The organism is Arthrobacter agilis, from assembly GCF_030816075.1.
Taxonomy (GTDB): Bacteria; Actinomycetota; Actinomycetes; order Actinomycetales; family Micrococcaceae; genus Arthrobacter_D; species Arthrobacter_D agilis_E.
In genome coordinates this window covers 508,969-566,639 of sequence record NZ_JAUSXO010000001.1, presented here as the reverse complement: position 1 = coordinate 566,639, position 57,671 = coordinate 508,969, and the positions used below count along the sequence as shown (strand labels likewise).

Annotated in this window: 37 protein-coding genes and 1 tRNA gene (2 of these 38 only partly in view); 13 read left to right on the top strand and 25 right to left on the bottom strand. The window is 70.2% G+C overall.

Annotated features, from left to right (window positions below):
* The 5 genes from QFZ50_RS02540 to QFZ50_RS02520 all read left to right on the top strand — a co-directional run.
* Positions 1-338, top strand: partial view of a GDP-L-fucose synthase family protein gene (locus tag QFZ50_RS02540; RefSeq protein ID WP_307081610.1) — the end only. Its footprint begins 628 nt before the window's first position; only the last 338 of its 966 coding nucleotides appear in the window; its start codon lies off the left edge, out of view; its stop codon occupies positions 336-338.
* Between the two features lie 85 nt (positions 339-423).
* Positions 424-1,884, top strand: coding sequence for a polysaccharide biosynthesis tyrosine autokinase (locus QFZ50_RS02535; RefSeq protein ID WP_307081608.1), 1,461 nt, complete (start codon positions 424-426; stop codon positions 1,882-1,884).
* A 101-nt stretch (positions 1,885-1,985) separates the two neighbouring features.
* Positions 1,986-3,374 carry a sugar transferase gene (locus tag QFZ50_RS02530; RefSeq protein WP_307081606.1) on the top strand — a complete coding sequence of 463 codons (1,389 nt, stop codon included), beginning with the start codon at positions 1,986-1,988 and terminating at the stop codon, positions 3,372-3,374.
* A 136-nt stretch (positions 3,375-3,510) separates the two neighbouring features.
* Positions 3,511-5,304 carry a DUF4012 domain-containing protein gene (locus tag QFZ50_RS02525; protein WP_307081604.1) on the top strand — a complete coding sequence of 598 codons (1,794 nt, stop codon included), beginning with the start codon at positions 3,511-3,513 and terminating at the stop codon, positions 5,302-5,304.
* A 271-nt stretch (positions 5,305-5,575) separates the two neighbouring features.
* The gene (locus QFZ50_RS02520; protein ID WP_307081602.1) at positions 5,576-6,199 is read left to right on the top strand and encodes an LPXTG cell wall anchor domain-containing protein; all 624 of its coding nucleotides are present in this window, start codon (positions 5,576-5,578) and stop codon (positions 6,197-6,199) included.
* Positions 6,200-6,568: 369 nt separating this feature from the next.
* Here QFZ50_RS02520 and QFZ50_RS02515 read toward each other — a convergent pair whose 3' ends face one another.
* The 5 genes from QFZ50_RS02515 to QFZ50_RS02495 all read right to left on the bottom strand — a co-directional run bounded on the left by QFZ50_RS02515 (position 6,569) and on the right by QFZ50_RS02495 (position 14,864).
* Positions 6,569-9,280 (bottom strand): LuxR C-terminal-related transcriptional regulator, encoded by a 2,712-nt coding sequence (locus tag QFZ50_RS02515; protein WP_307081600.1) that lies wholly within the window; start codon positions 9,278-9,280, stop codon positions 6,569-6,571.
* Positions 9,277-11,898 (bottom strand): LuxR C-terminal-related transcriptional regulator, encoded by a 2,622-nt coding sequence (locus QFZ50_RS02510; protein ID WP_307081598.1) that lies wholly within the window; start codon positions 11,896-11,898, stop codon positions 9,277-9,279. Before QFZ50_RS02510 ends, QFZ50_RS02515 begins: the two co-directional genes overlap by 4 nt.
* Positions 11,899-12,195: 297 nt before the next feature.
* Positions 12,196-13,176, bottom strand: a complete 981-nt coding sequence (locus QFZ50_RS02505) for a ribose-phosphate diphosphokinase (protein ID WP_307081596.1) — start codon at positions 13,174-13,176, stop codon at positions 12,196-12,198.
* A complete protein-coding gene (glmU, locus tag QFZ50_RS02500; protein WP_307081594.1) occupies positions 13,173-14,726 on the bottom strand; it encodes a bifunctional UDP-N-acetylglucosamine diphosphorylase/glucosamine-1-phosphate N-acetyltransferase GlmU in 1,554 nt (517 codons plus the stop codon). The genes QFZ50_RS02505 and glmU overlap by 4 nt, the downstream gene beginning before the upstream one ends.
* Positions 14,727-14,792: 66 nt before the next feature.
* Positions 14,793-14,864 (bottom strand) — tRNA-Gln (locus QFZ50_RS02495).
* A 442-nt stretch (positions 14,865-15,306) separates the two neighbouring features.
* On the opposite strand from QFZ50_RS02495, the gene QFZ50_RS02490 reads away from it, so the two are divergent.
* Together QFZ50_RS02490 and QFZ50_RS02485 are read left to right on the top strand one after the other, a co-directional pair.
* Positions 15,307-16,131: an endonuclease domain-containing protein gene (locus QFZ50_RS02490; RefSeq protein ID WP_307081592.1), complete on the top strand. Its 825-nt coding sequence runs from the start codon at positions 15,307-15,309 to the stop codon at positions 16,129-16,131.
* Positions 16,132-16,475: 344 nt separating this feature from the next.
* Positions 16,476-17,003: a hypothetical protein gene (locus QFZ50_RS02485; protein WP_307081590.1), complete on the top strand. Its 528-nt coding sequence runs from the start codon at positions 16,476-16,478 to the stop codon at positions 17,001-17,003.
* Between the two features lie 182 nt (positions 17,004-17,185).
* On the opposite strand, the gene QFZ50_RS02480 is transcribed toward QFZ50_RS02485, so the two are convergent.
* The 5 genes from QFZ50_RS02480 to QFZ50_RS02460 all read right to left on the bottom strand — a co-directional run bounded on the left by QFZ50_RS02480 (position 17,186) and on the right by QFZ50_RS02460 (position 26,140).
* Positions 17,186-18,697 (bottom strand): dynamin family protein, encoded by a 1,512-nt coding sequence (locus QFZ50_RS02480; RefSeq protein ID WP_307081588.1) that lies wholly within the window; start codon positions 18,695-18,697, stop codon positions 17,186-17,188.
* Positions 18,694-20,553 (bottom strand): dynamin family protein, encoded by a 1,860-nt coding sequence (locus QFZ50_RS02475; RefSeq protein ID WP_307081587.1) that lies wholly within the window; start codon positions 20,551-20,553, stop codon positions 18,694-18,696. Before QFZ50_RS02475 ends, QFZ50_RS02480 begins: the two co-directional genes overlap by 4 nt.
* Before the next feature lie 89 nt (positions 20,554-20,642).
* A complete protein-coding gene (locus QFZ50_RS02470) occupies positions 20,643-21,815 on the bottom strand; it encodes an IniB N-terminal domain-containing protein (protein WP_307081584.1) in 1,173 nt (390 codons plus the stop codon).
* A gap of 117 nt (positions 21,816-21,932) precedes the next feature.
* On the bottom strand, positions 21,933-24,038 hold the full coding sequence (locus QFZ50_RS02465) for a helix-turn-helix transcriptional regulator (RefSeq protein ID WP_307081582.1): 2,106 nt from the start codon (positions 24,036-24,038) through the stop codon (positions 21,933-21,935).
* Between the two features lie 2 nt (positions 24,039-24,040).
* A complete protein-coding gene (locus QFZ50_RS02460) occupies positions 24,041-26,140 on the bottom strand; it encodes an Hsp70 family protein (RefSeq protein ID WP_307081580.1) in 2,100 nt (699 codons plus the stop codon).
* 278 nt (positions 26,141-26,418) lie between these two features.
* Between QFZ50_RS02460 and QFZ50_RS02455 the strand changes: the two genes are divergently transcribed.
* Complete coding sequence (locus QFZ50_RS02455; RefSeq protein ID WP_307081578.1) at positions 26,419-27,822, top strand: right-handed parallel beta-helix repeat-containing protein; 1,404 nt, start codon at positions 26,419-26,421, stop codon at positions 27,820-27,822.
* 60 nt (positions 27,823-27,882) lie between these two features.
* Here QFZ50_RS02455 and QFZ50_RS02450 read toward each other — a convergent pair whose 3' ends face one another.
* The 11 genes from QFZ50_RS02450 to QFZ50_RS02400 form a co-directional block, all read right to left on the bottom strand.
* Entirely contained in the window at positions 27,883-29,079 is a 1,197-nt protein-coding gene (locus tag QFZ50_RS02450; protein WP_307081576.1) for a glycosyl hydrolase family 8, read from the bottom strand.
* An 8-nt stretch (positions 29,080-29,087) separates the two neighbouring features.
* Positions 29,088-29,939 carry a hypothetical protein gene (locus QFZ50_RS02445; protein WP_307081574.1) on the bottom strand — a complete coding sequence of 284 codons (852 nt, stop codon included), beginning with the start codon at positions 29,937-29,939 and terminating at the stop codon, positions 29,088-29,090.
* Between the two features lie 61 nt (positions 29,940-30,000).
* Positions 30,001-31,422: a glycosyltransferase family 2 protein gene (locus QFZ50_RS02440; protein WP_307081571.1), complete on the bottom strand. Its 1,422-nt coding sequence runs from the start codon at positions 31,420-31,422 to the stop codon at positions 30,001-30,003.
* A 505-nt stretch (positions 31,423-31,927) separates the two neighbouring features.
* The gene (locus tag QFZ50_RS02435) at positions 31,928-33,337 is read right to left on the bottom strand and encodes a UDP-glucose dehydrogenase family protein (RefSeq protein WP_307081569.1); all 1,410 of its coding nucleotides are present in this window, start codon (positions 33,335-33,337) and stop codon (positions 31,928-31,930) included.
* Positions 33,338-33,437: 100 nt separating this feature from the next.
* Entirely contained in the window at positions 33,438-34,511 is a 1,074-nt protein-coding gene (locus QFZ50_RS02430) for a right-handed parallel beta-helix repeat-containing protein (protein WP_307081568.1), read from the bottom strand.
* Positions 34,508-36,349: a right-handed parallel beta-helix repeat-containing protein gene (locus tag QFZ50_RS02425; RefSeq protein WP_307081566.1), complete on the bottom strand. Its 1,842-nt coding sequence runs from the start codon at positions 36,347-36,349 to the stop codon at positions 34,508-34,510. Before QFZ50_RS02425 ends, QFZ50_RS02430 begins: the two co-directional genes overlap by 4 nt.
* Positions 36,346-37,710 carry a glycosyltransferase gene (locus QFZ50_RS02420; protein WP_307081564.1) on the bottom strand — a complete coding sequence of 455 codons (1,365 nt, stop codon included), beginning with the start codon at positions 37,708-37,710 and terminating at the stop codon, positions 36,346-36,348. The genes QFZ50_RS02425 and QFZ50_RS02420 overlap by 4 nt, the downstream gene beginning before the upstream one ends.
* Before the next feature lie 532 nt (positions 37,711-38,242).
* A complete protein-coding gene (locus QFZ50_RS02415) occupies positions 38,243-40,063 on the bottom strand; it encodes an ABC-F family ATP-binding cassette domain-containing protein (RefSeq protein ID WP_307081562.1) in 1,821 nt (606 codons plus the stop codon).
* Positions 40,064-40,109: 46 nt separating this feature from the next.
* Positions 40,110-41,057, bottom strand: coding sequence for a 4-(cytidine 5'-diphospho)-2-C-methyl-D-erythritol kinase (locus tag QFZ50_RS02410; RefSeq protein WP_307081560.1), 948 nt, complete (start codon positions 41,055-41,057; stop codon positions 40,110-40,112).
* Between the two features lie 34 nt (positions 41,058-41,091).
* Complete coding sequence (gene rsmA, locus QFZ50_RS02405; protein ID WP_307081557.1) at positions 41,092-41,997, bottom strand: 16S rRNA (adenine(1518)-N(6)/adenine(1519)-N(6))-dimethyltransferase RsmA; 906 nt, start codon at positions 41,995-41,997, stop codon at positions 41,092-41,094.
* A gap of 513 nt (positions 41,998-42,510) precedes the next feature.
* Positions 42,511-43,467: a TatD family hydrolase gene (locus QFZ50_RS02400; RefSeq protein ID WP_307081555.1), complete on the bottom strand. Its 957-nt coding sequence runs from the start codon at positions 43,465-43,467 to the stop codon at positions 42,511-42,513.
* Between the two features lie 225 nt (positions 43,468-43,692).
* Between QFZ50_RS02400 and QFZ50_RS02395 the strand changes: the two genes are divergently transcribed.
* From QFZ50_RS02395 to QFZ50_RS02385, 3 genes are read left to right on the top strand one after another with little or no spacing between them, the layout of a single operon-like run.
* Positions 43,693-44,673, top strand: a complete 981-nt coding sequence (locus QFZ50_RS02395; RefSeq protein ID WP_307086607.1) for an AAA family ATPase — start codon at positions 43,693-43,695, stop codon at positions 44,671-44,673.
* A 19-nt stretch (positions 44,674-44,692) separates the two neighbouring features.
* Positions 44,693-46,198: a DUF58 domain-containing protein gene (locus QFZ50_RS02390; protein WP_307081553.1), complete on the top strand. Its 1,506-nt coding sequence runs from the start codon at positions 44,693-44,695 to the stop codon at positions 46,196-46,198.
* The gene (locus QFZ50_RS02385) at positions 46,195-48,630 is read left to right on the top strand and encodes a transglutaminase family protein (protein WP_307081551.1); all 2,436 of its coding nucleotides are present in this window, start codon (positions 46,195-46,197) and stop codon (positions 48,628-48,630) included. The genes QFZ50_RS02390 and QFZ50_RS02385 overlap by 4 nt, the downstream gene beginning before the upstream one ends.
* 99 nt (positions 48,631-48,729) lie before the next feature.
* Here QFZ50_RS02385 and QFZ50_RS02380 read toward each other — a convergent pair whose 3' ends face one another.
* Both QFZ50_RS02380 and rsmI read right to left on the bottom strand, forming a co-directional pair.
* Positions 48,730-50,211 (bottom strand): NAD-dependent succinate-semialdehyde dehydrogenase, encoded by a 1,482-nt coding sequence (locus tag QFZ50_RS02380; protein ID WP_307081548.1) that lies wholly within the window; start codon positions 50,209-50,211, stop codon positions 48,730-48,732.
* A 236-nt stretch (positions 50,212-50,447) separates the two neighbouring features.
* On the bottom strand, positions 50,448-51,269 hold the full coding sequence (rsmI, locus tag QFZ50_RS02375; RefSeq protein WP_307086605.1) for a 16S rRNA (cytidine(1402)-2'-O)-methyltransferase: 822 nt from the start codon (positions 51,267-51,269) through the stop codon (positions 50,448-50,450).
* A 358-nt stretch (positions 51,270-51,627) separates the two neighbouring features.
* Between rsmI and QFZ50_RS02370 the strand changes: the two genes are divergently transcribed.
* Both QFZ50_RS02370 and QFZ50_RS02365 read left to right on the top strand, forming a co-directional pair.
* Positions 51,628-53,253, top strand: coding sequence for a dolichyl-phosphate-mannose--protein mannosyltransferase (locus QFZ50_RS02370; protein WP_373462236.1), 1,626 nt, complete (start codon positions 51,628-51,630; stop codon positions 53,251-53,253).
* Between the two features lie 37 nt (positions 53,254-53,290).
* Positions 53,291-55,138, top strand: a complete 1,848-nt coding sequence (locus tag QFZ50_RS02365; protein ID WP_307086601.1) for an AMP-dependent synthetase/ligase — start codon at positions 53,291-53,293, stop codon at positions 55,136-55,138.
* Positions 55,139-55,174: 36 nt separating this feature from the next.
* Here QFZ50_RS02365 and QFZ50_RS02360 read toward each other — a convergent pair whose 3' ends face one another.
* Complete coding sequence (locus QFZ50_RS02360) at positions 55,175-56,764, bottom strand: TIGR01906 family membrane protein (protein WP_307086599.1); 1,590 nt, start codon at positions 56,762-56,764, stop codon at positions 55,175-55,177.
* Positions 56,765-56,878: 114 nt separating this feature from the next.
* Positions 56,879-57,671, bottom strand: the 3' portion of a protein-coding gene (locus QFZ50_RS02355; RefSeq protein WP_307081545.1) for a stage II sporulation protein M. 200 nt of this gene lie beyond the right edge of the window; only the last 793 of its 993 coding nucleotides appear in the window; the start codon falls outside the window, past its right edge; it ends in the stop codon at positions 56,879-56,881.

The following is a 57,671-nucleotide window of genomic DNA, read 5'->3' as shown; positions in this document are numbered from 1 at the left end:
ACTGGGGCACCGGCTCGCCGCGACGCGAATTTCTTCACGTTGACGATATGGCCGAGGCTTGCCTGCACCTGCTCGAGCACTATGACGGGCCCGAGCAAGTGAATGTTGGCACCGGGTCAGATGTCACTATCAAAGAGCTTGCGGAGACCGTGGCTTCCGCTGTGGGATTCGAGGGCAGCATCGAGTGGGACACGAGTAAACCCGACGGGACGCCTCAAAAGTTGCTCGATGTATCAAAATTAGCCAACGCGGGATGGACGGCGAAGATGAACCTTCAGGACGGCGTCATGGATACCGTCAATTGGTATCGCGCCAACCAGTCCGGCTTGCGCAACTGAACCGGCAACAGCGCGCCCTATCGGCACTTCGGCTGCGTGGGCTCGTTACTGCCCGCAGCACAATATGCATCTAGAGAGGTCTCCTTTGGAGCTGAATGATTATCTTCGGATCTTGCGGCGTAATTGGCTGCTGATCACGGTCTGTTCCATCGTCGGCATACTCGTCGGAGCCCTTGCCTCATTCGCTGTTCGTCCCACCTATACGGCCGAAACTAAACTTTTTGTGGCGATTCAAAGCTCGGGCAGCGTGCAGGAACTGCAGCAAGGCAATACTTTTACTCAGGCGCGGGTTCAGTCGTATGTCGAGACAGTCGCCGAGCCCTTGGTACTGCAGCCCGTCGTCGAGTCACTCGGCCTCGATGTGACTGCCGCGGAACTTGCAGGCAAAGTCACGGCCACTGCTGATCTGAACACGGTCATCATCACTATCGCGGTGGAGGACACATCCCCGGTTCAAGCCGCTGCCATCGCTCAGGCGACGGCCGACAGCCTTGTCCAATCGGTCGGGAGTCTTGAAAGTCCTACTGAGGGCGGGCCATCGCCGGTTAACTTGACCGTAATCACGCCTGCGACGGCTCCTTCGCATCCGTCGGCCCCAAATACCCGGCTTAACCTCGCGCTCGGTCTTCTTGTTGGATTAGCGATCGGACTCGGATCAGCGATCCTGAGGACGACGCTAGATACCCGCGTCCGCCGAGAATCCGACATCCGTCGGATTAGCGATGCACCGCTGCTCGGTGGAATCTCATTCGACACTGACGCGCAGAAAAAACCACTTCTCACCCAAGCGCCGCCACAAAGCCCTCGCGCCGAATCCTTCCGCCAAATTCGAACGAACCTACAGTTTGCCCATGTCAGTCACAAGTCGAAAGCAGTGCTCGTCACCTCTTCACTTCCTGGCGAGGGCAAGAGCACCACGGCCACGAACCTGGCAATCGCCATCGCCCAAGGGGGCCAGTCAGTGGTGCTCGTGGATGCCGACCTCCGACGGCCGCGGGTGGACGAGTATCTTGGGCTGGAGCGCAATGCAGGACTGACGACGGCCCTGATCGGTCGAGCCGATGTTGAGGACCTCCTTCAACCTTGGGGTTCTGACGAGCTGTACATTCTGACTGCCGGGCAAGTCCCGCCCAACCCCAGCGAGCTACTGGGCTCCGATGCCATGAAGCAACTCATTACGCGCCTCGAGCAGAAATTCGATGCAGTCATCATTGATGCTCCTCCCCTACTTCCCGTAACTGATGCTGCCGTACTCGCGCAGCAGGTCGGTGGCGTCGTGCTCGTCGTTGGGTCTTCTAAAGTAAGGCTTCCCGATCTGCAGAAGTCTCTTAGCAACCTTGAGATGGTCGACGCGGATCTGCTCGGTATCGTCATCAATCTATTGCCCAGCAAGGGGCCCGACGCGTATGCCTATAGCTACTATTCATATGACTCGGTGACCACGCCCGCGATGGAGGAAGCGCAACCTGTTACTCGGCGGCCTAACAATGACAATCCTTCTGACTTTGACGAGCGTATTTTTGGGGTTTCGTCTCAAAACAAGTAACTAGCCCGCCACGACTGGGTGGCGCGCTTGGGGTCTGGAAACTGGGGTCGGAGATCAAAGAAAAGACTGGCTGGACGCAGCGCTACGGACGACGGCTAGCCGTGGTTGACGCTGCCGTAGTTCTATGGGCTACCGTTGGTGCGCTAATCCTTCGGTTCGGGGTCCCCGAGACGGAGCGGTTGAGCGCGAGCGAGCAGCCTTACGTGGTGCTGTCGCTGATCCTCGCAGCGGGCTGGTGGGCGATGCTCTCCCTCAGGGGCAGTCGGGAAGCCACAGTGCTAGGACACGGCACTGAGGAGTACAAGAGAGTGGTCAGCGCCTCGCTAATACTCTTTGGCCTCGTCGCTATCGTCAGCTACGCGTTGCAACTCGACACGGCCCGTGGCTACGTAGGAGTCGCTCTTCCAGCGGGCCTCATCATGCTGCTGCTGTCGCGCGCTATCGTGCGCCGCTTCCTACATATTGAGCGCGAACACGGTCGAAGCTCCCTTCGCGTGCTGGTGGTCGGCAGTTCAAGCGGCGTACAGCATCTCGCCGATTCTCTGCGTGCGCAGCCAATGGCGGGCTACATTCCGGTGGGCGCGTACCTCCCTGGTGTCGAGCTAGGCGCGAGCACAACTGAACACCTCGATCTGCGTGTCATCGGGAGAGCTGTTGAAGCTGACGCCATCATCTCCGATATCAAGGCATTTGGTCCCGACGCGGTAGCGCTATCGAGCAGTATGCAACTCGCACCCGAAACCATTCGAGCTCTTGGCTGGGCACTCGCCGACCTGAACATCCGCCTTATCATGGCGCCCGCCCTGACCGACGTCGCCGGTCCTCGCATCCATACCCGTCCCGTTGCTGGTCTCCCGCTGATCCACGTTTCAACCCCCAATCTCGAAAAAGGGCAGCGCTTTGTCAAGAGGACCACCGACATCATCGGTGCCGCACTTCTGATCGTCGCGGCGTCCCCGCTACTGACTGGGATTGCACTACTCGTGCGACTCGATTCGCCGGGTCCTATCCTGTTCCGTCAGGAACGGGTAGGCACCGCGGGCGAACGTTTCCGGATGTTTAAGTTCCGGTCGATGGTGGTGGACGCAGAGGCGAAATTGGAGCGACTTCGAGAAAGCCACGAAGGCAACGAGGTGCTGTTCAAGCTCAGGAACGACCCAAGGGTCACGCGGGTAGGCCGGGTTTTGCGGAAATTCAGTCTCGATGAACTGCCGCAGCTGTTCAACGTCGTTGGGGGATCCATGTCCCTGGTAGGCCCGCGTCCTCCCCTGGCAGCCGAGGTGGAACGCTACGACATCCGCGCCCACCGCCGGCTCCTGGTCCGCCCCGGTATGACCGGTCTGTGGCAGGTCAGCGGACGGTCCCTGCTTTCCTGGGACGAAACGGTCCGACTCGATCTCTACTACGTAGAGAACTGGTCCTTCCTTGGCGATCTGACCATATTGCTGCGTACGTTCAAAGCCGTAATCAGCCGTCACGGTGCCTTCTAAATTGACCCTCGAGCCACTTCCAAGAAGGACCGTTTGAATGACTGACCCACACTCGCCCCACGCCGCGCCCTCGCAAATCGAAGCGAAGGCGTCGACCAGAGGGACTTCCAGGGCGCGAACCCGTAAGCGTGGCCGTTTGCCGCTGATAATCTCCGTTGTATTGCTGGTGTTGCTCGCGGCGACCGGTGGTTGGCTGGCGCACCGAGCACAGCAAATTCGCAGCAATCTCGCGAGCAGCATGTCTCTGCTGCCTGATTTACAGGCAGCCGTCGTCGCTCGTGACACCGACCGGGCCAGCGCGGTTACCGATGAGTTGACAGAGCACACTACCGCGGCTCGTTCTGCCGGCACTGACCCATTGTGGAAAGCTGCCGGACTGTTGCCTTTCTTTGGGCAAAATTTTAGCGCCGTCTCCGAGGTGACAATCTCCGCCGACGACGTCGTCACTCGAGCGGTTGCGCCCATGGTCGACAAGTTTGCCGCCTTGAACTGGAACGCGCTCACACCTCTAGACGGGCGCATCGACACCGCCCCGCTGGCGGGCATTGCCCCAACTCTGTCCGCTGCGGCCACCACAGTGGACCTGTCCTACGGCCGGCTCGAGGACATTGACCGCTCGGAGTTGCTGCCGCAGATCGCTGGTCCGCTGAAGGAGGCCGTTGAGGCCCTCGACGAAGCGCGGGGGCCTATAAATGGCGCGTCCCAGACCGCAGAACTACTTCCGCCCATGCTGGGTGCCGAGGGGACCCGCAATTACCTGGTGCTGGTGCAGAACAGTGCCGAAGTCAGGGCGACGGGCGGAATTCCCGGAGCCTTGGCTGTGCTCACGGTTGAGGATGGACGCATCTCGCTCACCGACCAGGGCAGTGCAACGGAGCTAGGGAGGTTTAGCCCGCCACTTGAGGTGGACCCGGAGCAGGAGGGAATCTACTCCTCCCGCATGGCCTCCTTCATGCAGAGCGTCAACCTCACCCCCGACTTTCCCACCGCCGCCTCGACTGCGCAGCAGATGTGGCAGGATCGCCACCCGGGATCACAGATTGATGGAGTGATCGCCCTCGATCCGGTGGTGCTGGCCAATATCCTCTTTGCCACTGGGCCTGTGGAGCTGGGCAGCTTCGGTGATCCCGCCATTGACTCCCTACTCGCGGAGACGGAACTGCCGACAGCGCTCGATTCCACCAATGTGGTGCCCACTCTCCTTTCCGACGTGTATGCGCAGATCGAGGAACCTGTCCTGCAGGACGCCTACTTCGCAGCGGTAGCCGGCAAGGTTTTCGGTGCGCTGACCGACGTACAGGGAGATGGCAAGCAGCTTATCGACGCCCTGGTGACCAGTGCTGGGCAAGGCCGCTTGTACGTATGGTCAGCATCATCGGAAGAGCAGGACCTCCTCGCCCAGACCGACCTTGGCGGCGCTGCGCTCGGGCCCGCGGCTGGTGGCGCGGCCTTCGGCGTGTATTTCAACGACGGCACGGGCGCGAAGATGGACTACTACGTGCGGCGCACTGTGCAGCTGGTGAAGAGCTGCCCGGGTGATGGGTACTCCCTGTATACGGTCAAAGTGACCCTGACCAATACCGCGCCCGCGGACGCGGCGACCAGCCTGCCTGAGTATGTGACAGGTGGCGGCGCCTTCGGTGTCGACCCGGGACGGGTGAGAACCAACACCGTTGGTTATGGGCCCGCCCAGGCGGTTCTGCAGCGTGCGCGGGTCGATGGTGCGGAGGTCCCCGTCGGATCCTTCGCGCACGGCAACCGGCCGGTGGGTATCCTCACGACGGAACTCGGCCCGGGCGAAACGGCGACCCTGGAAATGGACTTCTCCAAGGTGGTGCAGGAGACCGAGCCCGTGCTCGACGTGACTCCCACGGTGCAGGACCCGGCCGATGTACTCCTGCCGACGGAGGGCCTGCAGTCCTGCGGCTAGCACGTCGCGCCTGAACCAGCACTCGATGGGTGCCGTAGATGAACACTGTGTTACATCGTCGCCGAGACCTCTCGGGATCTTCCACTACCTATGTTTTCTTGGTAAGTTTCGAGTAGTGGTTTTCCACCGTCCACGTAACATGATCGCCGGTTAGAGTAATCGGTGCGATTGCTATAGGGTCAGGAAAGTCGGCTCAGGGCACTAGGGGAACGAAGGCCCGGTCACCTCTCAGCATTTCACTCGTCTCAAACACCTTTATGGGGAGATCTTCATGAACAAAACCGCCTCCGTCCTGGCCCTCGCCGGAACCATCGCGCTTCTCGGAGCAGGTGCGGCGCAGGCCGCTCCCATCACCAACTACACGACCGCCCCCGTCGGCACGGTCAGCGATCCCGCAGCCGCTCCGGGCGAGACCGTCGTGTTCAGTGGCCCTGCCGGCTACTTCACCCCTGGTGAACTGCTCAACATCACCGTCGATCGCACCGCCGGCACGCCGGCCGCTGCAGGCTTCGGCGCCGGTGGAGCTGCTTCGGCTCGCGGCGGCCTGATCGTCCTCAACGCGATCGTCCTCACGGACACCACCAAGGCCGATGCCAACGGCGGCTTCTCCTACTCGGTGAAGCTCACGGAAGAGGGCACCTACACGCTGAGCGCCGCTGCAGCTGACGGCACCCCTGCCGCTCCGATCACGGCAACCGTCGTCGTCGACACCGCCAACGCAGCCGGCGGAACCGTCGCCGGTGGCACCACCGGCGGCACGACCTCCGCGTCGAACGGCCTCGCCAACACCGGTATCGATTCCGCGATGCTCCTCTGGGGCGCTGCAGGCATCGGTGCACTCGGCCTGGGTGCCGGCAGCATCGTTGTTGCTCGCCGCCGCTCCGCCGAGGCGTAACACCTGGCACCACGCAGTACTGAGTACTCAGTTCACGAAAGAAGGGCCGGAGCTTCTGCTCCGGCCCTTCTTTGCGCTCCGCGTATGTCAGGTTGCCCTGAATCCGGAGGAAGGGGCCAGCGACAGCTGGGGACGAAGTCTCGGTCTCAAGAAGACTCCTATGCCGCTGGCCCCAGTCCGGGACCCGCCTTCACTCGGGTGAGGGCATGAGCCCTGCTGCTGGACCACCCTTGCTCCAACAAGTGCAACATTACGTATCCCTTGCATACCTCTCACGAGTACGAAGGCCTTGTTTTTGGCCCGCAAGTACCCGGAGTTGCGGAGAACGCTACTCGCCGAAGATCCGCGACTACGTGGACGGACCGGCTGTCACCGCTGCTCCTGCTCCCCCGAGAACTCGGCGGTGAGCTCCTCGCGCGTGGTGATGCCGAGCTTCCCGTAGATGCGATACAGGTGCCCCTCGACCGTGCGCGTGGACAGGACCAGGATCCTCGCGATGGCACGGTTCGTGGCGCCCTCCGCGGCGAGCTTCGCGATCTCGCGCTCCCTCGACGTCAGTTCGTGCGAACTGCGTGTGTCACCCTCTTCGTGCGGCAGTACGCCCTCCAGCAGTGACTGCCGCCGGCGCATGGACCGCAGGGCGAGGCGCCGGGCCCTCACATCCCCCTTGTCCGCGTACAGGCGCATGGCCCGGGCCGAGGCGTCCGCCGCGAGCGGGACCTTCTGGATACTCTCCGCCTTGTCGGCGGCGAGCAGCAGTGCGTCGGGGTCCGCAGCGGTCAGTGCGTGGGCGTACTGCGAGAGGACCTGCGCCTCCGCCCCCTCAAACCGGTCGGCGAGTTCGGCGAGGCGCCACGCCCGTTCCGTGTCCCCGAGGGACACCAGCAGTTCGAGGGTGTCCTTCTCGGTGGCTGGGAACGGCGCCGCCCCGGCGGTCTCGGCCAGGTCGCGGAGCGCGTCGAGGTCGTGGCCCCCCTCGGAGCTGCCGGAGTTGGCCGCTGCCAAGTATGCGCGGGCCACGAGCAGCATGGGACGGCTGCCGGTACTAGATACCTGCGTGAACTCCAGCTCGAAGGCGTCCGCGGCGTCCTTCTCCCCCAGCGAATGCGCACACCAGGCCGCGACGCCGAGCGCGTACGGCAGCAGCATCTCGGCGTCCGCCTGCCGCAGCGAGACGAGCGCCGGGATGAGGATGCGCAGCGCCGCACGGAACTTGCCGCGGCGCACCTCCAGGACGGCCTGCAGCACGGGGAGTGCGCCGCTGAGGTAGCTCAGGTCCACCAGGGGCTGACGGCGGTACTCGTCGAGCGCATCCGTGGCCGTGGTGAAGTCCCCCGAGCCCATGAGGACGCTGACGTACTGGGCCACGATGGGAGCGCGGAGGTGCTCCAGCCGCCCCTGCGACCGGTCCACGTCCTCGAGCGCCGCCCGCAACTCCGCGTGCCCCGTATCGCTGAGGCCGAGGGCGCCATCGATCATGCCGCGCAGCGCCAGCACCAGGACGGGCACGTGCGCGGCCGGTGGAACCCCCGCGGAGGACAGGGCGTGTTCGAGGGTCTGCAGTTCTGTACGGGCCGTGGCGAACTGCCCCTCGAGGACCCAGCCGAGCAGGTGGAGCAGGGTCAGATCCTCCGGAGCGGACCCCGTCTCCTCCGCGGCCGTCGGACGGTTGTCGTGCCCCGGCTGCACGGCGGCCTCGAGCCGGGCCGCGCAGGCCTCCGCGATGCGGTGGAGGGTGTCCGGGTCATCGCCCCGCCGTACGCAGGCCAAACCCTTGAGCGTGGCGGCGTCGGCGAGGATGCCGGGCCGTGCCGGACCGGCCAGGACCTGGTCGAGCATGGCGACGGCCACCGCGTACTCCCCCAGGGTCACCCGCACGCGGGCTTCCTCGACGGCCGATGCGGCCTCCCCGCCCTCGGCCTTCGCCGCACCCGCGAACCGCAGGGCGGACTCCGGGCGGGAGACGTGGGCGGCGGCGCGGGCGGCTTCCAGGAGGACGGTGGCCGGGACCGGCACGTTGGCGTCGAGGGCCCAGTTCAGGTACTCGATCCGCCCGTCCTGCAGGGCAGGCAGCGTGACGTCGTCGTCGAACACCTGCCGGCGCAGCCCGGCACTGCGCCCGGCGGGCACCAGGGCCCGCATGACGCGCGTCATCATGGGATGCGCCACCCTGAGCAGCCCGGTGGGTGATCCTGGACTGCGCAGGAGTCCGCGCCGCAGCAGCTGCTGCGCCACGGCGTCCTCCACGAGCCGCGCCAGCCGCGCCGAGGTGAGCCCTCCGCTGAGGGACACGGCCTCGTACGCCGTCCGTTCCTGCTCGCTGAGTCCCTGAAGGAGTGTCTTCGCCAGGTCCAGCAACGGCGGGCCGGGAGGATGGAAGCGGCCCGTGAGGCACCACACGCCGTCGCGGAGCACCAGCTCCCCCGTGGCCGAGGCGTGATCGAGCAGGGCACGCAGCATCAGCGGGTTCCCGGCGCTCTGGCGGGCGAAGTAGGCCTCCGCCCCCCGCGTGACCGGGCCACCGAGCACGGTTTCGCAGAACCGTCCGGCGTCGGCGTCGGAGAGACCGGCGAGGTCCACCCGGCTGATGAAGCCGTCCGTGTACAGGGAGAACAGCTCACCGGAGCGCGGCGGGATGCCGTTGGAGAAGAGCACCACCTTGATGGTGCGCGAGACCACGAGCTGGGTGAGGATGTGGCTGCTGTCGTCGTCGAGGTACTGGGCGTCGTCGATGATCACCACCGCGTCGCGGCCCTGCGACGCTTCCCGGAGGTAGGCGACGAGCGTGCGGAGGGCGGACAGGGAGGAGCGCAGCGCCTGGGGCGAGGCGTCCGAGAGGTAGGCGCCCAGTGACCCGTACGGCACGTCGGCGAGGTTCGCCGTCGCGCGGATGACGAAGCAACGCTTGTGCTGGCCGTCGATGATCGGGACGAGCCGCCGCGCGATGGCGCTCTTGCCCATGCCGGTCTCGCCGATGACGAGCGCCCCGTGCAGATCGGGGTGGGACAGCGTGTGGACGATCGCACCCAGGATGCGCTCGATCCCGACGAGGGGAACGGAACCGTCCTCCCGGAGTGTCACTGCAGTGGGGTGGGAAGCAGCTCTGCGAGCTGGAGGCGGGAGGAGACGTGGAGCTTCGAGTAGATCTGGTACAGGTGGCCCTCGATGGTCCGCACGGACACACACATGATGTCGGCGATCTCGCGGTTGGCGTAGCCACCGGCCGCCAGCTGGGCGATCTCGCTCTCCCGTGGGGTGAGCGACTCGAGCTGCGAGATGGGGCCGCCCGAGGTCTCGTTCACGAGGACCTGCCGCGCCCGCTGCTGCACCTCGCGGACCGTGGACTTGTTGCCCAGGGCCTGCGCCGCGCTCAGCGCCGAGCGGGCGGCGTCCCGGCCGAAGTTCTGGTCGCCGGCCGCCGCCGCGAGTTCCATGGCCTGCAGGAGCACCTCGGCGTCGCGGTGTCCCACACCCTTGGCGAACATCTCGCTGAGGCGGGCGAACGGACCCTGCACGCGGGCGGCGACGTCGGACAGCTCGCCCAGCGCCCCCGTGTTGCCGAGCCGCACGGAGCTGGTGAAGGCGGACAGTTCGAAGAGCGAGGCGCCCCGCTCCCGGTCCCGCTGGCCCAGGACCTGGAGCTGCTGGGCGGCCTCCGACTTCGCTTCCCGCAGCCCGAGGCTGGAGAGCTGCAGCTGGGAGGTGAGCCGCCGCACCATCCACGGCACACCCGCGGAGGGCTCCGCGTGGCTGAGGAACGGGATGGCGTCCTGGATGTTCCGGTTCATGGTGTGGCAGTAGGCGATGGACGCGGCGGCGATGGGCAGTAGCCGGTGGGGGTCGGCGATCCGCAGCTGGTCGAAGGCCGGCTTCAGGAGGCCGAGGGCGTCCTCGGGCTGACCGTACCGTCCGAGGACGAGTCCCAGGGCGAGCTGCACGGAGGAGCCGCGGTGCGCGGCCTCGCCGTTCTCGACGTCGAGGCCGAGCCGCCGGGCGCCGGAGCCCCAGCTGCCCGAGGCGCTGTAGACGGCGACGAGGCGGAGGTAGGCGATCTCCCGCGTGCGATGGCTCACCCCGCCGTGCTGGAGGCGGTCGGCGAGATCGTCCGCGAGCTGGAGGGCCTCGAGCTGGCTCTCCATCATGGCCCACGCCTCGCACAGCAGGACCTCGCTGCGGATCCGGTGCTCGGGGCCGAGCGGGTAGGGCGCCGCCTGCAGGGACTGCATGAGTTCGCGGGAGCGGGCGTAGTCGCCGGTCAGGGAGGCGATCTCGGCCCGGGCCAGGAGGATCTCGGCCCGCAGGGCGTCCCGGTCCTCGGGGTCCGCGGCCTCGACACTCCCGTCGGCGTCCGTGAGGGGGTCCTCGACTCCGCCCAGGCCCAGGAAGTTGCGCAGGGCGGCATCGGCGAGGAGCATGCGGACGGCGTCCACCGGTGAGGCCTGCCCCACCAGCGGGGCGGCGAGGGAGAGGGCGTTCGCGGCGTCCTCGAAGCGGCCGGCGTCGATGAGTGCCCGGACCCGCTCGGCCGCGAGGCCCGCCGACGTCCGGTGGGCGTCCTGGATCTCGGTGAACTCGATGGCGTCGCAGTACCGGCCGTCGTTGCTCGCCGACCGTGCGGCGGCCAGCGCGAGGGCTTCCGGGACCGGGCGGTGGCAGCGGAGTAGCCAGCGCGCATGCCGCTCCGGGTCCAGCGCGTCGGTCAGTGCGGCGTCGTCGGCCAGCCGGTCGTACAGGTCCTGTGCATGCGGGGCGGCGAGGGACTCGACGGCACCGGCGGCCAGCACCGGATCGGCGAGTTCCACGTACTCCTGCTTGCCGTGGCGGACAACCACCAGGCCCGCGGACTGGAGGGCATCGACGTCGGCGCTGCCGGCGAGGCGGTGCACCGCGGGGATGGGCAGCCCGCCGGCGAGGGCCAGGAGGTGGGCGACGTCCCGCTGGGCTGCGGGCAGTCCCTCGAGCACCGTGCCGGCGGCCTCGGTGACCTCGGTGGGTACGGGGGTGCCGCCGGGCAGGAGCACCCAGGTGCCGTCCTGCTCGATGATCCGCCGGCCGCGCAGGGCCCGGGTGGAGGCCTGCAGGAACCGCGCGTTGCCTCCACTCATCCGGAGGAGCAGGTGCACGCACTCGACGCTGACCGGGCCTTCGAGTTCGGCCTCGAGGAAGGCCCGGGTCTCCGCCACGGTGAAGGGCGAGAGGTCGAACCTCTTGAGCGAGCCCTCCCGCCACAGGGAGGCGAACATGGAGTCCGCCGCCGTGAAGTCCTGCGACGTCAGCAGCACGCTGGCGGTCCCGTTCAGGACCAGCTGCGTGATCAGGGAGGCGGAGGACGGGTCGAGGTACTCGATGTTGTCCACCGCGAGGACCACGCGGCGCCCGCGGGCCTGGAAGTTGAGCAGCTCGGACACCGCCCGCAGCACTGTGACGGGGTGATCGATCACGTCCGTGTCCAGCTCCGAGAGCAGGAAGTTCACGGGCCGGAACGCCTGGTGGTAGGAGCCCTTGGAGCCGCGGATGCGGACCACCAGGAGCTCGGCGGCCCGGGATGCCAGGGCCTGCTGCATGACGGCGGTCTTGCCGACGCCTGCGTCACCGACCAGCACCGCACCGACCGATCCGGTCGAGAGGAGAGCCTCCTCGACCGCATCCACCACGTCTGCCCTGCCAACGAAGAATGGAGCTTCCGCCAGCCTGCTCATCTCGCCACCGCCTTGCGCGACACGAAGGTTAGCTGCTGTATACCGATCACGCCAGGGATTCTTACATCCATGGGACCACTTCCTGGGTTCGAAGAGACTGTGGTTCCCCTTGAGCCTAGGAAGGCATCCACCGCACTACACGAGTAGCACTTACTGGAGTTCCACGCCACCTACTCGCTTTGCACCCGGGTAGTTACCGTAAGACTACTTGCTAATCCCGCAATATCTACGTGGAATCTGAGTGCTTGATTGCGTGTCAGTATGCGTGGAACTCCTGCTACGTGGTCCTACGCAGTACTACGCGTTGCCGTCGAACAGGCTGGTGACCGAACCGTCGTCGAACACCTCGCGGATGGCGCGCGCGATCAGGGGCGCGATGGACAGCACGGTCAGCTGCGGGAAGCGCTTCTCGGACGGGATGGGCAGCGTGTTGGTGACCACGACCTCGCGGGCACCCGACTCCGCCAGGCGGCGCGAGGCGGGCTCGGAGAACACCGCGTGGGTGGCGGCGATGATGACGTCCTTGGCGCCGGCGTTCTTCAGCACCTGCACGGCCCCGGAGATGGTTCCCCCGGTGTCGATCATGTCGTCGATGAGCACGCAGGTGCGGCCCTCGACCTGCCCGACCACCTGCTTGGACACCGCCTGGTTCGGCACCGTGAGGTCGCGGCTCTTGTGAACGAAGGCGAGCGGGGCGCCGCCGAGGCGCTCGGCCCACTGCTCGGCCACGCGGACGCGTCCGGTGTCCGGCGAGACGACCGTGACGTTGTCGGCGTCGACCCGTGACCGGATGTAGTCGGCCAGGAGCGGGATGGCCATGAGGTGGTCCACGGGCCCGTCGAAGAAGCCCTGGATCTGCGAGGTGTGGAGGTCCACGGACATGAGCCGGTTGGCGCCGGCGGTCTTGTAGAGGTCCGCGACGAGGCGGGCGGAGATGGGCTCGCGGCCGCGGCCCTTCTTGTCCTGGCGTGCGTAGGGGTAGAACGGCGAGACGACGGTGATGCGCTTGGCCGAGGCGCGCTTCAGCGAGTCGACCATGATCAGCTGCTCCATGAGCCAGTTGTTCAGCGGTGCCGGGTGGGCCTGGATGACGAAGACATCGGTTCCGCGCACGCTCTCCCCCGAGCGCACGTAGATCTCACCGTTGGCGAAGTCGTAGGCAGAGACCGGGAGGAGCTCGGTGCCGAGCCACGACGCGATCTCCTCGGCGAGCTCGGGGTGTGCGCGTCCCGACGCCAGGACGAGCTTCTTCTCGCCGTGTGCAGTGATCTCACTCATGCGTTGGTGCTCTCTTCTGTGGTTGTGCTGCTCATGGGGGAATCTGCAGTAACGGCATTGGTGGAGGCGGCCTGCGTGGCATCTGCCGCGGCGGCGGACGCCGTGTCCGGCCGCTTGGTGGACACCCAGCCGGCGATGTTCCGCTGGGGTGCGACGCTCAGGGCGAGGGAACCGGCGGGGACGTCCTTGCGCACCACGGCACCGGCGCCCGTGTACGCACCGTCGCCCACCGAGACCGGGGCCACGAACACGGTGTTCGAGCTGGTCCGGACGTGGGAGCCGATGACGGTGCGGTGCTTGTTGACGCCGTCGTAGTTGGCGGTGATGTTGCCGCAGCCGATGTTGGTGTGTTCGCCGATCTCGGCGTCACCCGCGTAGCCGAGGTGGGAGAGCTTCGAGCCGCGGCCGATCGTCACGTTCTTCGTCTCGTAGAACGCCCCGATCTTGCCCTCCTCGCCGAGGACCGTGCCCGGGCGGAGGTAGGTGAAGGGGCCCACGCTGGCGCCGGCGCCGATCCGGGCGCCGCTGCCGTGCGTGCGCACCACGTGCGCGCCCTCCCCGATGACGACGTCCGTGAGGGTGGTGTCCGGGCCGACGACGGCGTCGCGGGACACGTGGGTCGCGCCGTGCAGCTGCGTGCCCGGCAGCAGCGTCACGTCCTCGTCGAGGACCACCGTGGAGTCGATCCACGTGGTGGCCGGGTCCACGATGCTGACGCCCGCGAGCATCCACGTCTCCAGGACACGCCGGTTCAGTTCGGCGCCGAGTGCGGCGAGCTGCAGGCGGTCGTTCGCGCCCTCCACCTGCCAGCGGTCGGCGAGGACGACGGCGGCGACGCGCCCGCCGGCGGCCCGTGCGATCGCGAGGACGTCCGTGAGGTACATCTCGCCCTGCGCGTTGGCGGTGTCGACCTGCGTGAGCGCGTCGCGGAGGACGGCGGCGTCGAACGCGTAGATCCCGGAGTTGACCTCGCGGATGGCGCGCTGTTCGGGTGAGGCGTCCTTGTGCTCGACGATCGCCACCACGGTGCCGTCCTCGTGGCGCTGGATCCGGCCGTAGCCCGTGGGATCGTCCAGGAGTGCGGTGAGGACGGAGACGGCGTTGCCCTCGCCCTGGTGGACGGCCACGAGTTCGCGGAGGGTCGCGGGCGTCAGCAGGGGGACGTCGCCGTACGTCACGACGACGGTGCCGGTCAGCTCCTGGTGGGCGCGTGCATCCAGTGCCTCGAGGGCCACCTGCACGGCGCGGCCGGTGCCGGGGACGTCGTCCTGGTCCACGAGGACCGCCGTGGCATCCAGGCCGGTCACGTGCTCCGCCACGCGGTCGCGCTCATGCCGCACGACGACGGCGAGCTCCCGGGGCTCCACCCCGCGGGCGGCGCGGAGGGCGTGGCCGATCATGGACAGACCGCCGATGGGGTGCAGAATCTTCGGGGTCCGGGACTTCATCCGGGTGCCGGCACCGGCGGCGAGGACGATCACCGCGGCCGGAGCCTCCTGGGTTGCCTCCTGGGTGCGTGCAGCGGTGGTGGAACCGTCCTGGTTGCTCATGAAGAAGCGCTCCTAAGCTGTAACTGACCGGCGGGCGCCTGACCGGACCGGCCAGGATTCTCCCCGTTCCGCCCATAGGATTCGAACCTATACTCCACAGCTCCAAAGGCTGGGGTGCTGCCGTTACACCAGGGCGGACCGCGACCACACCCGACCGGTGCCGGGGCATGTGCGCACGGTGTACCAGTTTGCCATGTCCCGTCAAAGGGGGCGACTCGACGGGCCCCGGGCTCGGCATGTCGGGCCGGGCCGGCGTCGGGGTGGTTCGGGCGGTGCGGGCGCCTACCGTTGTGGCTTCGCCTACCCGTCGCCTCCACCCGCGTGGCGTCGCCGCCCGCCCGTCGTCGTTCCCTCGCCGTCGCCGCTCGCGTTCCGTCGCCGCCTGCCCGTCGTCGTTCCTGGTTTTCACGCCAGGGCGGTCAAACGCTCCGCGTGTCGCAGCGCAACGCGCGTTGGTGCGGTCAAGAACCGGGAACGACGGCGACTCCCACGCCAGCAGCCGACGTGCCGGTGCCGCGCCCTTGTGAACATACGGTGTGGACGGCACCCGTCCCCCGGCGAAGCAGCCTCTACTGCAGGGGTGACCCTGGAAGCCGTGCTGTCGTCCGTCGGGGGTGTGGCTCCGACGCATGTGCTGCGGGCGCGAGGTGTGAGCCAGTGGCATATCGACCGGGGCGTCGACGATGGCCGCGCTCTCCGCGTCCGCCGAGGAGTGGTGGCGCTGCCTGACGCAGCGCCCGCCCTGGTCACGGCTGTGAACGAGCATGCACGACTGACCTGCATCTCGGCCGCCACCTACTACGGACTGTGGCGTGTCCACGGCCCCGCGCAGGTGCACCTCAGCCGGCTGGAGAGGACGGCCGGTGACTGCGTGAATCACCGCACCCGGTCGGTCGCCGTGCACGCGAACCTTCCCCTGGTCGGACTCGTCGATGTGCTGGTTCACGCTCTGCAGTGCCGGCCGGAGGAGGAATCGGTTCCCATGGTCGAGTGCGCCCTGCGACGCGGTGACGCCACCAGCGGCTTCCTCCTCCAGCGCCTGCAGGGTCGCCGCAATGGAAGGGCGCGTGCCGCACTGGCGATGGTCGAGTGCACGGCTGATTCGGTGATCGAGGTGGTGGCCCGCCTCCTGCTGCGCGGAGCAGGCCTCGACGTTCAGCCGCAGGTGCCGATCCCGGGTGTGGGGCAGGTGGACTTCCTCGTCGAGGGCTTCCTGATCGTCGAGATCGACGGCGCGGCCTTCCATTCCGACCGCCAGGCGTATCGGCGCGACCGGCTGCGGAACAACACGGCGGTGCTCGCCGGCTACCTCGTCCTCCGCTTCACCTACGAGGACGTCATGTTCCACCCGGAGGAACTCCTCGCCACGGTCCTCACGGCCCTCGGCGGTCGCCCGATCCGCTGAAGGCCCTTGGGGCGTCGCCCGATCCGCTGAAGGCCCTTGGGACGTCGCCCGATCCGCTGGGGAGCATCCGTCGTTCCTGGTTTTCGGGGCGGTGCTGCCGCAAACGCGGCGTGTCGGGGCGGAACACACGGTCGGCAGACTGAAAAGCAGGAACGACGACGAGGCACCACCTCCGCCGCCGACGCCGACGACGGGGACGACCGGCACCGACGACGACGGGGACGGCCTCCGCCGGCAGCAACGACCACGGGACGATCTGCATCCGGTCGGAAAAGCGGCCGGAACAGGCCGCGACCTGCGGCGGAACCGTTGTGGCCCGCGCATGGCCCGGTTACATTACGAGCATGCGTCCTCCCCGGCCAGAGATGTCCAATGCCACTCCCCCGCCCATCACCGCGGATCGCGAGCCACCGCCGCTGCTGCGCGTCGCGGGCGGTCTCTGGCTCGCATCCGTGGCCGCCGGCGCCCTGGCGCTCGTGATCGCGTTCCTCGACCGCGAGACCTTCCTCAGCGGCATCCAGGACACCGCCCTCAGCGTCGACGCCGGGATCGCGCCGGAGGATGCGGAGATGGCTGCCACCATCGCCTTCTGGGGAAGCCTCGGCGCCTTCGCGGTGGTCCTCCTGCTCGTGGTGCTCTTCGTCCGGCCCCTGCTGCGGGGACGGGGGTGGGCCCGGTGGGCCCTGCTCGCGGTCCTCCTGCTCGACGCCGGAGCGGTGCTGCTCGTCCAGGCGTTCCTCAGCACCGACACCGCGGGCTTCCAGCCCGTACCGCATCTTGCCGTGGCCCAGCTGGCGCTCGGCGTCATCGCGCTCGCCGTGACGCTGATGCCGCCGATCTCGCGCTGGTTCAGGGGCACGCACCAAAGGTAGGGCCTGGTCTCGCCCTCACGCTGATGCCCCCGGTCGCACGCCGGTTCAGGGGCACGCACCCAAGGTAAGGCCTGGTCTCGCCCTCACGCTGATGCCCCCGGTCGCACGCCGGTTCAGGGGCACGCACCCGAAGTAGGTCCGGGGTCACACCCTGACACCGATGACGCAGGTCCAACCCTGGGTCAGGCGTGCCCGCCCGTGGTGGCGACGACAGGGTGTGCATGGCGACCGGAGGCGCCCGACCGCGCGACGAGCTCCTCGCAAGAGCGCATCACCACATGGCAGGCCTCCAGAGCGCCACGGTCCAGGAGGGGGTTCTCGGTGAACGTCCGCCACCGGTCGAGTTCCGCGAGGGACGCCGCGCGGATGTCGTCCCGGGAGGCGTCCGGCGCGAGGGCCAGGCGCTCCGCCCCCGCGACGCCCGATCCTCCGATCAGGCGCTCGGCGTCGGCCATCACCGACGCCGGCAGGGGCACCTGCCCGGAGCGCAGCGCCGAGAGCAGCTGCAGCTCGCGGATCTCGTGGGCGTTGGCCTTGATCCGCTCGATGCCGGGCACCAGTGCGGCGCTTCCGGCGCGTGGATGGGTCCGCACGAGCGTCTCGAGGCCCGCGAGCGCGGTCCGCGCCCGGAGGGTCGAGGAGCGCGCGTCGAACTGCCGGGTGATGAGCGCCAGCAGGAGGTCGAGTCCGCTGCGCCGGGCGAGTTCGTGGGCCAACGCCGTGGCACTGCCGGCGCCGCCGCGCACGAGGGCTGCACCCAGCCGGACCCCGAAGAGGCCGAAGCGGTCGAGCAGCCGGCGCCCGTCGTCCTCGGGGATGTTCAGGGCGGCACATCCGGTGACGAAGCGGTCGGCGGAGAGCAGCATGCGTTCACGCTGCGTCCGCTCGAGGACGGAGAGCGCCACGAAGGCCTCGTACTCCGACTGCCGTAGGGTGCGGGAGCTCTGGGCGAGCAGCCCGGCCATGGGCAGGACGTCGAGCACGAGGGCCCTGAGCGACGGGTCCGCCCGGTAGCGGTCGGCGACCTTGGCGGCGGAGATGAGGGAGTCGATGCGCCCTGCCCCCACCTCGTCCGCCCGCGACAGGATGGCCAGCGCGTTGACCGTCCCGGCGCTCGCGGCGCTGGTATCGCGGAACGCCTCGAGGAACATGACGTCGGAGGCGTGGAGGTGGCGCATCAGGTAGATGACGGCGTCCGCCTCCGACGCCGTGTCCTGTGGTGTGAGGAACTGCGTGCTGAGCTCCGAGACGCCCTCCGAGAGCGAGGCGATGCCCGGGGTGTCGATGAGCGTCATGCGGCGCAGGTTCTCCGCCGGCCACTCGACGACGATCCGCCCCACCTCGGCTGCGGACCGGCTCCCGAGGTCGAACACCAGCCGCCCGTCCACGCGGGTGAGCGGGAGCAGGTAGGGCTCGCCGTCCACGGGGTACGCGGTGATCCTGGGCGTGGTCGCATAGCGGTACCAGGTGATGATGCGGGTGCACTCCCCCGTGCCGGTGGGGGCGATCTCCTCCCCGATGATCGCGTTGAGGAGCGTGGACTTGCCGGCCTTGACCATGCCCGCGACCGCCACGCGCAGCGGTTCCTGCAGCCGCTGCGCGTACCCCTCGAGCTCGGTGCGCATGGTCGGCTCGTTCTCGTAGATCTCCAGCGCCTCCTGGAGGAGACGTTCGACGGCGGCGCTGTCGGTCATGATCCTGCTGCCATCGCCGCGGCGGGCTGCGGCGGGAGCCCTTCCGCCTTGGGGACGAGGCGTTTGGCCTGGGCCGACAGCTGGTCGATCCGGGCGAGCTGGGCCTGGAGTTCGGCCACCCGACCGTCACGTTCCTGCCGGTAGGTCGCGGCCGTCCGCTGGGCGGCGCTCACCGAATCGGCCAGGGAGCGGTGGTGCTCCTCAGCAATGTTCCCGAAGTGGTCGCGGATCTCGCGCTGGACGAGGCGCAGCCGGTCCTTGAGCTGCTTCCCCACCTGGAAGACGACGTCGTCCATCTGCCGCCGGACGAGGTTCTTCGCGTCCGTCTGCCGGCGCTTCAGCCGGGCTTCCTTGTCCTCGCGGTACGCCTTCCGCCCGAGCATGAGGCCGGCTCCGACCGAGAGCGGATTGATGAGGGACATGCCGATGATGCCCGTCAGGAGGCCGAACATCAGGACGCCGCCGTAGGAGCCCCGCATGCCGATCAGCACCTTCCCCGCCGCGCTGACGCGTCCCGGGTCCAGGAACGGGATCTCCTCGACGGGTGCGAGGACGCCGTCGGTGCTGGAGACCTCCAGCAGGGGCAGGGGCACCTCGTCGAGCGCGAAGAGTTCAGCCACCTGCTCGGCCAGCCACTGCGAGCGCTCGTTGGTCCAGACGAAGGTGTCGGAGACCGCCGAGGCCACGCGCTGCTCGATCCACTCCGCGAACTGGTCCCACACGGGCCCGGGATCCCCGGCGTCGATGGCGGCCTCCGCCTCGCGCTGGATCGAGCGGAGGCGGTCGCGGAGGTCGTGCTCCATGTCGGCGATGAGGTCCGATGCGCCGTCGTTCAGCGTCGTCTGCCAGCGCGAGGACCGCTTCCGCTGCTGGTCGGCCTGCTCCTTGGCCTCCTCCAGGTCCGCGAGCAGCACCGGGACGCCCTCGGGGTCCTGGAGCACTGAGAGTTCGGTGGTCACCGACAGGCGCAGGTGGTCGGTGACGGACAGCAGGTCCTGGGCGACGGACCGCCGGCGCAGGGCCTGGGCCTTCCCGACGACGTCGCGCCGGAGGTAGGCGATGAGCTCCGGGAAACCCGATTCCTGATTGAGTTCGGCGTCGTTGGTCCGGGCCGCGACGAGGCGGAGGTCCGAGGACACGGGGATCAGCGGGATGGTCCCGACGCCCGCGGACCCGAGGTGCGCGCGGTCGAGGTCGGCGACCGTCCTCCACTGCGGGTACAGGTCCGTCTTGGACAGCACGCACCCGACGTTGGGCACGATCCGCTGCGCCTGCTTGAGGAACCGCAGTTCCGGTTCGGTGTATTCCTGGGAGGCATCGGACACGAGGATCATCGCGTCGGCCGTGGGCAGGGCGGTGAGGGTGGTGAGCGCGTGGGCCGATTCGAGGCCGCCGACGCCGGGCGAGTCGATCACCGACAGGCCGTCCGACAGCACCCGCCGGGGCAGCAGCACCTCGGCCGAGGCGAGGCCCTGCCGGTTCGAGGGGTTCCCCCGCTCCGAGACGAAGGAGGCGATGTCCTCCAGTGCCACGGGTTTCCGCTCGAAGGTGGAGCCGTTCTGGTCCGCACCCCCGCCGGCTCGGGGAACCAGGACCGCCGCGGAGGCCGGGTCCCCGAACCGCACCACCGTGGGCACCGAGGTGGCGATGTCGTCGTCGACCGGGCACACGGGGGCGTTGACGAGCGCGTTGATCAGCTTGCTCTTGCCCTGCTTGAACTCGCCCACCACGATCACCCGGACGTCCGGATTCGCGAGCCGGACCAGCGTCTGCTCCAGCCGCTGCCGGAGATCCGCGCGGTCGCCCTCCGCAACCAGACCCAGGCCGGACTTCACGAGTGGAATGAGATCGTCCATGTAGAGCTCCCCTTTGAGTTGTTATATGAGACCACGGGCAAGCCCAACGGGAACAGTGTCCCGTTGGGCTTGCCCGTCATGCAGGTGGATCAGAAGGAGTCGTCCTCCACGGTGAGCTCCGTCTCGATCTCGACCTCGTTGTCGATGAAGAACGCGGAGTCGTCGATCGCGGTGAAGTCGTCGAAGGCGACATCGGTGTTGATCGAGCTGTCCGAGGTGAACGAGTCCTGGACCACGACGTCGGTGTTGACCGAGCTGTCCGAGGTGAAAGAGTCCACGATGTCCACATCGGCGTTGACGGTGTTGTCCGTCGTCGTGGTGGTCGAGCTGTCCGAGGTGAACGAGTCCGAGATGTCCACGTCGGCGACGACGTCGACCGAGTTGTCCGTGTTGTCGGTGTTGAAGGAGTCGTCGAGTTCGACGTCGATGTCCGTCTCGGAGTTGTCCGAGTTGTCGGTGTTGAACGAGTCATCGATGTCGACGTCGATGTCGGTGTCGACCGAGTTGTCGGAGTTGTCGTCGTGGGAGTCCACGGTCGAGTTGTCCGAGTTGTCGGAGTTGTCCGAGTTGTCGTTGTAGGAGTCCTCGACGGTCCCGATGTCCACGCTCACCGAGCCGCCGGCCTCGACGTTCGTGGAGCTGTCCTGGGAGTGGTCGTCGGAGTTGTCCACGGAGTTGTCGACGTCGTCGACGTCGCCGCCCGCTGCCACAGCGCGATCGCCCGAGGCGATGACGGCGTGGTTGTCGAACCACTGGCTGACGTCGCCGTTGGCCCAGATGTTCTGGTTCACCGACTGGTCCGTGATGGTGTCGCGGTCGTCCACCGACGAGGTGTAGGAGTAGTTGTTCACGACGTGCAGGAGCTGCTGCACCGCGTTGCCGTGGTCGTTGTCGTCGCCGCCGGTGCTGGCACCGCCGCCGCCACCGTTGTGGCCGTCCTCGCCGTCCTCGCCGTCACGGCCGGGCAGACCGGGCGCGCCGTCACGGCCGGGGAGGCCGGGGAGGCCGGGGGTCACATCGCCGGAGGAGTTCCCGCCGGTGTCGTAGCTGCGGTCGAACGAGCTGCTGTTGCCGCCGCCGAAGCTGACGGGGGCGTAATCGAGGACGACCGGCATGACGGCGTCGACGTCGTCCGAGCAGACATCGCCGAGGCCGGCCTTGGCGAGCACCGCTTCGGGATCGCTGATGAAGTCGGAGGCGGCCTGCTGATCGTTGAAGAGGTTCATGAGGAAATCGAGGAGGTCTGACGCGAGAGTAGCCATGAGTGTTCCTTCGTGAGTGAGCGGTTGTCGCCGGCGGCTCTGCCTGGCTTGTTTCAAACGTAGGAGCGGAGGGGGTGACCGGGCATCGGTAGTTGTACCCCTAGCCTCCGGCAACCATTAGGGGTTTCGCCCGGGCCCGTTAGGGGCTTCGGTGGCGTACCCGCCCCCCGTGCTGCCGGCTGAGGGCTCGAGTGAGACGCGCAGGCGAGCCAGCAGGTCGGAGCGGGACGACGCACCGAAGCGCCGCCTGATCCGTGCCACGTGGTGCTCCACGGTCCGCGGGGAGATGAAGATCTCCTCGCTGATCTCCCGGTAGGTCCGGCCCAGCAGCACCAGCTGTGCGATCTCGCGTTCACGCCCGCTGAGCGCCGGCCCGCCCCGGTGCGGGGCGTTCCCGGGGACCGCCCGGGCCGGTGCCAGGACCGGGCGCGGGGATCCGGCCGTCGGGTGGGCGGCCGCTTCCCGTTGTGGCCGCACCTCGGGCCTGGCGGTACGGTCGCGGGCGGGCCGCAGGTCCCGGGCACACGAGAGCAGTTTCGTCATGTCCCTGCGGTCGCCCGCCTTGGCCGATGCGTGACCGGCCAGGCGTGCGCCCTCCCAGGAGAACCCCGCTGCGGCCAGGCCCCGCGATGCCGTCTCGACGGCGTCGGTGTCGAAGTGTTCGGCGAGGACCGAGACCCACGCCTTTCCCGCCGTCGCGAACGTTGCTGCCAGCGGGTACGTCGCCGCCTGGCCCGCCAGGGCCGCCGCGTGCGGGGGCAGGTCGTCCGGGCGTTCGAGCAGCAGGGCTGCCTGCACGGCGGACCAGTGCAGGGGCACCGACCAGAGCGGAGGGTTCCCCAGGTTCGCGAGGAGCTGCCAGGCCTCGTCGAGATGCGGTCTGAGCGTCTCGGCGTCACGCAGGCGCGCCCCGGCGATGAGCAGTTCGCTGAGCGGCAGGACGGTCAGCAGGTCCACCGATACGTGCAGCAGCGCCTCGCGGGCCTTCTGCCAGGTGCGGACGAGGGCCGAGGCCTCTCCCGCCCGCCGGGCCAGGCCCACCTCGAGGGACTGCAGGAGCAGCTCGTCCCGCGGACCGGGCCGCAGCCCGGTGCGGCCCGCCTCGGTGATGAAGCCGCGTGCCGCGGCGGGCTGGTCGAGGAGCATGGCCGCCCAGCCGCCGAGCAGGCACAGGCGCGGACGCATCCCGTGCCCGCCCTGCCCGCTCGCGAGTGCGGCCTGGATCAGCGAGAGCGCCGTCTGCGGGTTGCCGGCCAGGAGCCCGACGATGGCCGCGAACCCCGCCGGCAGTTCCGGTGACGGCGAGACCCTGCCGGCCGCGTCGAGGGTGTCGGAGGCGCGGATGAGCTTCGGCAGGGCACCGGAGGGATCGGCAGCGAGGGACAGCTGGGCGCCCTCCATCAGCAGCGTGTCCGCGGCCTCCTGCAGTGACGGGCTCGGTGCGTGCCCGCCCAGCTCGAGGAGCCGGCGGGCACCGGCGGCGTCGCCCGCTGCGAGCAGTGCCAGTGCGCCGAGGGGCTGGATCTCCGGCGGACGCAGTGTCGCGGCCCAGCGCTGCACGTCCGCGGCGCGCGACATCATGCCGCGGCCCGCCCACAGTGCGCAGGACACCCGCAGGGCGCGGGGCAGGTCCGGGAGGGTCTTCCGCTCCTCAGGGGAATGGTGTGCGAAGTAGCCCTCCAGGATGCGGGAGGCGGCGTCGAGATCACCGACGGAGAGCGCTGCCTCCGCCCGCCGCGGGGCCGTGCGGGATGCCTCGGCCCCCGCGGCCACGGCGAGCTCGAGCAGCTCGAGGGCACCCTGCGGGTCGGTGCCGAGCAGCGCCGTGCCCTCGTCCTCGAGGACGCCCGCGATGCGCCCGTCGGCGAAGCCGTCGGAGGCCAGCCGGCGGGCGAGCCGGCCGAGGGGCAGGAGTTCCACGCAGTAGAGGTCCACGAGCGCGCGCTGCAGGCGCCGCACCTGGTACACCTCGGCGTCCTTCAGCAGGGTGGCCCGCAGCTCCTCGGACGGGCGGCCGTCGGCCTGCACGAGGCCGGCGGCCCGCGCACGGGCCATGAGCTGCTCGGGCGGCACGCCTTCGCTGTGCAGCAGTGGAGGGAGCAGGCCCGGGATGGAGAACCCGATGCACAGGGCGAGGACCACCTCGTAGGTCGCCGCGTCCAGTTCCGGTGCGTGGGTCGTGTGGGCCGGGCGCGCGCCTGCGTCGAGGAAGTTGCTCACCACGGTCAGATCCCTGCCGTGACGGACAGGGCCAGGGCGGCCGCGCCGGGAGCCGGCGGATCGGCGGGCGGCCCCGGGACGGCCGTCGGCTCGATCACCGGCTGGGTCGTCGGCGGAGGGGTCACGGGCGCCGGCGGCGTCGTCGGGTCGATCGGCACCGTGGTCGGCTCCGGCGTGACCGGAGGTGTGACCGGAGGGTTCGTGGTCGGCGGGGTCGTCGGTGTCACCGGCGGGAGCGTCGGATCCGGCGTGACCGGAGGGTTCGTCGTCGGCGGCGTCGTCGGCGGGACGGTGGGATCCGGGGTCGTCGGCGTGGTCGGCGGATTCGTCGTCGGCGGGTTCGTGGTCGGCGGGTTCGTGGTGGGACCGGTCGGTGACGGCGCGGGGCTCGACGGCGGGACGGGAGGCACCGACGGTCCGGCAGCACCCGTGCCGGTCTTTCCACCGGCTCCGCCCGACGCCCCCGAGGCCGGGGCCGCGCCCGACCTCGGCTCGGCCGACGGTGCCGATGTTCCTGCGGCCTTGCCGGCCCTCGTGGCACCGGGCGTCGGTGTTGCTGCCGCGCCCGGGGCAGCGGCTGCGGAACCTGCGCCGACGCCGAAGAGCTTGTCCTGCAGGGCGGCACCGGTGTCCGCCAGGGGTCCGACACCGGCTCCGACGGGCGCATCCGGCGCACCGGGTGCTGCGAGCGGCACGGGGGTTGCCGGCGTCGTGCCCGGCTCCTCGGCGGCGTCCGCCCGCGGATCACCGGCCCAGGTGGAGATGGCGGCGGTGAACGGGTTCGGGGCGTTCGTCGCCGTCGCCGTCGCGACCCCGAGGAGGGTCACCGCGGACACGATCGCGCCGACCCGGAACCCGAGCCGCTTGTTCGTGGCCTTGCCCGCCGGGCCGTGGTGGGGGGTGGCAGACCCCGGCCGGGCGGCTACCGAGAAGCCCGCCGCATTGACACCGGCCCGGCGGCGGCCCGTGGACGCGCCCTCCCCGGCGGCCGCTGCCGGAACCGGCTGCGCGGAGTCCTCGCCGTCTTCCAGTGCTGCCGTGGCGAAGGCGGCGCCGAGGGCGACGGACGCCTTCGGGTCCACGTCGATCGCGAGCGGCCGGTTGAACTCGGCGGACAGCAGCTGCGCCACCAGCGGGATGCGCGAGGACCCGCCGATCAGCAGGATCGCGGACAGGTCCTCGGCGCGGACGCCGGCGCTCTCGAGCGCGAGGCGCATGGTCTCGATGGTCTCCCGGAGGGCCGGCTCCACCATCAGCTCGAACTCTGCCCGCACCAGGCGCACCTGGGAGTGGGACCCGGGAATCATGATGGAGACGGTCGCCTCCGAATCGGAGGACAGCGCCTCCTTGGCCTCCGCGCATTCGCGGCGGAGCCGGTTCAGGGCGGCCAGCACCTCGGGCGAGGACTGGTCCTCCCAGGCGAGGGACACGTCGGCGTCGTCCAGGACGCGGTTGAAGACCTCCTGGTCGAAGTCCGCGCCGCCGAGGCGCTCGATGCCCTGGGGCGTCCCGAGGACGGTGAAGGTATCGGCGTCGGCCTTCCGGACCACTGTCGCGTCGAACGTGCCGCCGCCGAGGTCGTAGACGGCGAGGGTGCTGCCGGGGCTCACGCGCTCCCGCGCGGCGTAGGACAGCGCTGCCGCCTCCGGCTCGGTCATGAGGACGACGTCGTCGTAGCCCGACGCGGCGAGCGCACCCTTCAGCAGGGACGTCCTGTGCTCGCCCCACCCGGCGGGGTGCGTCAGGGTGATCGAGGCCGGGGGCTCCCCTTCCCGCTCGGTGGCGACACCCACCACCCAGTCGACCATGACGGCGAACAGGTCCTCCGGGAGGATCGCGGTGCCGCCGAGGACGAGGGGCACGGAATCGCCGATGCGCCGCTTGAATTCCCTGGCCACGTTCCCGGGCTCCGCGAGTCCCCGGCGTTCGGCGACTTCGCCGACGAACCGCGACCCGTCGGAGCCCACGAAGACGACCGTGGGGATGCTGGTCCCCCGGCCGCCCAGCGGGAGGACCGCCGGTTCCTCCGGCCCCTGACTGCCTGTCCGCAGCACCGCTGCGGCCGTGAAGCTGGTACCTACGTCGATGCTGAGACCGTAACTCATAGCTTCCCTACGTGATGCTCGTCTATGACCATGTGGCCCTCAGCCAACAGGACGCCCGCCCTGATTACGAGAGTGATTTACGCGGGCCGATACCCGTCTTCAGCGGCGCACTACTTGCTCGGGCAGGTGGCCGTTCGCGCAAGGAAGCACAAGCGTTCCCGCAGAGGTTGCCGTTTTTCTCGCAAAGCCGGGCCGGAACCCGTGGTGCGCCCCGTCCGCCTTCGTAGCCTCGGACCACTGAACCGCGCATGCGGAAGGTCTCACTAGGAAAGAAGCAGATGAAACCGTACTTCTCCCTGCACACGGGCGGCAGGCTGGCGATGGTCGCCGCTGTCACCGCAGTTGCGACGTCGTCCTTCGCCCTTCCGGCGTCGGCCTCCACTCCCACCGTCCTGGCGGACGGATCGCCCGTCGCCGAAACCGTGCAGCCCGACGGCGTCTTCACCGCGAGCGTCGACGCCCCCGCCGGCATGAAGGTGAAGTTCAAGCTCGACGGCGTCTACCTCGGCCAGGACACCACCGCCCCCTACTCCTGGCCCGTGACCACGGGTGCGGGGTCGCATAAGCTCAATGTCCGGTGGGAGACGCCCGCCGGACGGGAGGAGAGCACGGTGGTCTTCTCCGTCGCGAAGCCCGCAGCCACTCCGGCTCCCGCACCTGCTCCGGCCCCCGCACCCGCACCCGCCCCCGGCCCGGCCCCGGCACCAAGCGCCGCCCCTGCACCCGCTCCCGCACCGGCCCCTGTGCCGGCTCCGGCCCCCGTGCCGGTCCTGGCGTCGGCCCCCGCCGCCGTCCCCGCGGCAGTACCCGCACCTGCCGGCGTCGTCCAGGTCTCAACGGCCGCGGGGCTCAGGTCCGCCCTGAAGAGCGCTCGTCCGGGGTCCGTCATCCAGCTGGCCGACGGCCGGTACGTCGGCTCCTTCGAGGCCTCGGCGTCGGGTACCGCGGCAGCCCCCGTCACCCTCCGCGGCTCGCGCAACGCCGTCCTCTCCTCCGGGTCCACGTCCTCCGGCTACGGCCTCCACGTGACGGGCTCCTACTGGCGGATCGAGGGCCTCTCGGTCACGTCCTCCGCCAAGGGCATCGTGCTGGACGGCTCGAGGAACACCGTCATCAGCGGCGTGGACGTCGGCACCATCGGGGCCGAGGCCGTGCACTTCCGCTCCGGCAGCACGGACGGCGCCCTGCTGAACTCCTCCATCCACGACACCGGGCTGAAGCAGCCCGCGTACGGTGAGGGCGTCTACATCGGCAGCGCCACCAGCAACTGGACGCGCGGCGTGCCGGACCGTTCGGACCGCATCACGGTGCGCGGGAACCGCATCACCAACACGACCGCGGAGGGCGTGGACATCAAGGAGGGGACCACGGGCGGCGTCGTTGCCGGCAACGTGTTCACCAACTCCGGTTTCTCCGGCGCCAACAGCGCCGATTCGTGGATCGATGTGAAGGGCAACGGCTACCGGATCGAGGGCAACACCGGCTCCGGTGCGAAGCTCGATGCCATCCAGGTGCACTCCGTGCTCGACGGCTGGGGTACGGGCAACGTCCTCACGGGCAACACCGCGCAGGGCAGGGTGCCGGGGTACGAGGTCTGGGTGCAGTCCGCGAAGCTCGGGACCACTGTCTCCTGCAAGCCCAGCGGCGCCGCCCGCGGGCTGAGCAACATCGCCTGCCGCTAGGCACGCACGGCCGGGGCCGGGTGGGGATCTCCCCGCCCGGCCCCTGCCGTTCCTGTGGAGCTAGGACTGGTCCTCGAGGGCCGGGCAACCACCCAGGGTGTCGGTTTCGAGCATGAGCCGGGTGAGTGCCGTCCATGCTGCTCCGTAGTAGGTGTCGTGATCCTGCCGGAGGCGGTAGGCGTCCCCGATGTCCCGGGAGGCGGCGGGGAGTTCGCGGGCGGCGGCTGCCGACGCCGACCGCGCCAGATGCGCGAGCGGATGCCGGCCCTGCTCGAGGGGAACCGCGTCCAGGTCCAATGACACCGCGAGGTCCGTTCCCTCGCCCAGTGCCGGAAGCAGGCGGGCGGCGAGGGCCCGGTCCTCGGCGCGGCAGGATTCGGCGAAGCGGATCGGCAGCCGGGCCGCGTCGTAGCTGTAGCGGATGGACGGGCCCTCCCCGCCCGCTCCGGCCTGTGCATGGACGGTGCCGTCGGCGCGGATGACCGACCAGTCGGGCGGCAGAGCGGACTGGTCCAGGAGCGCCTCCGTAGCACGTGCGCTCCCACCCAGCAGGTCCGTCCATCGATCGTCGCCGGTACTGCGGGCCAGCACGGCGAAGGACGCCGGAGAGGCATACGAGGGGTTGTAGGTGTAGTCGGGGCCCTCGTCCGCCCAGGGGCCGGGGAGGAGGACCAGCCCGAAGCGCGTCCGGGCCGTCATGGTGTCCAGGACCTTCCCGGCGAGGGCGTTCCCTGCGGCCGTGTAGTCCGGCCGGTCGAACGCTGCGCCCGCGAGCACGAGGGCACGCGCGGCATCGACATCGGCGTCCGCCGCCGGTTCGGCGTCACTGGTCCCGCCGTCCTCCCAGTGCCACGCCAGGAGTCCGTCGTCGCGCATCAGGTTGGCCGTCGTCCACTGCCAGATCACCTCGAACCGCGCCTCGTCCCCCGCCCCGAGGGCGGCGAGCAGGCCGTAGGCCTGGCCTTCGCTGACGGTGTCACCACCCTGGTCGCGCCGCACCACCCGCCCGTCGTCGTCGACCCACGTCTCGAGGAATCGGCGTGCCTCATCCTCGGCCGACGAGCCGGGATCGGGTGCCGGGCCGGCGCCGGGGTGGTGCTGGGGCCCGGGCAGGGCCGCAGCGATCAGCAGGGACCCCACGAGGACCGACGCCGTCCCGATGCCGATGATCCACCGCGTGGTCCTCCCCGGTCGCCGCCCGGGTCGCCGGGGTGCACCGGCTTCCGGACGACGCCGGACAGCGTGCTGTCGGGTCATGGGTGCTGCTACTCCGACTCGCCGGGCGGCTGCGCGTAGCCGAGGGAGACCGTGTCGAGGATGGTCTGGCGCGTCATGATCCCCGACCCCGGTGCGGTCTCGGTCAGGAGGTCGAAGGTGACCAGCACCTCGGTCGCATGGGCCTCCGGGTTCGCGGGGAGCGCGACGGCGGTCATGTAGGTGAACGGCGGGTTGATGGCGAAGCTCCCGGTGTCGTTCGCCAGGACGACGCCGAGACGCTGCACCTGCGCGTTGAAGCGCGTGACGGCGATGTGCGTCCCGTCGTCCGCGCCGTCGATCCGCGCGTTCATCCGGATGATCGGCGTGCTGTCCGGCGTCAGCCGGGACACGTCGTCGTCCGTCCAGTAGTCGATCACCACGGTGCGGCCGCCGGCCGGGAGGGTGTGCGTGACCGATCCCCCGTCGAGATCCGCCTTCACCCGGACCCAGTCCTCGTCGTCGCCCGGCGGCGACGGCGTGTCAGCCGTCGTGTCGGGGTCGGCGGAAGCGCTCGGATCCGTCGTCGGGGTCTCGGCACCCGCCGCGGCCGGCTCGTCCGGTTGCGCCGCTCCGGGAGCGTCGGTGCCGGCGTCGTCACCGGCTTCGGACGCGGCTTCGGACACGGCTTCGGACACGGCATCGGCCGTCTGCGTCGCGGCGGGTCCCTGGATCTCCGCGGCCCGCGTCATGGGCCCGGGTGCACCGGTGGCGCCGGGGAGCCCGGGGATGCTGCATCCGGTGACCAGGAGTGCGGTGCCGACGAGGACGGAGAAGCCCTGGACGGTGGCCCGAGGCGTGGGGCGGAACCATGGCGTGGTGCTCAGACGGTGTCTGGGCGTGGTGGATGGCCGAGAAGTCATGGCGGGGTCCTTCGAGGTGGAGGCGGCGGGCTGCGGGAGCCGAGGAGTGGGCGGCGGGTGATCAGACGTGGAAGCCACGGTGGCTGCGGAGGGTCTTCCGCAGCATGAAGGTGGTCTGGACCATGGTCGTGATGTAGAGGATGGGCCAGCCGACGGCGAGGATCCCGGACTGGATGTCGACCGGGAGGCGTAGCCAGGTGAAGATCAGGCCCGCGGCGACCACGGCGAAGACGACCAGCGGCATGAGATACGCACTCCCGGCGCCCCGCTCGGCGCGGGCCTGCGCGGCCCAGTTGTCGGTCTGGGCGTTCGTGAAGAACTTGGTCCAGGCGCGGAGGAAGTGCCCCATCCGCAGCCACAAGTACAGCTCGGCGGGAGCGACCAGGAGGGCGAAGGCGATGTCCCTCGCCGACTTGCCCTTGATGGTCAGCGCGATCCGGAGATTCAGTATGACGGCGACCACCGGCGGGATCAGCCACACCGGGTAGAAGACCCACGCGCTGATGCTCAGTGATGCGGCAAGCAGCATGATGAACGACAGCCGCGTCAGGATGTTGAACACCATCGACACGTTCTCGCTCCACCGCAGGCGCAGATTCGGGTGCAGCGGCTGCCCCGGGGTGTTGCTGCGCTGACCGGGCCACATCAGGTCGATGGCCCCGTAGTTCCACTTCACCTGCTGCCCGTCGAGGGAGCGGAGCGTGTCCATCCCGCCGACGGCGGCCCGGGCGCGGGCCGAGATCTTCGTCGCGTAGCCGAGGTTCTTGATCTGCAGGGACAGGAGGGAATCCTCCACCTCCGAGTCCTTCACCCATGGAGTGGCCTGACGGTTGTCGATCATGACGTTCTTCAGCGCGTCCATCGACAGGATCGAGAACTGGCCGCCCAGGACGGCCATGTTCCGGCCGCGGAGGAGGTTGTCCATGTTGAACGCAGCGAACTGGGCCCTCTGGCCCGCCGTGAGGAACTTCGAGATGAAGCCCTTCGACGACGACTCGGCAACCGTGTAGATGGCGGAGATGCCACCGATGCGGGGATCCGACCGGATCTCCTTCTCCAGGTACTCGACAGCATGGCGGTCCGCCACGGTGTCCCCGTCGACGCCGAGGAAGTAGTCGTAGTCGTCGGCGACCTTGGTGTAGCCGAAGTTCAGGGCGCCCACCTTCTTGTCGCTGTTGGACCCGATGTCGTGGACGAAGACCTCTGTCCTGTAGGTGACGTCCTGGTAGACGCGTTCGTGGGGGCCGGCGAACTCCCGTGCGATGTAGAACGTCTCGTCGTCCGAGTTGTTGATGACCACGTGGATCGCATCGGGCAGGCGCGTCTGGTCGAGCAGGGCCGTCAGCACCTCGGCGATGGTGTCCTGCTCGTTGTAGGCGGGGATGACGCAACCGATGGTCGCCCGATCCGTCGAGGCTCCCTGCTGTGCCACGGGCAGCGTGAGGTATTCGGACTTGATGTGGTCGGGCAGAACGGCTGTCATGTCGATTCGCTTTCTGGAAAAGGGCGCGCTGGAACGCTGTTCGTGGAATTGCGGAAAGAGCTACCGATGCGTGGGAGGAGGTCCGACGCGTGCCCGCAGCTCGGGATCAGGCCGGGGACGGGGTCGAAGCGCCCGATCTATGGGGAGCCGTACGCCTGGCGACGAAGGGCCGAGGCATGGGCTGGACTGAGACCAGGCATTGGGAGACCTATTTCTGAGTTGTCGAGGAATGACCGATGACTCACAGTAGATCGGGCGCAACATCTGGCACACGAGTAACAATCTCGCGATTTCCACCAAATGCACGCGGCTGAAAAAGAATCTTCTACGCGCCGCTGCACGGCCCGTCGGCAGGACTACGGGTAATCACTACCTGGTCCGGATCGGCCTCCTCCCCCGCAGGCCACCACGACCCCGCAGGAACAGCACGGCAGACGAAAAAGGCAGGGGCCGGGTGGGGAGATCCCCACCCGGCCCCTGCCGTGTTCCTCCGAGTTACACCGGGTTACAGCGCGAGGGTCGGCGTCTCGTCGCGGACGTCGCTCGCGAGCTCCACGGTGGCGGCCTGCGCCGGCCGGCCGAGGGCCCGGTACTGCCAGCCCTTCGACGTGTAGTCGTTGGCGTTCAGCGCGTGCCGTCCGTCGAGGATCCGCTTGTGGGCCACGAGGGCGCCGAGCTCGTCGGGGTCCGCGTCGCGGAACTCGGACCACTCGGTGAGCAGGGCGACGACGTCGGCCTGGTCCACGGCCTCGGCCATGGTCCCGACGTAGTTGAGGTCCGGGTAGGCGCGGTGGGCGTTGGAGTTGGCCTCGGGGTCGTAGACCGTGACGATGGCGCCCTCGAGGTACAGCAGCCGCGCGACGTCGAGCGCCGGGGCGTCCCGCACGTCGTCGGAGTTCGGCTTGAAGGCGGCGCCTAGGGCGGCCACGCGCTGGCCTTCCAGGTTCCCGCCGGCGAGCTCGCGGATGAGGTCCACGGTGCGCACGCGGCGGCGGTTGTTGATGGAGTCCACCTCGCCGAGGAAGCTCACGGCCTGCCCGACGCCCAGCTCTTCGGCGCGGTACTTGAAGGCACGGATGTCCTTGGGCAGGCAGCCACCGCCGAAGCCGAGGCCGGGCTTGAGGAACCGGCCGCCGATGCGGTCGTCCATGCTGAGCGCCTTCGCCAGGTGGTTGACGTCCGCGCCCGTGGCCTCGCAGATCTCCGCCATCGCGTTGATGAACGAGATCTTCGTGGCGAGGAAGGAGTTCGCGGCCACCTTGACCAGCTCGGAGGTCGCGAGGTCGGCGACGATCACCGGGGTGTCGAGGTCGAGGATCGGGGCGAAGACCCGGCGGAGCTGCTGCTCGGCCCACGCGGAACCGACACCGAACACGAGGCGGTCCGGGAAGAGCGTGTCCTGGACCGCGAAGCCCTCGCGGAGGAACTCGGGGTTCCAGGCGAGTTCGAGCTCGGCGCCCAGCGGCGAGACGGACTGCACCATCGAGGTGAGGCGGGCGGCGGTGCCGATGGGGACGGTCGACTTCCCGACGAGCAGGGCCTTCCGGTCGATGCGCGTCGCGAGCGCGGTGAACGCCGCGTCGACGTAGCGCATGTCGGCGGCCGCGGAATCGGGTGCCTGCGGGGTCCCGACGCAGACGAAGTGCACGTCGCCGAAGGCCGCGGCCTCGTCGAAGTCGGTGCTGAAGCGGAGGCGGCCCGAGGCGAGGGCCTCCTCGAGCTTCTCGGGCAGGCCCGGCTCGAAGAACGGCACCTTGCCGGCGGCCAGCATGTCGATCTTGCGCTGGTCGACGTCGACGCCGAGGACGTCGAAGCCCATGATGGCCATGCAGACGGCGTGGGTGGCCCCGAGGTAGCCGGTGCCGATGACGGTCACCCGGGGTGCTGGCTGGTCGTTCTGGGGGGAGATGCTCATGGTGAGGCCTCTCTTTTAGGGTTGGAGGTAGCGCGGATCGTCGTTCGGGATGCTGCTGGATGCTGCGGGGGTGGTCGCTGGGTGGAGGGTCTGGTGGGGGTCAGCCGGAGGTGCAGGGTTCGTTGGACAGGCCCTCGCCGGCGTCGGAGGCCGTGTTGCTGCATTCGACGACGTTGTCGCGCACCGGTTTCAGGGAGTAGCCGAGGCCCGGCCCGTTGACCTGTGCGTCGTTGTCCCGGAAGACGTTCTCGGTGCCCCAGCCGTCCACGATCTCGTGGGTCTGGAAGCCGTCCTGGGGTGAGTTGACGCCGGTGTTCTCGGCGATGACCCAGCCGCGGCCCTTCACGTCCACCCAGGAGTCGGCGTCGACGGTCGCCGACCCGTCGAAGCTGTTGGCCCGCAGGATGCCGTTCGAGGTGCCCTCCTTGATGTCGACGTTCTCCGAGGTGGTGCCGGAGATGGTGTTGCCGGCGATCTCGTTGCGGTCGCTGCGGTCGGGCTCGCAGTTGCTGACGTCGCACCAGTTGCTCTCGGCCGTGCCGACGTAGATCCCTTCGCCGAACTTGGGCTTCCGCTGGCCGGTGTCGCTGATCGTGTTGGCGAGCACCCGGTTGTCGGTGCTGAACTTCCGGAGGTGGATGCCCTCGTCGCCGATCGTGGTGACGGTGAGGCCCTGGATCAGGGTGTTGGTGGTCTGGTCCACCATGACGCCCTTCTGCCCGTTGCGGACGGTGAAGCCCTGCAGCACCCAGTAGGAGGAGTCCTCCAGGTGGAACACGTAGCCGTCGTCGGTGGTGCCGCCGTCGAGGATGCTCTCCGCGGTCCCGCAGAGCGTGATCGGCTGTTCGGCCGTCCCGGCGGCGGAGGCCGTGAAGTTGCCGGAGTAGACGCCGGGCGCGAGGCCGATGACGTCGCCCGGCTGGGCGGCGTCGAGCGCGGTCATGAGGTCCGTGGGGTTGCTCACCGGAACGGTCGTCTCGGGGCACTCGGTGGGTGTCTCCACCGGCGCGGGCGGCGGGGCGGCATCCTGGGTGGTGCCGGGCTGGGGGTCGCGCTCGTTCTCGGCGGACCCCTTGCCGTTGGTCCCGTTGAGGCCCACCACGACGACGACGGCCGCCACGGCGAGGGCCACCACGGCGAGGACGAGGGCGATCACGCCGCCCCGGCGGGTCATCGGGCCCCCCGGACGTCGTCGATGCGCACGATCCCGCGGCTGAGGGCCGTCAGCGGGACGCGCTCCTCGTACGGGTTACGGATGGTCCGCACGCGCAGGTGCCGCTTGCGGGTGAAGGCCGTCGCCACGAGCAGTCCGCCCAGCAGCAGCCAGATGAACGTCAGCGGCTGGAACACGGAGTTCAGGACGCTGTGCACGGTGGGTGCGGGGTGCCAGTTCAGCAGCTCGTTCTCCTCGACCAGCGCACCCGTGGACGTCTCGTCCCAGATGGCGGTGGTGCCGTACCCGCCCACGTCGTTGCCGGTGACCCGGGTGTCGGGGACGTTGCCGCGGAGGGAGACGCCGTGTCCGGCGAGGGAGGACATGGTGTTGCCGGTGATCGAGGCCGAAGCGTCCCGGACGTACACGCCCGTGTCGCCGCCGGAGATCCTGTTCCTGCGGATGTCGGCCACCGCACCGGTGTCGCGGACGGCGATGCCCTGCTGGTCCTGGTCGCGGATCTCGTTGTCGATGATGTTGACGCCCTTCGCCGAGTAGTTCACGACGACGCCGACCTCGTTGCCGCGGATGGTGTTGCCCGTCAGGCGGAGGTTCTCACCGCCGCTGACTTCCACGCCGTAGCGTCCGTTGTCGCTGATCGTGCTCTTCACCACGCGGTTGCTGCCGTAGGTGACGACCGCCGTGCCGACGGCGTTCGGGCCGTCCGCGAGCGGCTGGCCGTCGAGGGAGATCCCGTTGCGTCCGTTGCCGCGGGCCGTGACGTCCTGCAGCTGCACGCGCATGCTGGACCGGCCCACGGTGATGCCGTCCACCGCGTTGTCCGACGACGTCGTGCCGGTGATGGTCGCGTCGGTGACGGAGCGGTGCAGGACCAGGCCGTCCACGAGGCTGCCCCTGATCTCGGTGTCGCGGATGGCGACGTCGCGGGCGTTGGTGATGAACAGGCCGAAGGCGTTGTCCCGCACGGTGAGGTTGTCGATCCCCGCGGTGACCACGCTGTAGTCGAGGTCCGCCTGGTCCGCGAGGGACTGCAGGTCCGCCTCGGGCAGCAGGCGGGCGCCCGCCGGGGCCACGGGATCCGGTGCGGCCGTCGCGTCCTGGAAGGTGCCCGCGGTGTCCGTGCCGGTCAGGGCGAGGCCACCGGTGTTGCCGCTCCAGAAGCCGAGCGAGGAGACGGTGGTGTGGGAGAACGCGGCGTGGCCACCGACCATCCGCACATAGGCGCGTCCGTCGGAGGTGTCGGTATCGGCACCCACGCCGTTCCAGCTCGTCAGCGAGACGTCGGCGTCCGGCGTGCCGGCCATCGCCAGCGAGCCGCCGAGGGCCACGATCGAGACGAAGGCCTTCTCGTCGCTCTGCATGCGGACGGTGACGCCCTCTGCCCCGTTCAGGGACAGGGTGGCGCCGGGCAGCACCACGATGTTCTCGCTGAGCAGGAACGTCGATGCCGCCACCTGCTTGAAGGTGTCCGGTGCGAGCTGGAGGAGGTCCGCGGTGGTGTACGGCTCGGTGCGGGCGGGGAGCACGAGCGTGTTCGTGGCCCCCGTGTGGAGGCGGTACGGGCCTTCGAGGCCGTCCACGCGCCAGCGGGCCGCCGAGGCGATGGTCCGCACGTAGACGAGCCGCTCCTCCTCGCTCTGCACGATCCGGGCCTCGCTGCGCGGGTCGCCGGTGTAGAGCTCGCCCTGCACGTTGCCGTTCGCGGCGATCTCGTTGCGTCCCACGGCGTCGGCCTCTGACTTCTTCCAGGCGTCGCCGGCGGCGATGAAGCCTGCTCCGGCGAGCGCGATGAGGAGGAGGGCGACGAGGCTGAAGATCATCGGTTTGCGGCTGGTCATGCTACGGCCTCCCGCGTGGTCTGGTCGGAGAGGTCGGCGGAGCTGGTGGTGCCGAGGCTGTGCGCGTCCTGTCCGTCGCCGCCGATCTGGTCGGCGTGCCGCGTCAGCCAGCCCTGCTTGTTCATGGTGGCGAAGGCGTACAGCTTGATGGGCAGGGCGACGAGGATCACGGCGAAGGCGAGGACGGGCAGGATCAGGATGTCCTTGGGGTGGCGGCGGAGGTGGGAGGCACCGCGGATGCCGCGGCCGAGGAGCAGCCAGCTGAGGGCTGCGGCCACGCCGAGGACCGTGAAGTCCAGGCGGTTGAAGATCAGGTAGAACATGGTCAGGCCCATGGTCACCGGCGTCAGCAGGATCTGCAGGACGGTGACCTTGGTGATGAAGGGCACGCGCCACAGCCACCCGGTGCCGATGGCCGTGAGGTAGCAGCGGTAGGAGTTCCGGCTCCAGCGGACGCGCTGCTTCACGAAGGCCCGGAAGCTGGCGGGGAACATCGACAGGGCCCGCGCCGTCGACTGGTGCACGGTCTTGTAGCCCGAGGCGAGGACCAGCCAGGTCAGGCGGCCGTCGTCGCCGGAGATGCAGCGCTTGCCGAGGAAGTACTCGTTCTCGAGGTGCTCGAGGACGGGCAGGACGGCGGAGCGGCGGTAGACGGCGGTCCGGCCGGAGACGCACGGCACGGCGCCGGCAGCGCCCATGGCGGGGACGTAGTCGAGGTAGCGCAGGTTCACGAGCCAGTCGGCGACGCGGCGCCACACGCTCGTGTCGCGCTGGTAGACGTTCTGGTGGGTTCCGACGGCGCCGACGAGCGGGTCGACGAACGGCATCTGGACGTTCGTCAGCAGGTCTGGCTGCCACCAGGTGTCGGAGTCCGTGAGCACCAGGACCTCGTACTGCGCGAGGCGGATCCCGGCCCCCAGGGCGGAGCGCTTGCCCACGTGGTGGAACAGGATCGGCTTGACGGTCGGGTCGCCGAGGGCCTCGATCCGGGCGTAGGCGTCGAGGTCCTCGACGTCCAGGACGATGATGATCTCGTCGGGTCCCTGGGAGCGCCACGACTCGAGCGCGCTCATCAGGATGTCGGGGTCCTCGTGGAAGGACGGGACCACCACGGACGTCGTGGTCCGGTAGTCGGTCACGATCGGCTTCGCCCGGTGCGAGAGGATGAAGCGGTAGAGCCAGAGGCCCCAGACGATGGCGCCGGCGACGGCGATCGGGAAGTAGGGGGAGACCTCGGCCCAGAACGCACTGACGTCCGTCCAGTCGAGGGAGGCGGTCCAGTCGGACCACCGGTCGCCCAGGGCCTGCAGGCCGAGGTCGACGGCGGAGGCTGGGCTGGCTGCGAGCGCGAGTGAATGCATCGATGTCCTTGTGGAAAATGGAACGGCTGTAGGGATGCACGTCAGCGGGCGTAGGGCGCCCAGCGCCGTCACAGCGATGCTGCGTCCGGTCGTGGCACGTGGTCCGAAGCGATGATCAGGACCGTTCCCCTTTTTCGAGACTAGGGGGACCCGCCAGCCCGTGTCCTACTCGAAAAAATGCCGCTACTACTTGGCGCTACCTAAGTGCGCGGGCGGTCGGGACAGCGCGCGGAGACGGGCACGTACTCGCTCGACGGCACTCCTCCACAGTGGTGCGGCAGCGGTGTCCGTCGTCGGCAGAGCCGTGCCCCTGCGTCATCGGCAGCGCTGTGACCTGCGGTTTCGTGGCGGCCGCGCGCCGCGGGACGACCCTCGTACGCCCCAGGAGCGGATGCCGGGGGCGCCGTACCGGCACCGCTCCGCGGGCCCCTCCGGGGACCGGTCCGGAACCCGATGCCGGGCACTCGTGAAGGACCTGTCTGTGATCTGAAACATGCTTGACAGACGGCGGAAACGGGAGGCAACGGGGAATTTACTCCCCCAGGACCTCCGCTGCTTCCATCCACTGTGTCTCGAGGTCCTCGATCTCCGCCTGCAGCTCCTGCAGGCGGCTGTTGAGGCCCGCGATGTGCTCGAAATCGGCGTCGGCCCTGGCGCCGGCGTCGTTCATCTGCTCCTGGACCTTGCCCTTCTGCGCGTCCACCTTGGTGATCTGCCGTTCGATGCGCGCGAGGTCCTTGCGGGCCTGCCGCAGCTCGGCCTCCGAGGAGCCGCCCGAGGAGCCGCCGCTGACGGCGGGTGACGCCGCGTTCCCGGTCGCCGTCATCGGTCCTGCCGCGTTGCGCAGCTCGAGATACTGGTCCACGCCGCCAGGAAGGTCCCGCAGCCGGCCGTCGCCGAGCAGCGCCATCTGGGTGTCGGTCACGCGTTCGAGGAGGTAGCGGTCGTGGGAGACCACCACGAGGGTGCCGGGCCAGCCGTCCAGCACGTCCTCGATGGCCGAGAGCGTATCGGTGTCGAGGTCGTTGGTGGGCTCGTCGAGCATCAGGACGTTCGGCTCCCCCACGAGGAGGCGGAGCAGCTGGAGGCGGCGGCGCTCGCCGCCGGAGAGTTCGCTGACGCGCGTCCACTGCTTCTCGTTGGTGAAGCCGAGCTGCTCCACGAGCTGACTCGCCGAGACCTCCTTGCCGCCGACGGCGAAGACGCGCTTCTCCGACTCGATGACCTCGATGACCCGGCTGTCCGAGACGTCGTCGAGCTCGCGGACCTCCTGGGACAGCACGGCGGTCTGCACGGTCTTGCCCTTCTTGACCTTGCCCGCGCTCGGCGTCAGCTCCCCGTTGAGCAGGCGCAGCAGGGTGGTCTTGCCCGAGCCGTTGACACCCACGATGCCGAGGCGCTGGCCGGGGGCGAGCCGGAGGGTGATCCTGTCGAACAATCGCCGGTCGGAGCCTTCGCCGTCGTCGATGGTCAGGCTGACGTCCTCGAGGTCGAGGACGTCCTTGCCGAGGCGCGACATGGCCATCTTGCTGAGGGCGAGGGAGTCGCGCGGCGCCGGGACGTCGGCGATGAGCTCGTTCGCGGCCTCGATGCGGAACTTCGGCTTCGCGGTGCGGGCCGGGGCGCCGCGCCTCAGCCAGGCCAGCTCCTTCTTCACGAGCTGCACGCGCTTGGACTCGACGACGCTCGCCATGCGGTCGCGTTCGGCGCGGGCGAGGACGTAGGCGGCGTACCCGCCGTCGAAGTCCTCCACCATGGCGTCGTGGACCTCCCACGTGTGGTTGCAGATCTCGTCGAGGAACCAGCGGTCGTGGGTGACCACGAGCAGGCCGCCCTCGCTCGCACGCCAGCGCTGCTGCAGGTGCCGCGCCAGCCAGGCGACGCCCTCGACGTCGAGGTGGTTGGTGGGCTCGTCGAGCATGATGACGTCGTCGTCGCCGATGAGGAGCTTGGCCAGGGCCACGCGCCGCTTCTGGCCGCCCGAGAGCGAGTTCACCTTGGCGTGCCAGTCCACCTCGGAGACGAGCCCGCCCATGACGTCGCGGATCTTCGGGTTGGACGCCCACTCGTGGTCCGCCTGGTCGCCCACGATGGCGTGCCCCACCTCAAGGTCGCCGTCGAGCACGTCCGACTGGTCGAGGTACCCGACGGAGACGTCGCGCCGCTTCGTGACGCGGCCGGAATCGGGGGTGCTGCGCTGCGCGAGCAGGCGCATGAGCGTGGACTTGCCGTCACCGTTGCGGCCCACCATGCCGATGCGGTCGCCGTCCTCGAGCCCGAGGGACACGTTGTCGAGGATGGTGCGGGTGACGAAGGCGACGCTGAGGTTTTCCGCGCCGAGGAGGTGTGCCAAGGAGATGCTGCTTTCGTTGGAAGCGGTGGTGACCGGGGAGCCCGGGTCAGCCGTCGAAGCCGGCGGCGATGCGGGCCCCGTGGGCCGGGCCGCGGACGGACGCCGCCTGCAGCCCCTCGGTCCCGAGGAGGGACTCGAGTTCGGCCGCGTGGCCCGAGCTCTGGGTGAGGAAGGCGATCGTGGGACCGGAGCCGGAGACGATCCCGGCCAGGGCGCCCGCGGCCTTACCCGTCTCAAGGATATCGCCCAGCCCCGGGGAGAGTTCGAGCGACGCCTGCTGCAGGTCGTTGTGCAGCAGCGGTGCCAGGCCCAGCGCGTCGCCGGCACGCATGGCCCCGAGGATGGCGGGGTCGATCTGGGGCTGCGGGTCCGGCTCCACGCCGTCGCGCAGGCGGATCTCGTCGAGCCGGCGGTAGACCTCGGGCGTGGAGAGCCCGTAGTCGGAGGTGACGAGGACCCAGTGCAGGGGCGTCTTCGAGATGGCCGGTGTCAGCTGGTCCCCCACCCCGAGCCCGACGGCGGTGCCGCCGACGAGGGCGAAGGGCACGTCGGCGCCGAGGTCCACGGCGATCTTGGCCAGCTCGTCCCGGGAGAAGCCGCTGCCCCACAGGGCGTCGCAGGCCAGCAGGGCCGCCGCGGCGTCGGCCGATCCCCCGCCCATGCCGCCGGAGATGGGCACCCGCTTGGTGATGTCGAGGTGCACCCCCGTGCGGCCGGGGCTGACCTCCGCGAGGAGTTCCGCGGCCCGGACTGCGAGGTTGGTGCGATCCAGCGGGATGGAGTCGTGCGGGAGGTTCAGGGTGCCCTGGCCGTTGACCGTCACCGTGATGGCGTCGCCGGGTGCCTCGGTGGCCGTGACCTCCTCGTACAGGGACACGGCGAGGAACACGCTGGCGATCCCGTGGTACCCGTCCTCGCGCGGCGGGCCCACCTTGAGGGAGACGTTGATCTTCCCGGGGGCCCGGACGCGGACGGAGCGTGTGCCGGCGCGCATGTCGACTGTTCTGCCCGGGACCATACCCACCAACCTAGCCCACCGGCCGGGTCGCGGCGGGAGCAGCCGCTGCGTCCCGGCGGGCTTCCGCGATGCGCGCGAACGCCGCGACGTCGAGCACCTCGCCGCGGGCGGTGGGATCCACGCCGGCGTCCCGCAGGGCCTGCTCGGCCAGGACGGGGCTGCCGGCCCAGCCCGCGAGCGCGGCCCGCAGGGTCTTCCGGCGCTGGGCGAACGCGGCGTCGATGACGGCGAACACCTGCTCGCGGGAGGCGCTCGTGGCCGGGGGTTCGCGCCGCGTGAAGCGGACCAGCCCGGAGGCGATCTTCGGGGCCGGCCAGAACACGTTCATGCCCACCACCCCGGCCTTGGTCATGCTCGAGTACCAGGCGGCCTTCACGGACGGGACGCCGTAGGTCTTGGACCCGGGAGGGGCGGCGAGGCGGTCCGCCACCTCGTCCTGCACCATGACGAGGCCGTGCCGCAGGGAGGGGAAGCGCTCGAGGAGGTTGAGGACCACGGGGACGGCGACGTTGTAGGGCAGGTTGGCCACGAGCGCGGTGGGCGGGTGCGGCAGTTCGGTCACGCGCAGGGCGTCCTGCAGGACGACGTCGAGGGAGGCTGCGCGCTCGGGCCGCCACTGCGCGACGGTGGCGGGCAGTTTCCCGGCGAGCACCGGGTCGATCTCGACCGCAACCACGCGCTCGGCGGCGTCGAGCAGGCCGAGGGTGAGGGACCCGAGACCGGGGCCCACCTCGAGGACCGTCTCGTCCGGGCCGAGGTTCGCGGCGGCGACGATCCTGCGGATGGTGTTGCCGTCGATCACAAAGTTCTGGCCGAGGGTCTTGGTGGGACGGATGTCGACGTCGGCTGCCAGGCGCCGGATGTCGGCGGCGCCGAAGAGGGGTGCGGGCGTGCCGGCGGCGGGGGGCGTAGTCACCCTGCCATGGTATCGGTCGCGCCGCGCCGGTCAGGCGGGATTCCCCGTCCGGTGCGGTCCTGGGACGCGGGCCGGGACTCGGACCGGGAGTCGGCGGCGCCCGGGGAGGCTCTGGTCTCAGGAGAGCCTCCAGCGCCGCCGACCCGATCGGGGCAGCTCCCCTGCTGGGAAAGGAAGCTGCCGGTCGTACCGCCGTCTTCCGGTCTCACGAGAAGGACGGTACTGGGAGGGCGGCCGGCCTCGGCGCGATGTCTTGCCGGCACTGCCTCTCCTTGAAGAACAGTACGGAGGACCACAGGCCGGGGCACGAGTGCCCCCTACCCGAATCCGGGGGGCTGGTACTCGCAGCTGCCCGCGGCGCTACGTGTGATCGGGGACACCCGATCCGGCGCCTACTTCAGGCAGGATCCGGGCCTACTCCGGGCCTACTCCGACGCCTGCTGCGGACCTCCTGCGGACCCCCCATCGGGCCTGCTCCGCACCGTTTCCCGGGCCCGCTCCAGGCCCGTCCGGTCAGGCCCACGTGCCGTACACGGCCTCCGTGTTGGCGGTCAGCCGGGCACACAGGGAATCGAGGTCGGTCTCCAGGATGCCCGCCATGGCGCGCACGGTGTACGGCACCATGTAGGCGGCATTGGGCCGCCCGCGGTAGGGATGCGGGGTGAGGAACGGCGCGTCCGTCTCGGTCAGCACGAGGGCAGGGTCGGCGACGAGCAGCGCCTCCCGCAGGTTGTCCGCATTGCGGAACGTCACGGTCCCCGCGAACGACATGTACCACCCCTGGTCGTTGCAGATCCGCGCGAGGCCGGCGTCGCCCGAGAAGCAGTGCAGCACCACGCGTTCCGGAGCACCGTCGGCGAGGAGCGTGGCCACCACGTCGTCGTGCGCGTCCCGGTCGTGGATCTGGAGCGCCTTGCCGAGCCGCCGGGCGATGTCGATGTGGCGCCGGAACGACGTGAGCTGGCTTCCGCGGCCGCCCTCCCCCGTGCGGAAGTAGTCGAGCCCCGTCTCCCCGAGCGCCCGGATGCGCTCGCCGCCGGCGAGTCGTTCGATCTCCTCGAGGGCGTCGTCGAGCGTCCCGGCGTCCGCGAGCAGCGGGGCGTCGTTGGGGTGGAGGGCCACGGCGCCGAGGAGCCGGGCATCCTGCTGCACGATGTCCGCAGTGAAGCGCGACGACGCCAGGTCGGTGCCCACCTGGACGGCGCCCCTCACCCCGGCCGCCTCGGCCGCGTCGAGGGCGTCCCCGATGGACACCTCGGGGCCCTCCCGGAAGTCGAAGTGCGTGTGGTTGTCGATCACGGGGACGGGCAGCGGCTCCGGCAGGGGCGGGTACCCGCCCTTGCGCCGCCGTCGTGCACCCGCGTCGTCGCCGGTTCCCGCCGCAGGGTCCGTGTCCTCCGGCTCGCGGTAGGCCTGCGGGGTCTCCCCGGCAGCGTAGGGATGACGGACCGTTGCTGCGCTGTTACACATGGGACAAGCCTATCGACGGCCCGGAACTTATCTGTCAGGGATCTAGTTCACCTAGTAATCTGTTGAATCAGCCAGGCCTGCCCTGCCCCGCGCCGGGACGGTCGTGGCCGTTCCCTGCGTCCCGCTCGCCCGGCCGCCCGGCCGGTGCCCGCCTCGCAGCCGCACGCATGGAAGGTACCCATGGACGTCCAGCACAACATCGCCGAGGCCTCAGCGGAACTGCGAATGGCGGCACCAACGGACCCGGACGTCCCCGGCGTCGGCTTCCACGACATCAGCACCCGGATCCTCGACTCCATCAACACGGTGATCGACGGCAAGCCCGAGGCGGCACGCCTCGCCCTCACCGTCCTGCTCGCCCAGGGCCACCTGCTGCTGGAGGACGTCCCGGGTATCGGCAAGACCCTGCTCGCGAAGACCCTGGCCCGGACGATCGACTGCACCGTGAACCGCATCCAGTTCACCCCCGACCTCCTGCCCTCGGACGTCACCGGGGTGTCCATCTTCAGCCAGGACACCCGGCGCTTCGAGTTCCGGCCCGGCCCGGTCTTCGCGAACATCGTCATCGGCGACGAGATCAACCGGGCCTCGGCCAAGACGCAGTCCTCCCTCCTCGAATGCATGGAGGAGCACCAGGTCACCGTGGACGGCACCACCCACATGCTCGGCGAACCCTTCATGGTGGTGGCCACGCAGAACCCCATCGAGATGGAGGGCACCTATCCCCTCCCCGAAGCCCAGCGCGACCGCTTCATGGCCCGGATCTCCATGGGCTACCCGGACGCCCGCGCCGAGGTGGACATGCTCGAGACGCACCAGTCCGTGTCTCCGCTGGAGGGGATCCGCCCCGTGGCGAGCGTCTCGGACATCGCCGCGATGATGCGCGAGGTCCGGGGCGTGTACGTCTCGCCGGCCGTCAAGGAGTACACCGTCGCCGTGGGTCACGCCACCCGCCAGCACCCCCGGCTGCGCCTGGGCGCGAGCCCGCGGTCCCTGCTGCAGCTCCTCCGGGCGGCCAAGGCCGGCGCCGCGCTCGAGGGCCGCGACTTCGTCCTGCCCGACGACATCGCCGCCATCGCCGACGCCGTGCTCGCGCACCGCCTCCTGCTGGACCGCAAGGCCACGAGTGCGGGCGAGACGGCGTCGAGCATCGTGCAGGACATCCTCTCGCGGGTCCCGGTGGCCCGCGCGGCCCAGCGGCGATGACGGCCCGGGCGGGCACCTGATGGCCCTCCTCGACAGGCTCCCCTCGCGCGTCCTGACGGTACGCGGGTGGGGCTTCGTCCTCACCGCCGTCGTCGCGGTCCTGTCCGCGCAGGTCCTCGGCCGCCGGGACCTGCTGTACGTGGGGATCCTGCTCGCCGCCCTGCCGGTGGCCTCGATCGTCGTCCTGAGGATCGTCAAGCCCCGCTTCACGGTGGCCCGCCGGTTCCAGCCGCAGTCCATGGAGATCGGCTCGACGACGACCGTCACGCTCTCGCTCACGGCCTCCGTGGCGGGCGGGGCCAGCATCTCCATGGAGGAACAGCTGCCCGCGCGCTTCGGGCAGCCGCCGCAGTTCACCTACCCGTCGCGCAACCCGACACCGGACGGCAAGTCCCTCTACGAGTACCGGCTCCGGTCCTCCTCCCGCGGCGTCTACTTCATCGGCCCGGTCACCGCGGAGTTCACAGACCCGTTCGGCCTGGCGAAGTCGCGGCACGTGCTCGGCGGGGCGGACGGGCTCGTCGTCACGCCCGCGCCGCTCGAACTGATGGCCTCCACCCTCTCGGGCTCGCGGGGCAACGACGGCCTGGCCGCCACGCAGCGGCAGGCCAACCCGAGCGACGACGACGTCATGACGCGCGAGTACCGGCACGGCGATTCGATGCGGCGCGTCCACTGGGCGGCCACGGCCCGGCACAGCGAGCTCATGGTGCGCCAGGAGGAGTCCGTGACCACGCCGCAGGCCACCCTCCTGATGGACCAGCGGCACGCGAGCTTCAGCGGCGGTTTCACGGCGGCGTTCAGCGGCGACGGGGCCGCCGGCAACGGGCTCTCCACCTCCCCCACGTTCGAGTGGGCGGTCACCGCGGCGATGTCGGTCAGCGCGCACCTGCTGGAGCGCAACTACGCCCTGCGGTTCCTCGACCACCACGGCGCCCCGGCGCTGCTGCACTCCCCGTCCGCACCGTTCCCGACCGACGAGGAGCACCACGGCCAGGGCGCCGTCGCCGGTATCGCCGAGGGTCTGGCGGCCCTCGAGCTCGGCCCCGAGGGCGGGCGCCGGCACGCCGACGAAGGCACCGGCACGACGTCGCGGACGGGGGACGCGGTGCGCGGCGCCGCCCAGCGCCTCCGCCGCGCCACCACGGACACCACCCAGCACACGCACCACGCCGCGTTCGGGGACGACCTGCTGGACAAGCTGGCCGGCACGCGGCACCGCGGCCCGCTGATCGCCGTCCTCGGGACCATCAACGGCGAGGAGGCACGGGCCCTGGCGTCCGCCGCCGACTACGGGTCGGCCTCCTACGCCCTGATCATCACCGAACGGCCCGGCGATGCGCAGCGGCAGCTCGGCATCCTGCGCGACGCCGGCTGGCACGCGACCGCTGTCTCGCCCGCAGCGCACCTGCCCACCATCTGGGCCGGTCTCGGGAACGCGACCGGCCCGGCGGCCCCCGCCGTTCCCCAGGCATCCTCCCCCGGGCCCGTCCGCGGCTCACGACACACCCCAGGACCGGCATGACCACGACACTCTCCCGCCCCGCCTCCGCGCCGGCTGCCGGACCCCCGGCGGCCCGGCGCGCACCCGCGGCCGACCCCTGGCACTGGTCCGTCACCTGTGCGTCCCTCCTCGCCGTCCTCGCGGCGGCCAGCGGGCTCAACGGCGTCGTCGAGCCCTGGACCTGGCTGATGCCCGTCCTCGGCACGCTCCTGCCGGTGCTGCTGGCCATGGCGCTGACCCGGGCACTGCGGTTGAACGGGGTCCTCACGGCCCTCGTGGGTGTCCTCGCCCTCATCGGGGCGCTCACCGCGCAGTTCGTCCCCCGGCAGAGCATCCTCGGCGTCGTCCCGGGGCCCGGCACCTCGCTCGAGCTCCGGCGCCTCCTCGCCCAGGCCGAGGAGACCGTCGTCTCGCAGGTGGCTCCCGTATTGCCGGGCGCGGGCATCATCCTGATCATGTGCGCCGCGCTGGGGCTCGTGGCCATCATCGTGGACATCCTCTCCACGACCATGCGCATGCCCGCGGCGAGCGGCCTCGGGCTCTTCACCATCCTGATCACCCCGGCCATCGTGAAACCCAACGGCGTCGGGATGGCCGCGTTCATCGCCACGGCCCTCGCGTTCCTGCTGCTCCTGGCCGCCGCGCAGTGGCGCGAGAACCGCCTCGCCTCCGGCGGGGCGAGGGCGTCGTCGGGGTTCGCCGCGCGCAGCGCCATCATCGGCTCGGCGGCCCTGGCCGTGGCGGTCGTCCTGCCGATGTTCGTCCCCGGCTTCAACTCGGGCGCCTTCCCCCAGGGCGCGCGGCTCAACGTGTGGGGCAACGCGACCGGCCTGAACCCGGCGGTGACGCTCGGCAACGACCTGCGCAATCCCACGGGATTCGGCCGGATCGCGTACTCCACCAACTCGGACACCCCCCTGTATTTGCGCGCGGTCACCCTCGAGGACTTCAGCGGCCGGCGCTGGGAACCCGACCAGAGGCTCGACGACCGCCAGGACGGCGTCGTCGAGATCGGCGCCGAGGCCGGCGCCCCGCGCACCCCACCGCCCGGCTCCACGGTGTTCACCCGCGTCACCACGCAGAGCTACGCCAGCCCCTGGCTGCTCTCCCCCTACGCGCCGGTGGGCATCACGAACCTCAACGGCGACTGGGCCTGGGACCCCGCGAACCTGTCCGTCCTCGCCACCGACGGCGGGTCGACGGCACGCCAGGAGTACCTCGTACAGAGCATCTCCGCGGACCTCACGCGTGAAGGGCTCGGGGCCATCGGGCCGTCCGACTACGACGACGTGCCGGAGGTCTTCACGCAGCTGCCGGACGACACGCCCGAGGTGGTCCGCACCACCACCAGCGAGGTCACGGACGAGTACGTGAACCCCTACGACAAGGCCCTCGCCATCCAGAGCTTCCTCCGTGGCCCCGACTTCTCCTACTCGGTGGAGGCACCGGTGGACGGCGGGTACGACGGCAGCGGCATGGACGTCATGGCACGGTTCCTCGAGTCGAAGTCCGGCTACTGCGTCCATTACGCCGGCACCATGGCCGTCATGGCCCGGGCCGCCGGCATCCCCAGCCGCGTCGCCATCGGCTACACGCCGGGCAGCCCCACGGGTGGCACCTCGCAGGGCCCGGGCGGGATCGAGCTGCGCGAGTTCGTCGTCGACTCCCGGAACGCGCACGCCTGGCCCGAGCTGTACTTCGAGGGTGTGGGGTGGGTCCAGTTCGAACCGACACCCTCGCGCGGCGTCGTCCCCACGTACGCCCAGCAGTCCTCCAGCCCGGTGGGGCCGCGCGCGGACGACATCGACGTCCTGAACCCCGGGGCCCTGACCGACAGGGGCGACCGCACGGGGTCGGCGGCGGAGCCGTCGGGATCGGCCGCCGACGACCAGGCCGGCGGCGCCCAGGACGGGACGACGCCGGTCGCCGGCGCGCTCGCCCTGGCCGGGGTCGGGCTGCTGGCGCTCCTGCCGCTCATCCTCCGGACGTCAAGGACCCGTTCCCGGCGTCGCGCCGTCACGGGCGGCGAGGTGTCACCGGGCGGGTCCGGGGCGGCGACCGCCGCGTGGGCCGAGACGACGGAGATCGCCGGCGACTACGGCTACCGGCTCGAAGCCACCGACACGCCCCGTTCCTTCGCCGGCCGCCTCACCCGGGATGCCGGGCTGACCGGTGACCCCGCCACCTCCCTCGGGCGGCTGCAGTCCGCGTACGAGCACGAGGAGTACGCCGACCACGCCGTTCCCTCGGCTGCCGCCTCCACGCAGCACCCGGCCGGCCCGGCGGCCCTGCCGGTGGCGACGCTCACGCGGCCCGTGGCGGTGCCGCGCTGGGACGACGTCGACACCGTCACGCGGGCACTCCGGCAGCGCAGTTCCTGGCGCCGGAGGATCAGGGCGCGCCTGTTCCCGCAGTCCCTCCTCAGCCGCTTCAGGGGCGACGCCCGCCGCTGACGCGCCACCCCGGCGGCAGACGCACGGAAGGCCGGCACCCCCTCGGGTGCCGGCCTTCCGTCCGCAGGGACGCCCCTTCCGGGGCGCCGGTCCGCCTCCCTAGGAGGCGTAGGGGTCGGCGATGCCGACGTACTGCGTGTAGAGGTACTCCTCGATCCCCTCGGCGCCGCCCTCACGGCCGAGACCGGACTGCTTGACGCCGCCGAACGGTGCGGCCGCGTTGGACACGACGCCCGCATTGAGGCCCAGCATGCCGGTGTCGAGGCGTTCCCCGATGCGCAGCCCCCGGTTGAGGTCGCGCGTGAAGACGTACGCCACGAGCCCGTACTCGGTGTCGTTGGCGAGCTCCACGGCCTCGTCCTCGGTGCTGAAGGTGATGATCGGGGCCACCGGGCCGAAGATCTCCTCCTGCAGGATCCGCGAGGACCGTGGCACGTTGGTGAGGACCGTGGCCTGGTAGAAGTAGCCGTCGCCGGTCACGGGCGATCCTCCGGTGACGGCCTGTGCGCCGTCCCCGACCGCTGCGCTGACCAGTTCGTGCACCTTGTCGCGGCTCTTGCGGTCGATCAGGGGGCCGAGCGTGGAGTCCTCCTCCGTGCCGCGTGCGGTGGTCATGCCCTCCATGCGCTCGGCGAACGCCGCGGCGAAGCGGTCCGCCACGGACTCGTGGACGATGAAGCGGTTGGCCGCGGTGCAGGCCTCGCCCATGTTCCGGAGCTTGGCGAGCATCGCGCCGTTCACCGCCGCGTCGAGGTCGGCGTCCTCGAAGACGAGGAACGGGGCGTTGCCGCCGAGCTCCATGGAGGTCCTCAGCACGTTCTTCGACGCCGCGGCCAGGAGGTTGCGGCCCACCGGTGTGGAGCCCGTGAAGGAGAGCTTGCGAAGACGAGGGTCCTCGATGAGCGGTCCCGTGACGTCGCCGGCCGTCGTCGTGTTGACGATGTTGAGGACGCCGTCCGGGAGGCCTGCCTCCTGCAGGACGGTCGCGAAGAGCGAGGAGGTCAGCGGGGTGAGGTTCGCGGGCTTGAGGACCATCGTGCAGCCCGCGGCGATCGCGGGGGCGATCTTCCGGGTGGCCATGGCCAGGGGGAAGTTCCACGGCGTGATGAGCAGGCACGGCCCCACGGGCTTCTTGCTCACCAGCAGCCGGGACTTCCCGTCGGGGGACGTGGAGTAGCGGCCGGAGGTCCGGACGGACTCCTCGGAGAACCACCGCAGGAATTCGGCGCCGTAGGCGACCTCGCCGCGCGCCTCGGCCAGCGGCTTGCCCATCTCGAGCGTCATGAGCAGTGCGAACTCGTCGGCGCGGGCGGTGACCATGTCGAAGGCCCTCCGCAGGATCTCGCCCCGCTCCCGCGGAGCGGTCCGCGCCCACTCGGCCTGCGCCGCGACCGCCGCGTCCAGTGCGGCCATGCCGTCCTCGGGAGTGGCGTTGGCGAGCGTGCGGAGGGTGCGGCCGGTCGCCGGGTCCTCGACGTCGAACGTGGCACCGGACGACGACGCCCGCCACTGCCCGCCGATGAAGAGCCCGGTGGGCACCTTGTCGAGTACTGCCTTCTCCTGGTCGGCGGTGACAGCCATACTGAGCTCCTTCGCGAAGATACTGCGGGTTCGTTGCTGGTTCGGTCCCGGATCCGCTACGGGATGCCGGGCACCCCTGGCGGGGGCATCCTGCTCACGCTAGACCGGGCGGCGAAGGGGTGTCCAGTGAAGGTTGCACCCCGAGGGTGCTTGCGCGTTGGACAAGTGCACAAGCCGGTCGCGACGCGTTCGGGTGCACCCGGCACGGGTCCCGGGTGCACACCCAGCGTGCACACTCAGCGTGCGGCGATGACCGCTGCGTACAGCTCCCGCTTGCTGACCCGGCCCTCCGCCGCGACGGCCGCGACGGCGTCCTTGAGCCGCATCCCGCCCGAGATCAGGGCGTTGACGTCCGCCACGTGGTCCTCCGGGCGGGACGGCGGCGCCTCCGGGGCGCCGGCGACGACGACGGCGATCTCACCGCGCACCTCGACGGCCTGGGCCCACTGCAGGAGCTCGAGGAGGGTGCCGCGGATGACCTGCTCGTGCACCTTGGTGAGTTCCCGTGCCACGGCGGCGGGCCGACCGGACCCGAAGGTCTGCTGCAGCGAGCGCAGCATCGGTTCGAGGCGGTGGGGTGCCTCGAAGAACACCATCGTGCGGCGCTCCGCGGCGAGATCCACCAGGCGTGCGGTCCGCAGGCCGGGCTTCCGCGGCAGGAACCCCTCGAAGCAGAACCGGTCGGTGGGAAGGCCGGACAGCGCGAGGGCGGCGAGGACGGCGGAGGCGCCCGGGACCGCCGTCAGGTCGATGCCCTCGGCGACAGCTGCCTCCACCAGGCGGTAGCCGGGATCGGAGACGGAGGGCATGCCGGCGTCCGTGACCATGAGCAGGGTGGCGCCCTCGCGGACCAGGTCGAGGAGCTCGGGCGTCCGCTCGGTCTCGTTGTGTTCGTGGTAGCTGATCACGCGGCCGGCCACCGTCACGCCGAGCGCCTGCACGAGCCGGTGCAGGCGGCGCGTGTCCTCGGCCGCGACGACGTCGGCGGTCCGGAGCAGGCCGATCAGCCGCTCGGTGGCGTCGCCCATGTTGCCGATCGGCGTCGCCGCGAGGACGATCCTCCCGCGGCCGCTGCCGTCACCCGCAGTCCCGCGGTAGGCCGTTCCGGGGACACGGGCGTCGCTGGAATCGCCATCAGCGGAGTCGCCGTCCACCGAGTCGCCGTCCAGGCCGCCGGGGAACCCCTCGGTGTCCTCCGGCCCGTCGTCGGGCGCATTCTCGGGCCCGTCGTGCAGGGCGAACGCCTCTCGGTGCTCGTCCGTGCCCTCCCCGGGCATCTCGCTGCTCATGGCCGGGGTCGCGGCGTTGCGTGGCTGGTTCACCGGACCAGCCTAACCGCCGGGGCTCCCGCGGTCCGTAGGCCACGGGCGGGGCGTTCTGCGAGGCCGGCACGGGGACCGCCGGTAGCATGTCAGGGTGAGCCACACCGCCGTCCAGCCCCGACCGGACAGTCCCCAGCCGGGCGGCTCCTGGATCGTCGCCCCGCTCCGCGCCTACACGCACGCCGACCTCACCGCCCGCCTCCTCGGTGCCGCCGCTCCCGGAGGAGCGCTCCGCTGGGTCCTGCCGCTCGTCATGGCGGTGCTCGGCGGGATCCTGCGCTTCGTGCGGCTCGGCGAGCCCGGCTCGCTCGTGTTCGACGAGACGTACTACGTCAAGGACGCCTACTCGATGCTGCAGTCGGGCTACGAGCGCGAATGGCCCGAGAACGCCAACGACTCCTTCAACGCGGGCAACCCCGACGTCCTCCTCGACGCCCCCGACTACGTGGTGCACCCGCCGGTCGGCAAGTGGATGATCGGCTTCGGCATGCTCCTGTTCGGCTCCGACAACGCCTTCGGCTGGCGGTTCTCGGCCGCCGCGATCGGCACACTCTCGGTCCTGCTCCTCGCGCTCGTCGCCCAGCGCATGTTCGGCTCGGCGCTGCTCGGGGCCGCCGCGGGGCTCCTGCTCGCCGTCGACGGCCACCACCTCGTGGAGTCGCGGACGTCGCTGCTGGACATCTTCCTCAGCTTCTGGCTGCTCGCCGCGTTCGCGGCCCTGCTCCTGGACCGCGACGACGGCAGGCGCCGCCTCGCCCGGCGGCTCTCCGCCAGAGCGGGCGACGACGGCCTCCCACCCCCTGCGCTCCTGGCCTACGGGCCGTTCCTCGGGTTCCGGGCCTGGCGCCTCGTGGCCGGCGTATGCCTCGGCCTCGCGCTCGGCACCAAGTGGTCCGCCCTCCCGTTCATCGCCGCCTTCGGCCTCCTCACCGTCGCGTGGGACCTCAGCGCCCGTCGTATCGCGGGCGTCCACCACTGGGTCCGTGGGGGTGTCCTCAAGGACGGGCCGCTCGCCTTCGCCTGTATCGTGCCGGTGGCGCTGCTGACCTACCTGGGCACCTGGACGGGCTGGTTCCTCTCGGCGGACGCCTACGACCGTACCTGGGCGGAGGGCCATCCGTCGGAGCAGTGGGGCTGGCTGCCGGAGGGCCTGCGCTCGCTCGCCGAATATCACCGGAGCGCCTTCGCCTTCCACCAGGGCCTCGGCTCGGACCACCCGTACGAGGCGAGCCCCTGGACGTGGCTCTTCGTGGGACGGCCGACGTCGTTCTTCTACGAGAAGCCGACCGGCTGCGGCGCCGACGCCTGCTCGCAGGCCGTGACGGTGCTCGGGAACCCGCTCATCTGGTGGAGTGCCGCACTGTCCCTGCTCGTCCTGCTGTTCTTCTGGATCGGCCGCCGCGACTGGCGTGCCGCGGCCATCCTGACCGGCGTCGCCGCGGGCTACCTGCCGTGGTTCCTGTACCCGGAGCGCACCACCTTCTACTTCTACGCCGTGTCCTTCGAACCGTTCCTCGTGCTGTCCCTCGTGTACTGCCTCGGCCTCGTGCTGGGCGGACCGGGTGCGGACGCGGCCCGCCGGCGGCGGGGTATCGTGCTGGTGGGGGTCTTCCTGGCCGCCGCGGTGGCACTGTCCGCCTACTTCCTGCCGATCTGGACGGCAGAGGTCATCCCGTACGACCAGTGGCGCATGCGCATGTGGCTGCGGAGCTGGATCTAGGCGCGGACCCCACCCACTGGAACGAAAGCGAGCAATGGTGCGCGAAGCCATCACCGAACTCCTGGTCGACCTCCCGGCCGCCGGTAACACCACGGACCTCCTCCTGCGGACCCATGACGCCGATCCCGGGCGTGCCCTGTACGCGCGGCGGTCCGAGGGGCAGTGGCGCGACGTCTCGGCGGCGGAGTTCCTGCAGCAGGTGACCGCCGTGGCGAAGGGCCTGATGGCGCGCGGCGTGCAGCCCGGCGACGCCGTCGCCGTGATGTCGAAGACACGCTACGAGTGGACGCTCGCCGACGTCGCGATCTGGTTCGCCGGAGCCGTCACCGTGCCCATCTACGAGACGTCCTCCGCACACCAGGTGGCGTGGATCCTCGAGGACGCGCAGCCCGCCGTCGTGCTCGTGGAGGACGACGGCAAGGCCGGCATCGTGCGCGACGCCGCCGGGCGGGCCGGCCGCACGGACGCCACCACCGTGGTCCATCTGACCGACGGCGCGCCCGACGACGCGGAGAGGGTGACGCTCGCGGACCTCACCGAGGGCGGGTCCGGCGTCTCCGATGCGACGCTCGAGGCGGCCCGGAGCTCGCGCACCCTCGCGGATCCGGCGTCCATCGTCTACACCTCGGGCACCACGGGCCGGCCGAAGGGCTGCGTCATCACGCACGGCAACTTCGCCCTGTTCGCGGTCAACACCCTGGAGTTCCTGCCCGAGTTCCTGAAGCAGGAGAACGCCCGCACGCTCATGTTCCTCCCCCTCGCCCACGTGCTGGCACGCGCCGTGCAGGTGGTGTGCTTCACCGGCGGCATTCAGCTCGCCCACTCCGGTTCGGCGGCGCAGCTGCTCGAGGACCTGACGACGTTCCGGCCGACGTTCCTGCTCGCCGTCCCCCGCATCTTCGAGAAGATCCACGCGTCGGCGGCTCAGCGCGCCGCGGAATCCGGCAAGGGTCGCCTGTTCGCGGCGGCCGAGCGGACCGCCGTCGCCTACTCGCGGGCCGTCGATGCCCGCGGGCGGGGCGGGCGCGGCCCCTCCCCCGTGCTGCGCGCGTCGCACGCCCTGTTCGACCGCCTCGTCTATCCCCGGCTGCGGGGCGTCTTCGGCGGCGAGGTCACCTACACGGTGTCCGGCGCCAGCCCGCTCAGCGAGCACCTCGCACACTTCTTCCGGGGCGCGGGCATCCTCATCCAGGAGGGCTACGGCCTGACCGAGAGCACCGCGCCCTGCACGGTGAACACGGTGCCGCTGACGCGCGTGGGATCCGTGGGCATCCCGATGCCCGGCATGAGCGTCAGGCTCGACGACGAGGGCGAGATCCAGGTGAAGGGCGCGGCGATCTTCGCCGGGTACTACCGCAACGACGAGGCGACGGCCGCGGCCTTCACCGAGGACGGCTACTTCCGGACCGGTGACCTCGGCGCGCTCGACGAGGACGGCTTCCTGACCATCACGGGCCGCCGGAAGGACCTGCTCGTCACCGCCGGCGGCAAGAACGTGGCGCCCGGCCCGCTCGAGGAGAAGCTCCGGGAGCACGCGCTGGTCGGGCAGGCCGTCGTGGTGGGCGAGGGCAGGCCCTTCATCGGCGCCCTCATCAGCCTGGACCGGGAGGCCCTCGGCCCCTGGGCGGCGGCGCACGGGAAGCCGGGCCTGACGCCCGACGACGCCGCGCACGACGCGGACGTCCTCGCCGAGCTGCAGACCGCCGTCGACGCCGCAAACGCGACAGTCTCACAGGCCGAGCAGATCCGCCGCTTCACGGTGCTGGACGTCGAGTTCACCGTGGAGTCCGGGCACCTGACGCCGACGCTGAAACTGAAGCGGGCCGCCGTCGTCGCCGACCACGAGGACGCACTGTCGGAGCTGTACCGCTCCAGGAGCCGCTAGCGGGCACTCCCGCCACGGGGCCCGGTACCGCTGCCGCTACGAGGCGTCGAGCGCCTCGCGGTACCGGGTCTGTGCCGCCTCCTGGGCCAGCATGGAGCGCTCCCGCCGCGCCTTCGTCGGCCACGCGAGGACGAGCGTGAGCAGGGTGGCGCCGAGCACGAGCACGGCGATCGTGATGGCCGAATCCGTCCAGAACTGCTCGGGGAACAGCCGGATCAGCGTGTCGTCCACGCGGAAGGTCCAGGTCCCCTCCTTGAAGAACAGGGCGTGGACCTGCGTGAAGAACGTCTCCCAGGCCAGCACCGCGAGCACGGTCAGGGTCACGATGCCCACCAGCGTCAGGACCGCTCCGGCGAACAACGCCCGCCGAATGCCGCCCTTGTACCGCCGGGCGAGATAGACGCAGGCGAGGACGGACAGGACGAAGAGCACCAGGGCGATGAAGAAGGACAGGCCCAGCACGCCCTTCACGTCGGCCATGTGGCCCACCTCGGTCTCGAGGAACAGCGGATCGCCCGAGGGCGTCACCAGCCCGCCCAGGTATCGCGCGGGTGCGAGGTTCACGACGTAGTCGAGCGCGTAGGAGCCGTAGGTCATACGGTCGTCCAGGGAGAAGCCGTACTGGTCGGCGGGGAAGCCGGGCCGGTGGTACTCGAACCACAGGAACGACGATGTCGCCACGGCGCGGACGGCCGCCGCGACCACGACGACCGGGAAGAAGAGCGCGACGACGACCTGCAGGAAACGCGCGAGGACGGGCTTCGCGGCCACGGCCTGGTCCCGCACGGCCGCGCGCCGGGCGGCGTCCTTGTCGAGGGGCCGTGCGGAGGGCGACGCCGTGTCGTTGGACGCGGGATCCGCGGCGACGACCTGATGGGAATCGGTGTCGGCGGTGGTGTGGGCCTCGGCGACGTCGCGGGTGCCGTGATCGCCGTCGGAGCCGCTGTGACTGTCGGTCTCGGTGGTGTCCTTGTCGACGGCGGTGTGGGCCGCGGCGGCGAGGGTCGTGCCGTCATGGGAGGCGGTGTCGTGGGCGCCGGTCCGCGCGGTGGATCCGCCAACGGCGTGAGCGTCGGCACTGTAGGGACCGTCGGCGCCGGCATCGAGCGAGTGGTCGTCGGCGTCCGCCACCGGCCTGTCAGCGGGGCCGTCGGCGTCGTCGGTCCGCGGACCGCCGTCGGATGCCATCCGGGAGGCGCCGACCGACGTCGCACCGGACGAGGATGTCTCGTCGCTCGAAAAGGACGCCGTCGCGGACGTCGCGCCCGCTACGACGGGCATCATCTGCGTCGCCGTCCCACCGTCGTCGTGAGCGCCGTCGTGAGCGCCGTCGGACGAACCGTCCTGAGCGCCGTCGTGAGCGCCGTCGGACGAACCGTCCGAGGTGTCGTCGGACGGGGTACCGGACGAGGCAGTCGTGCGCGGGTCGTCACCGGTCTCCCCCGGTTCCTCCTCGACGCGGGACAGGTCGGGCATCGTGCCGGCCTTCCGGCGTGGCAGGTCGTGGCGCTGGGCCACGACCGGAGCGGGGCCGCCGTCCGGGCCCGCGATGCCGCCCTCGGCGGGGGCCGCCGGGTCGTCCTCCGGGCGTCGAGCGCCGGAAGCGGTCGAACGGGTGCTGTCCATCTCTGCCACTGCGTTGTCTCCTCGATCGGTGCCCGTCGGCGCTGCGGCCGACGTCATTCGACACTACCGGGCATTGCTGCGCCCCGGCGGGAGACTCCCCGCGCACCGGCGGGGTCAGGCGGTGATGACGGCCTCTCCGCGGTCCACCGCTCCGAGGTCCCCGCGGTAGCCGGCGGCGAAGGCACGCCGTCCGAGGATCAGGGTGTAGGCCCAGTAGGCCGCCAGCACCAGGAGGCCGATGGTCATGCGCAGCCAGGCCGGCAGTCCGCTCGGCGTCACGAAGCCTTCGACGAGGCCGGAGACGAGCAGCACCAGCACCAGGCCGAGCGCCACCGTGATGAGCGAGCGGCCCTCCTCGGCGAGGGCGACCGAGCGCAGCCGGCGTCCCGGCGCCACCCATGCCCAGAAGATGCGCAGTCCGGCGGCCGTGGCGATGAAGATCGCGGTGAGCTCCATGAATCCGTGCGGCAGGATGTAGAGGAAGAAGACGTCGAGCCGGTCGTAGGACGCCATGGTGCCTGCGGCCATGCCGACGCCCTGCGCGTTCTGGTACAGGATGACGGCGGGCCAGATGCCGGTGACGCCGAAGGCCACGGCCTGCAGCGCGATCCAGGCGTTGTTGGTCCAGACGAGCCCCGCGAAGGACGCCGCAGGATTCTCCGAGTAGTAGTCGACGAAGTCCTCCTCCACGTACTGGCGGAGCGACTCGTCCGTCCCGAGCGCACCGATGACGCCGGGCGTCCCGGCCACCCAGAACCCGTAGAGCCCGGCGACCACGAGGAAGAACACGCCGACCGCCACCGTGAGCCACCGGATGCGGTAGAACGCCGCGGGCAGTGCGGCCACGAAGAACTGCGCCACGTCCTCCATGAAGTGGGACCTGGCGCCGGTGAAGCGCGTCCGGGCA

Coding starts and splice junctions, on each gene's coding strand:
- QFZ50_RS02520 (WP_307081602.1), top strand. CDS start 5,576: ATGAACAAAACCGCCTCCGTCCTGGCCCTCGCCGGAACCATCGCGCTT.
- QFZ50_RS02510 (WP_307081598.1), bottom strand. CDS start 11,898: ATGAGCAGGCTGGCGGAAGCTCCATTCTTCGTTGGCAGGGCAGACGTG.
- QFZ50_RS02505 (WP_307081596.1), bottom strand. CDS start 13,176: ATGAGTGAGATCACTGCACACGGCGAGAAGAAGCTCGTCCTGGCGTCG.
- glmU (WP_307081594.1), bottom strand. CDS start 14,726: ATGAGCAACCAGGACGGTTCCACCACCGCTGCACGCACCCAGGAGGCA.
- QFZ50_RS02485 (WP_307081590.1), top strand. CDS start 16,476: ATGCGTCCTCCCCGGCCAGAGATGTCCAATGCCACTCCCCCGCCCATC.
- QFZ50_RS02480 (WP_307081588.1), bottom strand. CDS start 18,697: ATGACCGACAGCGCCGCCGTCGAACGTCTCCTCCAGGAGGCGCTGGAG.
- QFZ50_RS02475 (WP_307081587.1), bottom strand. CDS start 20,553: ATGGACGATCTCATTCCACTCGTGAAGTCCGGCCTGGGTCTGGTTGCG.
- QFZ50_RS02470 (WP_307081584.1), bottom strand. CDS start 21,815: ATGGCTACTCTCGCGTCAGACCTCCTCGATTTCCTCATGAACCTCTTC.
- QFZ50_RS02460 (WP_307081580.1), bottom strand. CDS start 26,140: ATGAGTTACGGTCTCAGCATCGACGTAGGTACCAGCTTCACGGCCGCA.
- QFZ50_RS02455 (WP_307081578.1), top strand. CDS start 26,419: ATGAAACCGTACTTCTCCCTGCACACGGGCGGCAGGCTGGCGATGGTC.
- QFZ50_RS02450 (WP_307081576.1), bottom strand. CDS start 29,079: ATGACCCGACAGCACGCTGTCCGGCGTCGTCCGGAAGCCGGTGCACCC.
- QFZ50_RS02445 (WP_307081574.1), bottom strand. CDS start 29,939: ATGACTTCTCGGCCATCCACCACGCCCAGACACCGTCTGAGCACCACG.
- QFZ50_RS02440 (WP_307081571.1), bottom strand. CDS start 31,422: ATGACAGCCGTTCTGCCCGACCACATCAAGTCCGAATACCTCACGCTG.
- QFZ50_RS02435 (WP_307081569.1), bottom strand. CDS start 33,337: ATGAGCATCTCCCCCCAGAACGACCAGCCAGCACCCCGGGTGACCGTC.
- QFZ50_RS02430 (WP_307081568.1), bottom strand. CDS start 34,511: ATGACCCGCCGGGGCGGCGTGATCGCCCTCGTCCTCGCCGTGGTGGCC.
- QFZ50_RS02425 (WP_307081566.1), bottom strand. CDS start 36,349: ATGACCAGCCGCAAACCGATGATCTTCAGCCTCGTCGCCCTCCTCCTC.
- QFZ50_RS02420 (WP_307081564.1), bottom strand. CDS start 37,710: ATGCATTCACTCGCGCTCGCAGCCAGCCCAGCCTCCGCCGTCGACCTC.
- QFZ50_RS02410 (WP_307081560.1), bottom strand. CDS start 41,057: ATGCGCGCCGGCACACGCTCCGTCCGCGTCCGGGCCCCCGGGAAGATC.
- QFZ50_RS02400 (WP_307081555.1), bottom strand. CDS start 43,467: ATGTGTAACAGCGCAGCAACGGTCCGTCATCCCTACGCTGCCGGGGAG.
- QFZ50_RS02395 (WP_307086607.1), top strand. CDS start 43,693: ATGGCGGCACCAACGGACCCGGACGTCCCCGGCGTCGGCTTCCACGAC.
- QFZ50_RS02390 (WP_307081553.1), top strand. CDS start 44,693: ATGGCCCTCCTCGACAGGCTCCCCTCGCGCGTCCTGACGGTACGCGGG.
- QFZ50_RS02385 (WP_307081551.1), top strand. CDS start 46,195: ATGACCACGACACTCTCCCGCCCCGCCTCCGCGCCGGCTGCCGGACCC.
- QFZ50_RS02380 (WP_307081548.1), bottom strand. CDS start 50,211: ATGGCTGTCACCGCCGACCAGGAGAAGGCAGTACTCGACAAGGTGCCC.
- QFZ50_RS02360 (WP_307086599.1), bottom strand. CDS start 56,764: ATGGACAGCACCCGTTCGACCGCTTCCGGCGCTCGACGCCCGGAGGAC.